55 protein-coding genes and 1 tRNA gene (2 of these 56 cut by a window edge) are annotated in these 57,671 nt (G+C 54.8%); 34 read left to right on the top strand and 22 right to left on the bottom strand.

Annotation, left to right across the window (positions count from 1 at the left end; all coding sequences use genetic code 11):
* Together tssC and tssB are read right to left on the bottom strand one after the other, a co-directional pair.
* Positions 1-286, bottom strand: the start of a protein-coding gene (tssC, locus tag KGP16_RS10315) for a type VI secretion system contractile sheath large subunit (protein ID WP_021804827.1). Its footprint begins 1,196 nt before the window's first position; 286 of the gene's 1,482 nt are visible here — the first part of the coding sequence; its start codon is at positions 284-286; its stop codon lies off the left edge, out of view.
* Positions 287-313: 27 nt separating this feature from the next.
* A complete protein-coding gene (tssB, locus tag KGP16_RS10310) occupies positions 314-811 on the bottom strand; it encodes a type VI secretion system contractile sheath small subunit (protein WP_021178405.1) in 498 nt (165 codons plus the stop codon).
* Between the two features lie 760 nt (positions 812-1,571).
* Between tssB and KGP16_RS10305 the strand changes: the two genes are divergently transcribed.
* On the top strand, positions 1,572-2,090 hold the full coding sequence (locus KGP16_RS10305; protein ID WP_021178406.1) for an Hcp family type VI secretion system effector: 519 nt from the start codon (positions 1,572-1,574) through the stop codon (positions 2,088-2,090).
* A gap of 84 nt (positions 2,091-2,174) precedes the next feature.
* Here KGP16_RS10305 and KGP16_RS10300 read toward each other — a convergent pair whose 3' ends face one another.
* Entirely contained in the window at positions 2,175-3,179 is a 1,005-nt protein-coding gene (locus KGP16_RS10300; protein WP_223499242.1) for a LacI family DNA-binding transcriptional regulator, read from the bottom strand.
* A 92-nt stretch (positions 3,180-3,271) separates the two neighbouring features.
* Entirely contained in the window at positions 3,272-3,814 is a 543-nt protein-coding gene (locus tag KGP16_RS10295; RefSeq protein WP_021178408.1) for a D-lyxose/D-mannose family sugar isomerase, read from the bottom strand.
* 221 nt (positions 3,815-4,035) lie between these two features.
* On the opposite strand from KGP16_RS10295, the gene KGP16_RS10290 reads away from it, so the two are divergent.
* The 5 genes from KGP16_RS10290 to KGP16_RS10270 are packed head-to-tail and all read left to right on the top strand — an operon-like array spanning position 4,036 to position 10,211.
* Positions 4,036-5,070, top strand: a complete 1,035-nt coding sequence (locus KGP16_RS10290) for an NAD(P)-dependent alcohol dehydrogenase (RefSeq protein ID WP_094982347.1) — start codon at positions 4,036-4,038, stop codon at positions 5,068-5,070.
* Positions 5,071-5,073: 3 nt separating this feature from the next.
* The gene (gene xylB, locus KGP16_RS10285; protein WP_223501280.1) at positions 5,074-6,591 is read left to right on the top strand and encodes a xylulokinase; all 1,518 of its coding nucleotides are present in this window, start codon (positions 5,074-5,076) and stop codon (positions 6,589-6,591) included.
* Positions 6,588-8,093, top strand: a complete 1,506-nt coding sequence (locus tag KGP16_RS10280) for a sugar ABC transporter ATP-binding protein (RefSeq protein WP_021804838.1) — start codon at positions 6,588-6,590, stop codon at positions 8,091-8,093. The genes xylB and KGP16_RS10280 overlap by 4 nt, the downstream gene beginning before the upstream one ends.
* A 37-nt stretch (positions 8,094-8,130) precedes the next feature.
* Positions 8,131-9,168: an ABC transporter permease gene (locus KGP16_RS10275; RefSeq protein ID WP_218519507.1), complete on the top strand. Its 1,038-nt coding sequence runs from the start codon at positions 8,131-8,133 to the stop codon at positions 9,166-9,168.
* 50 nt (positions 9,169-9,218) lie between these two features.
* Complete coding sequence (locus tag KGP16_RS10270) at positions 9,219-10,211, top strand: substrate-binding domain-containing protein (protein WP_371822191.1); 993 nt, start codon at positions 9,219-9,221, stop codon at positions 10,209-10,211.
* An 82-nt stretch (positions 10,212-10,293) separates the two neighbouring features.
* Here the strand turns inward: KGP16_RS10270 and flhA are convergent, their stop codons facing one another.
* From flhA to hypA, 3 genes are all read right to left on the bottom strand, one after another.
* Positions 10,294-12,360: a formate hydrogenlyase transcriptional activator FlhA gene (gene flhA / locus KGP16_RS10265; protein ID WP_115158295.1), complete on the bottom strand. Its 2,067-nt coding sequence runs from the start codon at positions 12,358-12,360 to the stop codon at positions 10,294-10,296.
* A gap of 139 nt (positions 12,361-12,499) precedes the next feature.
* Positions 12,500-12,793: a HypC/HybG/HupF family hydrogenase formation chaperone gene (locus tag KGP16_RS10260; protein WP_059200441.1), complete on the bottom strand. Its 294-nt coding sequence runs from the start codon at positions 12,791-12,793 to the stop codon at positions 12,500-12,502.
* 15 nt (positions 12,794-12,808) lie between these two features.
* Positions 12,809-13,153, bottom strand: a complete 345-nt coding sequence (gene hypA / locus KGP16_RS10255) for a hydrogenase maturation nickel metallochaperone HypA (protein ID WP_021804842.1) — start codon at positions 13,151-13,153, stop codon at positions 12,809-12,811.
* Between the two features lie 739 nt (positions 13,154-13,892).
* Between hypA and hydN the strand changes: the two genes are divergently transcribed.
* The 15 genes from hydN to KGP16_RS10180 all read left to right on the top strand — a co-directional run bounded on the left by hydN (position 13,893) and on the right by KGP16_RS10180 (position 30,740).
* Positions 13,893-14,435: an electron transport protein HydN gene (gene hydN, locus KGP16_RS10250; protein ID WP_021804843.1), complete on the top strand. Its 543-nt coding sequence runs from the start codon at positions 13,893-13,895 to the stop codon at positions 14,433-14,435.
* Between the two features lie 31 nt (positions 14,436-14,466).
* The gene (locus tag KGP16_RS10245) at positions 14,467-15,087 is read left to right on the top strand and encodes a 4Fe-4S dicluster domain-containing protein (RefSeq protein ID WP_021804844.1); all 621 of its coding nucleotides are present in this window, start codon (positions 14,467-14,469) and stop codon (positions 15,085-15,087) included.
* A 2-nt stretch (positions 15,088-15,089) separates the two neighbouring features.
* Positions 15,090-17,105 (top strand): hydrogenase 4 subunit B, encoded by a 2,016-nt coding sequence (gene hyfB / locus KGP16_RS10240; protein ID WP_223501278.1) that lies wholly within the window; start codon positions 15,090-15,092, stop codon positions 17,103-17,105.
* 12 nt (positions 17,106-17,117) lie between these two features.
* Positions 17,118-18,068, top strand: a complete 951-nt coding sequence (locus tag KGP16_RS10235; RefSeq protein ID WP_305802310.1) for a respiratory chain complex I subunit 1 family protein — start codon at positions 17,118-17,120, stop codon at positions 18,066-18,068.
* 17 nt (positions 18,069-18,085) lie between these two features.
* The gene (locus KGP16_RS10230; protein WP_305802309.1) at positions 18,086-19,543 is read left to right on the top strand and encodes a hydrogenase 4 subunit D; all 1,458 of its coding nucleotides are present in this window, start codon (positions 18,086-18,088) and stop codon (positions 19,541-19,543) included.
* A gap of 11 nt (positions 19,544-19,554) precedes the next feature.
* Entirely contained in the window at positions 19,555-20,205 is a 651-nt protein-coding gene (hyfE, locus tag KGP16_RS10225; protein ID WP_223501277.1) for a hydrogenase 4 membrane subunit, read from the top strand.
* 4 nt (positions 20,206-20,209) lie between these two features.
* A complete protein-coding gene (locus tag KGP16_RS10220; protein ID WP_021178423.1) occupies positions 20,210-21,793 on the top strand; it encodes a hydrogenase 4 subunit F in 1,584 nt (527 codons plus the stop codon).
* Entirely contained in the window at positions 21,736-23,526 is a 1,791-nt protein-coding gene (locus KGP16_RS10215) for an NADH-quinone oxidoreductase subunit C (protein ID WP_179247932.1), read from the top strand. The genes KGP16_RS10220 and KGP16_RS10215 overlap by 58 nt, the downstream gene beginning before the upstream one ends.
* 10 nt (positions 23,527-23,536) lie before the next feature.
* Complete coding sequence (gene hyfH / locus KGP16_RS10210; RefSeq protein WP_223501275.1) at positions 23,537-24,082, top strand: hydrogenase 4 subunit H; 546 nt, start codon at positions 23,537-23,539, stop codon at positions 24,080-24,082.
* A 1-nt stretch (position 24,083) separates the two neighbouring features.
* The gene (locus tag KGP16_RS10205; protein WP_223501273.1) at positions 24,084-24,869 is read left to right on the top strand and encodes an NADH-quinone oxidoreductase subunit B family protein; all 786 of its coding nucleotides are present in this window, start codon (positions 24,084-24,086) and stop codon (positions 24,867-24,869) included.
* Entirely contained in the window at positions 24,859-25,275 is a 417-nt protein-coding gene (locus tag KGP16_RS10200; RefSeq protein WP_021804853.1) for a formate hydrogenlyase maturation HycH family protein, read from the top strand. Before KGP16_RS10205 ends, KGP16_RS10200 begins: the two co-directional genes overlap by 11 nt.
* Positions 25,272-25,724: a hydrogenase maturation peptidase HycI gene (gene hycI, locus KGP16_RS10195; RefSeq protein WP_059200433.1), complete on the top strand. Its 453-nt coding sequence runs from the start codon at positions 25,272-25,274 to the stop codon at positions 25,722-25,724. Before KGP16_RS10200 ends, hycI begins: the two co-directional genes overlap by 4 nt.
* Before the next feature lie 172 nt (positions 25,725-25,896).
* Positions 25,897-28,041 carry a formate dehydrogenase subunit alpha gene (gene fdhF, locus KGP16_RS10190; protein ID WP_223501271.1) on the top strand — a complete coding sequence of 715 codons (2,145 nt, stop codon included), beginning with the start codon at positions 25,897-25,899 and terminating at the stop codon, positions 28,039-28,041.
* Positions 28,042-28,321: 280 nt separating this feature from the next.
* Positions 28,322-29,491, top strand: a complete 1,170-nt coding sequence (rfaQ, locus tag KGP16_RS10185; protein WP_021804855.1) for a putative lipopolysaccharide heptosyltransferase III — start codon at positions 28,322-28,324, stop codon at positions 29,489-29,491.
* Between the two features lie 19 nt (positions 29,492-29,510).
* A complete protein-coding gene (locus tag KGP16_RS10180; RefSeq protein WP_223501270.1) occupies positions 29,511-30,740 on the top strand; it encodes an O-antigen ligase in 1,230 nt (409 codons plus the stop codon).
* A 61-nt stretch (positions 30,741-30,801) separates the two neighbouring features.
* Here the strand turns inward: KGP16_RS10180 and KGP16_RS10175 are convergent, their stop codons facing one another.
* The 10 genes from KGP16_RS10175 to KGP16_RS10130 form a co-directional block, all read right to left on the bottom strand.
* The gene (locus tag KGP16_RS10175; RefSeq protein ID WP_059200429.1) at positions 30,802-31,380 is read right to left on the bottom strand and encodes an ATP-dependent Clp protease proteolytic subunit; all 579 of its coding nucleotides are present in this window, start codon (positions 31,378-31,380) and stop codon (positions 30,802-30,804) included.
* A gap of 68 nt (positions 31,381-31,448) precedes the next feature.
* Positions 31,449-32,615 (bottom strand): MFS transporter, encoded by a 1,167-nt coding sequence (locus KGP16_RS10170; protein ID WP_223501269.1) that lies wholly within the window; start codon positions 32,613-32,615, stop codon positions 31,449-31,451.
* 523 nt (positions 32,616-33,138) lie between these two features.
* Positions 33,139-34,737 carry an ABC transporter substrate-binding protein gene (locus KGP16_RS10165; protein ID WP_059200427.1) on the bottom strand — a complete coding sequence of 533 codons (1,599 nt, stop codon included), beginning with the start codon at positions 34,735-34,737 and terminating at the stop codon, positions 33,139-33,141.
* Between the two features lie 162 nt (positions 34,738-34,899).
* Positions 34,900-35,694 carry an ABC transporter ATP-binding protein gene (locus tag KGP16_RS10160; protein WP_021178434.1) on the bottom strand — a complete coding sequence of 265 codons (795 nt, stop codon included), beginning with the start codon at positions 35,692-35,694 and terminating at the stop codon, positions 34,900-34,902.
* Positions 35,691-36,593, bottom strand: coding sequence for an ABC transporter permease (locus tag KGP16_RS10155; RefSeq protein WP_021804858.1), 903 nt, complete (start codon positions 36,591-36,593; stop codon positions 35,691-35,693). Before KGP16_RS10155 ends, KGP16_RS10160 begins: the two co-directional genes overlap by 4 nt.
* A gap of 80 nt (positions 36,594-36,673) precedes the next feature.
* On the bottom strand, positions 36,674-37,636 hold the full coding sequence (locus KGP16_RS10150; protein WP_094982359.1) for an ABC transporter substrate-binding protein: 963 nt from the start codon (positions 37,634-37,636) through the stop codon (positions 36,674-36,676).
* 162 nt (positions 37,637-37,798) lie between these two features.
* A complete protein-coding gene (locus tag KGP16_RS10145) occupies positions 37,799-38,077 on the bottom strand; it encodes an ATP-dependent Clp protease proteolytic subunit (RefSeq protein ID WP_223501268.1) in 279 nt (92 codons plus the stop codon).
* Positions 38,074-39,318, bottom strand: a complete 1,245-nt coding sequence (locus KGP16_RS10140; protein ID WP_223501265.1) for an amino acid permease — start codon at positions 39,316-39,318, stop codon at positions 38,074-38,076. The genes KGP16_RS10145 and KGP16_RS10140 overlap by 4 nt, the downstream gene beginning before the upstream one ends.
* Positions 39,319-39,867: 549 nt before the next feature.
* On the bottom strand, positions 39,868-40,743 hold the full coding sequence (ppk2, locus tag KGP16_RS10135; protein ID WP_081050702.1) for a polyphosphate kinase 2: 876 nt from the start codon (positions 40,741-40,743) through the stop codon (positions 39,868-39,870).
* A gap of 375 nt (positions 40,744-41,118) precedes the next feature.
* A tRNA-Ser gene (locus tag KGP16_RS10130) sits at positions 41,119-41,206 on the bottom strand.
* A gap of 228 nt (positions 41,207-41,434) precedes the next feature.
* Here KGP16_RS10130 and yccA point away from each other — a divergent pair.
* A complete protein-coding gene (yccA, locus tag KGP16_RS10125) occupies positions 41,435-42,094 on the top strand; it encodes an FtsH protease modulator YccA (RefSeq protein WP_021181987.1) in 660 nt (219 codons plus the stop codon).
* A gap of 108 nt (positions 42,095-42,202) precedes the next feature.
* Entirely contained in the window at positions 42,203-42,532 is a 330-nt protein-coding gene (gene tusE / locus KGP16_RS10120) for a sulfurtransferase TusE (protein ID WP_024485653.1), read from the top strand.
* Positions 42,533-42,539: 7 nt separating this feature from the next.
* On the opposite strand, the gene yccX is transcribed toward tusE, so the two are convergent.
* A complete protein-coding gene (yccX, locus tag KGP16_RS10115) occupies positions 42,540-42,818 on the bottom strand; it encodes an acylphosphatase (protein WP_021181988.1) in 279 nt (92 codons plus the stop codon).
* Between the two features lie 93 nt (positions 42,819-42,911).
* On the opposite strand from yccX, the gene rlmI reads away from it, so the two are divergent.
* Both rlmI and hspQ read left to right on the top strand, forming a co-directional pair.
* Positions 42,912-44,102, top strand: coding sequence for a 23S rRNA (cytosine(1962)-C(5))-methyltransferase RlmI (gene rlmI, locus KGP16_RS10110; RefSeq protein WP_021804868.1), 1,191 nt, complete (start codon positions 42,912-42,914; stop codon positions 44,100-44,102).
* 61 nt (positions 44,103-44,163) lie between these two features.
* The gene (gene hspQ / locus KGP16_RS10105) at positions 44,164-44,481 is read left to right on the top strand and encodes a heat shock protein HspQ (protein WP_021182046.1); all 318 of its coding nucleotides are present in this window, start codon (positions 44,164-44,166) and stop codon (positions 44,479-44,481) included.
* Positions 44,482-44,579: 98 nt separating this feature from the next.
* On the opposite strand, the gene KGP16_RS10100 is transcribed toward hspQ, so the two are convergent.
* A complete protein-coding gene (locus tag KGP16_RS10100) occupies positions 44,580-44,993 on the bottom strand; it encodes a CoA-binding protein (protein WP_021182047.1) in 414 nt (137 codons plus the stop codon).
* Between the two features lie 238 nt (positions 44,994-45,231).
* Between KGP16_RS10100 and KGP16_RS10095 the strand changes: the two genes are divergently transcribed.
* Both KGP16_RS10095 and KGP16_RS10090 read left to right on the top strand, forming a co-directional pair.
* Positions 45,232-45,891 carry a DUF2057 family protein gene (locus tag KGP16_RS10095; protein WP_021804870.1) on the top strand — a complete coding sequence of 220 codons (660 nt, stop codon included), beginning with the start codon at positions 45,232-45,234 and terminating at the stop codon, positions 45,889-45,891.
* A gap of 127 nt (positions 45,892-46,018) precedes the next feature.
* Entirely contained in the window at positions 46,019-46,477 is a 459-nt protein-coding gene (locus KGP16_RS10090; RefSeq protein ID WP_021804871.1) for a methylglyoxal synthase, read from the top strand.
* A 33-nt stretch (positions 46,478-46,510) separates the two neighbouring features.
* On the opposite strand, the gene helD is transcribed toward KGP16_RS10090, so the two are convergent.
* On the bottom strand, positions 46,511-48,565 hold the full coding sequence (gene helD, locus KGP16_RS10085; RefSeq protein WP_223501263.1) for a DNA helicase IV: 2,055 nt from the start codon (positions 48,563-48,565) through the stop codon (positions 46,511-46,513).
* A 155-nt stretch (positions 48,566-48,720) separates the two neighbouring features.
* Between helD and KGP16_RS10080 the strand changes: the two genes are divergently transcribed.
* Together KGP16_RS10080 and yccS are read left to right on the top strand one after the other, a co-directional pair.
* Positions 48,721-49,164, top strand: a complete 444-nt coding sequence (locus KGP16_RS10080; RefSeq protein WP_223501262.1) for a YccF domain-containing protein — start codon at positions 48,721-48,723, stop codon at positions 49,162-49,164.
* A gap of 34 nt (positions 49,165-49,198) precedes the next feature.
* The gene (gene yccS, locus KGP16_RS10075) at positions 49,199-51,334 is read left to right on the top strand and encodes a YccS family putative transporter (RefSeq protein WP_021804874.1); all 2,136 of its coding nucleotides are present in this window, start codon (positions 49,199-49,201) and stop codon (positions 51,332-51,334) included.
* A 4-nt stretch (positions 51,335-51,338) separates the two neighbouring features.
* On the opposite strand, the gene KGP16_RS10070 is transcribed toward yccS, so the two are convergent.
* Positions 51,339-51,995: a TfoX/Sxy family DNA transformation protein gene (locus KGP16_RS10070; RefSeq protein WP_115159660.1), complete on the bottom strand. Its 657-nt coding sequence runs from the start codon at positions 51,993-51,995 to the stop codon at positions 51,339-51,341.
* Positions 51,996-52,272: 277 nt separating this feature from the next.
* Between KGP16_RS10070 and sulA the strand changes: the two genes are divergently transcribed.
* Together sulA and ompA are read left to right on the top strand one after the other, a co-directional pair.
* Complete coding sequence (sulA, locus tag KGP16_RS10065) at positions 52,273-52,734, top strand: SOS-induced cell division inhibitor SulA (protein ID WP_235050763.1); 462 nt, start codon at positions 52,273-52,275, stop codon at positions 52,732-52,734.
* 359 nt (positions 52,735-53,093) lie between these two features.
* Positions 53,094-54,176, top strand: a complete 1,083-nt coding sequence (ompA, locus tag KGP16_RS10060) for a porin OmpA (RefSeq protein ID WP_021182055.1) — start codon at positions 53,094-53,096, stop codon at positions 54,174-54,176.
* 65 nt (positions 54,177-54,241) lie between these two features.
* On the opposite strand, the gene matP is transcribed toward ompA, so the two are convergent.
* The gene (gene matP / locus KGP16_RS10055) at positions 54,242-54,700 is read right to left on the bottom strand and encodes a macrodomain Ter protein MatP (RefSeq protein ID WP_037375184.1); all 459 of its coding nucleotides are present in this window, start codon (positions 54,698-54,700) and stop codon (positions 54,242-54,244) included.
* A 208-nt stretch (positions 54,701-54,908) separates the two neighbouring features.
* Here matP and KGP16_RS10050 point away from each other — a divergent pair, with 208 nt between their 5' ends.
* The 3 genes from KGP16_RS10050 to KGP16_RS10040 all read left to right on the top strand — a co-directional run.
* Positions 54,909-56,657, top strand: coding sequence for a Lon protease family protein (locus tag KGP16_RS10050; protein WP_223501260.1), 1,749 nt, complete (start codon positions 54,909-54,911; stop codon positions 56,655-56,657).
* 68 nt (positions 56,658-56,725) lie between these two features.
* Complete coding sequence (fabA, locus tag KGP16_RS10045) at positions 56,726-57,244, top strand: bifunctional 3-hydroxydecanoyl-ACP dehydratase/trans-2-decenoyl-ACP isomerase (protein WP_037374999.1); 519 nt, start codon at positions 56,726-56,728, stop codon at positions 57,242-57,244.
* 117 nt (positions 57,245-57,361) lie between these two features.
* A protein-coding gene (locus KGP16_RS10040) for a helix-turn-helix domain-containing protein (RefSeq protein WP_021804879.1) crosses the window boundary here: on the top strand, positions 57,362-57,671 show its 5' portion. It continues 215 nt past the right edge of the window; only the first 310 of its 525 coding nucleotides appear in the window; it begins with the start codon at positions 57,362-57,364; its stop codon lies beyond the right edge, outside the window.

Genomic DNA, 57,671 nt, shown 5'->3' with positions numbered 1-57,671 from the left:
AGGATTCGATTTCGCGGAATTCTTTGGCATGCAGAATTTCGTCCATCTGAGCACTGAGCTTTTTATCCAGCTCGATGATCATTCTGTCGACCAACAGCTTGTTGATCGGCTCTTCGTTGGTGCCGGTGTCCAAAATGCTGCTGATAAATGCAGCAACGCCCTGTTTGGCGACGTCATAGCCATCATTACCCGGCATCATGCGGGTCTGAGACATGATCTCGTCTAGCAGGAAAGTGGTACTGGTAGGCTCGGCAGCTAAAACCGCATTTTCTTCATGTAAAGACATACGTTAAATTCCCTCTTTCCGTCTCAATTATTTCTGATTAAGAATGTCCAATTCCTTTAGCAACTGCTCACGCATTTCTTCATTGCCTAGGAGATCTTGCAGACGAGAACGGAAGGCAGGAATGTTACCCAGAGGCCCTTTCAGGGCGACCAGCGCTTCCCGCAGTTCCAGAATTTTTTTCAGTTCGGGGACGTTTTTCGCCACGTTGTCCGGTGAGAAATCGTCGAGGGAATTGATCGCCAATGTGACCGGCATCTCTTCTTTCCCCTCACCTTCCAGATGATTGGGTACTGTGAACGAAAGGTTGATATTGGCTTCGTTCATCACCGCGTTGAAGTTGTTTTTGCTGACGGAAACAACCTGACGTTCTTCAATCGGGGTGTCTTCACGAACCCCCTTGAGGTCGCCAACCACCATCAGGTTCAGTGGCAGTTCAATTTCAGAGGTTTGATCGCCCGTATTAGGAACGTACTTAATGTTGATCCTTTCCTTGGGGGCAACACTGCTTTGATTATTCTTACTCATCACTCGTCCTTTTAGTCACAATAAGGGAATACCAGCTAATGTTTGTTGAATGAGCACCGGAAAATGACATTCAGATATCATCCATGCTAATAGAGTTAGCACCATCCATTCAGATAGCAAATCTATCACCGTAAAACTAAATACCTTCGTTTATGTCGCACTGAGGTCCAGGAGTAATCCTATTTCGCACGTAAATATGGGAATTTTCCCATATTCCGCAAAAGCCTGCGAATTATCCTAAATAATATCAAAAAGCCCGAAAAATCAGTTTACGGCTTCCGACGAAGCTGGACATTTCCTGCATTAGCATAGCTTCACTGAATGTATCGTCCTCGATCTGACAGGTAAAAGTCCATAAATTTTTCTTTACTAAGCTTCCTAATAATTTATCACCTGGCAAGAGCAACTTTCGGCTTATGATCATAAAAAATAATTTCACAAAAATTTATAAACTCATTTAAAACAACAAGTTAAAAAACAATGTAATTATTTTAATTATGGTAACGACACAAACCATAACTATCACCAATATTTAAACCAGCATAAAACACCAATAATGCAAATATTATAATTTTTTATCCCATTAACGATACCAATAAACATTGCAAATTTGTGAGTGGCTTGGCACTAGGGAAAGTCCCGATTATAGTGATGGCCGAAGTGAGAAGTGGGGCAAGTGACATTCGAGGTCGATTAATATCGGCTAGTCGGTGTGACTAGCATTGAGTTAATACCAAGCTAACTGACAAGGATCTTTAAGATGCCAACTCCAGCTTATATCTCTATCACAGGGAAAACCCAAGGTAATATTACCGCCAGCGCATTTACCGCTGAATCTGTCGGTAACATCTTTGTTCAAGGCCACGAAGACCAGATGCTGGTTCAGGAATTTGAACATATCGTTACCGTACCAACCGATCCGCAGTCTGGCCAGCCATCAGGGCAGCGTGCACATAAGCCATTCCGCTTCACTGTGGCTTATAACAAAGCTGTTCCATTGCTGTATAACGCATTGGCCTCTGGCGAAATGCTGCCAACGGTTGAATTGAAATGGTACCGCACCTCGATCGAAGGTAAACAAGAGCACTTCTTTACCACCAAACTGGAAGATGCCACCATCATCGATATCGACTGCAAAATGCCACACTGCCAGGATCCAACCAAGGCTGAGTTCACTCAACTGGTTCGCGTTTCACTGGCATACCGTAAAATCACTTGGGAACACACCACCGCCGGGACTTCGGGTTCTGACGACTGGCGTGCCCCAATCGAAGCCTAAGGCCAGCCTTAGCTTCACCCAAGCAGCCAATCGAAAGATTGGCTGTTTTTATTTCCGCCTACCACCAAGCTCGATGGCCAGCGGCTAGCCGCCAATCAGCTTGCCTCTGACAATGACTTTACCCGGTTTAATATGGTGATCGACGGCCCGGCGGATAGCCAACCCCAACGCCTGCCAGGCGATTTCATGCAGATCGTGGGAAATACAGGGGAAATTAAAACCGTAAATTGCCGCATTAGAGACTTCATCAATACCGAACAGCGAGACGTCTTTCATCAGCGCCAAACGGTGATCGACACAGGATTTGATGATACCTAGCGAGATCTGGTTATTGCAGCCGACAAAATAGTCCGGCGGCGGCTGGCGATCGAGATACTCGTTGGTCACGCGCAGGGCGGCATCCATATAGAAATCCGCATGGATAATCTCCAGGCTCGCCACCTTGCCTTGCAGCGCAGCAATCAGCCCGGTAACCCGCTCTTTGGCCACGTTGGAATCCTCTGGCCCGGAAACCACCACCACCTTTTGGCTGTTCTGCTCCAGCAGATAACGCCCCGCCTGTAAACCGCAGTCCAGATTGTCGATATACACGCCGCTGCAAAACGCCCCATCCAGTTCCCGATCGACCAGCACCACCGGGATGCCGAGCCTTTCCAGGTTTTTCAGGTAGCCGGGCGTATAGTTTCGGTCCGATGAGATCACCGATAAAATGATGGCATCCACGTTGTAGCCAATCAGCTTGTCGATAATGCGGTTTTCATTTTCCTGCGACTCATAAGAGTCAAACACCAGCGTATCGTAGCCCGCTTTCTGCGCCTCCAGCGTCATCAGCCGGGTGAGCGCGCCAAAAAACGGGTTGGCCATATCAGGGTTGACGATGCCGATCGTTTTGCTTGCTTTAGCCCGCAGATTGCGTGCGGCGGTGTTCATCACATACCCCAGACTCTCCGCCGTCTTGAGGATGCGATCGAGCGTATCGGGGTGGACTTTGTCCGGCTGAGAGAACGCGCGGGATACGGTAATTTTGCTGACATTTGCAAGCGCTGCGACGCTCTCTAGCGTCGCTTTCAGTGGTCGATCGGCCGCCAAGTGTGACTCCTGGTTGGAACATCTCATTTTGTACCATGGCAAGGTGATCAAGGATTATCACCTCTTATGTAAATACTCTCATCACTGCAGCATCAACCGACGCGCCGGACGTTGGGATCGGTAAAAACATCTAGATCATCACGGCTTTGCGATGAGAACTCAGAAACCACCGCACCAAGCTTACCTGCCTGGAACCAGTGTCTGGTATTAGGCTTGATTGTATATTGTTCTCCCGCGCGCAACAAAATATAACGCTGGCAGGTATACCACTGTTCGAACCCGGCTGGAGGTTGACAGACTGGGCTCCCCCGCTCGGTGTTCAAGGTCAGGGCATCATCATCCACAAACAGATAAACCTCACCCCAGCGGCAGCGGAACGTTTCCTGTTTGCCCGGCGTATCATCAAACGGCGGATGGAGATGCTCCGGGCAGGTTTGGTGTGGGAATAGCACCAACTCCTTGGCGCAGTAGCGCGGGGTGTTAATGTAAGTCAGTAGCTGTAACCCCGAGCGCGGGTAATCGGCCAGGCCGAAATCCGTCAGCTCGATCTCCCGTTTTTCCACGTCGGTCAACCGTATGCCACAGCCTGCAAGCAAGGTTTGGGTTCTTTCTAGCGCATCGATAGGTCGCTGCATGATGTCCTCGTTAACGTTAATGATATCGATACCATCATAGTTAACATCGCACGCCAATAAATGTGATCTTCACGACTATTTGACATCATTAAACCAACAACTTTTAACACAAAAGCAAAAAACACAACCAACATCACACATTTTTAGCCCGTCCGCGCTTACTATCCTGCTCATTGAAAATGATATCGATACCATAAAAATGATACGAAAGGATGATAACCATGCAAGCATTAGTGCTAGAAAAACCCGGTAAAATCAGCATCCAGGATTGTCAGTTTGATGAAGTCCTTGGCGAAAACGATGTACAGGTCAAGATCCATTCCGTCGGTATTTGCGGCAGCGATGTGCATTACTATCAGCATGGCCGTATCGGACCGTTCGTGGTTAACGCCCCGATGGTGCTCGGCCATGAGGCTGCCGGCGTCGTCATGGCGATTGGCAAAAACGTTCGCCATCTACAGGTTGGCGATCGGGTTTGCATGGAGCCTGGCATTCCCGATCTGCAATCACAGCAATCCCGTGCAGGGATATACAATCTGGATCCAGCCGTTCGCTTCTGGGCCACGCCGCCGATCCACGGCTGCCTGAGAGAGAGCGTCATCCACCCTGCCGCCTTCACCTTCAAACTGCCGGACAACGTCAGCTTTGCCGAAGGTGCCATGGTGGAACCCCTGGCCATCGGGATGCACGCCGCCACCAAGGCTGCGATCAAGCCGGGTGATATCGCGCTGGTGATTGGTGCTGGCCCCATCGGCGTGGTGACCGCTCTGGCGGCGTTGGCCGGTGGCTGCTCAGATGTGATCATCTGCGATCTGTTTGCAGAGAAGTTGCAGGTGGCCGCCAATTATGAGGGGCTGCACGCGGTCAATATCAAAACCGGCAACCTGGCGCAAAAGGTCGCCGAGTTGACCAGCGGCAACGGCGTCGACATCGTGTTCGAATGCAGCGGAGCCAAACCGGCCATCGGCGGCGTCAGCGAGCATATTGCTCCCGGCGGCACTGCGGTACTGGTCGGCATGCCAATTGACGCCGCACCAATGGACATCGTGGCCGCCCAGGCCAAAGAGGTCACCTTCAAGACCATTTTCCGCTATGCCAACATGTATCCGCGCACCCTGCGTTTGCTCAGCTCCGGCAAGTTGCGGGTACAGCCGCTGATCTCGCAAAGCTTCAAGTTCAAGGACAGCGTGGCCGCCTTTGAACGCGCGGCGGCGGGTCATCCAACCGACATCAAAATCATGTTGGAAATGGAGTAACTCATGGCGCTCTATGCAGGCATCGACTGTGGCACACAAGGCACCAAGGTGGTGATTGTCGATGGCACATCCGGCACCATCGTGGGCGAAGGCAGTGCGCCGCATGAGATGATCAGCGACTCTTCCGGGCGCCGCGAGCAGTTGGCCGAGTGGTGGATTGAGGCATTGCTGCTGGCGTTTCGTCAGGCAATCGACAGCGCCAGCATTGATCCAGCGGCGATTGTCGCCCTGTCGGTTTCCGGCCAGCAGCACGGCTTCGTTGCTCTGGATGAGCAAGGCGAAGTGCTGCACGCGGTAAAACTATGGTGTGACACCGCTACCAAGCGGGAAAACGACGTTCTGCTGGCAGGCCTGGGTGGCATCAAAGGTTCCCTGCAGAAGCTGGGGCTGATGGTAGCGGCGGGCTATACCGCGTCCAAGATCCTGTGGTTCAAGCAGCAACATCCACAGCTGTGGGCACGGTTGAAAACGGTGCTGTTACCGCATGACTATCTCAACTTCTGGCTGACCGGGGAACGGGTGGCGGAATTTGGCGATGCCTCCGGCAGCGGGCTGTTTGACATTCGTCAGCGCTGCTGGGATCGCGATGCCGTAGCGCTGATCGACGATAGCGGCCTGCTGTGGAATGCCCTGCCTCGCCTGATCAACGCCGAGCAAAGCGTTGGCTATCTGCGCCCGGAAGTGGCGGCGCTGCTGGGTCTGCAACCTAATGTCCGGGTGGCCAGCGGCGGCGGCGACAACATGATGGCGGCAATCGGCACCGGTAATATTCGCCCCGGCATCGTGACGATGAGCCTCGGCACCTCCGGAACGCTGTTTGCCTATGCCGATCGGCCGGTGGTCAGCCATTCTGAAGCGATTGCCGGTTTCTGCTCCAGCAGCAACGGCTGGCTGCCGCTGATTTGCACTATGAACGTCACCTCTGCCAGCACCTCGGTACAGCGTCTGTTGCACCAGGACATAGCCGGATTTAATCAGGCTCTTGCCGCCACCGAACCCGGAGCGGCGGGCGTGATGATGCTGCCGTTTTTCAACGGCGAACGCGTTCCGCAACTGCCCGCAGCCAAGGCCAGCCTGCATAACCTGGACAGTGACAACTTTACCGGAGCCAACCTGTGCCGGGCCGTGGTAGAAAGCGCTACCTATGGCCTACGCTACGGCCTCGACCTGTTCCAGCAGCAGGGTATTTCCACCAGCGAAATTCGCCTCACCGGCGGTGGCGCTCGCAGCGCTTGCTGGCGGCAGATCGTCGCCGACGTGATGAACTGCCCGGTGGTGTGTCTGGCAGAAAAGGAAACCGCTGCGCTGGGTGCCGCCATTCAGGCCATGTGGTGTGACAGTCTGGCGACCCAACCCGAGCTGTTGGCCTCAGAAGAGTTAACCAGGCTATGCCAGCGCTTTGTCCGGCTGGATGAAGAGACCCGCGTGATGCCGGATCCGCAGCACCAGCGGCAATATGCCGATCTGTATGCCGGTTACCTGAACCTACTGCAAAAAGAGTATCCCGAGGTGAAGCTATGACACGCGATCCCCAGACCAAAGCCCCGGCCTACTTGCTGGAGGTCACCGGCGTGAGGAAGTCGTTTGGCTCCGTCGTCGCGCTGAAAAATGCCGAATTCTGCCTGCGCAAAGGGTCGATTCACGCGCTGTGCGGCGGCAACGGTGCCGGGAAGTCTACCTTTCTCAGCATCCTGATGGGCTTTATCCAGCCCGACAGCGGCGATATTTTCGTCAATGGCCAACGCTGTGAATTTGCTCATCCGAAAGAGGCGCTGGCGGCTGGCATCGCTATCGTGCAACAAGAGCTGAGCGCCATCCCCGATCTGACGGTTGCCGAAAACATCTGGCTGGGGCGCGAACCCCGCCGCCTGGGCTTTGTCGATTTCAAAACCATGAACCAGCAGACCGCTGCGCTGTTGCAGGACCTGCATTTTGCCCTGTCGCCGACGGAAAAAATGCGCAACCTCAGCGTGGCGGAACAGCAGTTGGTGGAGATCGCCAAGGCCCTCTCCCACTCTGATGCCGACATCATCATCATGGATGAGCCTACGTCGGCCATCGGCGAGGAGGACGTGCAGAAAATCTTCCAGGCGATCACCCGGCTGGCCGCCAAGGGCAAAGGCATCATTTACGTCTCGCACCGTCTGTCCGAGATTTTCCAGATTGCCGACAGCTACACCATTTTCCGTGACGGCAGCTATATCCATGAAGGTTTGTTGCAAGATATCACCCGCGAGCAGCTGATTGAGCACATCATTGGCGGCGAGTTCGAAAGCGAGTTTGCCAAATTCAATCAGCCCGGTGATGAAGTGATGATGGAGGTGCAGAACCTGTGCTGGGGCAACAAGATCCGCGACATCAGCCTGACGTTAAAACGCGGCGAGATCCTGGGGATTTACGGGCTGGTGGGGTCCGGGCGCAGTGAGTTCCTCGATCTGATCTTTGGCATTCAGCACGCGGACAGCGGCACCATCCAGATCGGCGATCGTCAGCTCGCCAAGCATTCACCACAAGAATCAATCAACAGCGGTCTGGCCTATGTGACGGAAGACCGCAAGGATACCGGCCTGGTGCTGTGCCGCTCGGTTAAAGAAAATATCAACGTGGCTTCGCTGGGTGCCATCAGCCAACTGGGTATGATTAACCCGAGCCAGGAACAGCAGCGCGCCAACGACATGATCCAGCGCTTCAACATCAAAACCCCCGATGCCGACCATATCGTCGGCAACCTGAGCGGCGGCAACCAGCAGAAGGTGGTATTGGGGCGTTGGGCCTTGCTCGATCCGCAAATCATGCTGCTCGATGAGCCGACACGCGGCATTGACGTGGGGGCCAAAAAAGAGATCTACCGCTTTATGTCCGAATTCGCGCTGAAGGATAAAGCGATCATCATGGTGTCTTCCGAGCTGTCAGAAATTATCGGTATGAGTGACCGCATTCTGGTGTTTCGTAACGGCATGCTCGCCGGTGAATTATCGACTAAAAACGCCACGCAGGCGGAACTAATGAAACTGGCCGTATAGCCAGGCAATCAACTCATTATTTTAAAGAGAACTTACTATGAATGGCACCCACTCATTAACGCCCGGGTTGGCTTTTTTTACGCAAAATAAACGGCATCTGCACAAATACGGCATTATTATCGCCTTCTTCGTGTTGTGTCTGATCGTCACGGTGATTGGCGAAGTTCAGGTGGCGCAAGGTGCCTGGAGCAGCAATTACTTCTTGAGCGATGAGAACATGCTGATCGTTCTGCGCCAGGTCTCGATTAACGGCATTCTGGCCATCGGCATGACCTTTGTGATTATTACCGCCGGGGTCGATCTTTCCGTAGGCTCGGTCTTGGCGCTGAGCGGCATCGTCGCCGCCCGCTTTGCCACCACCAACAGCGGGCTGTCGATCGGCGATACCGCGCATGCAGTGATGGTGCCGCTGATTGTCGCCCTGGGCATCGGCATCGTCTGCGGGCTGATCAACGGCACCATTCTGGCCCGCTACCGCTTGCAGCCTTTCATCGTCACCATGGGGATGCTTTCCGCCGCCCGTGGCCTGGCGCTGCTGACCACCGACGGTAACCCGGTTTCGCAACTCAACAGCGATTTCCGCTGGTTAGGTAATGGCTATGTGCTGGGCATCCCGGTGCCGGTGATTATTTTTACCGCCCTGTTTGTGCTCGCCTGGATCCTGCTCAATAAAACCATCTTCGGCCGCCATGTGTATGCCGTGGGGGGCAACCAGAAGAGCGCCCGCACCTCGGGCATCAGCGTGATACAAATCAAGGTGTTGGTCTACACCCTGTGTGCTGCCCTGGCGGGGATCGCCGGTTTGATCCTGACGGCACGTACCGGTTCGGCACAAACCAACGCTGGTAGCGCCTACGAGTTGGACGCCATTGCCGCCGTGGTCATTGGCGGCACCAGTATGGCTGGCGGCGTCGGCACCTTGGTTGGCACCCTGTTCGGCGTATTGATTATCGGCGTGATGAATAACGGCCTCGATTTGCTCGGTGTGCAGTCCTATTACCAGCAGATCATCAAGGGCGCATTGATTGTTGTCGCCGTGTTGCTCGACCCGTCACGCAAACAACAACGTGACTAACTTACCTCATAACAACAAAACCCCTATAACCAGGAGTCACCATGAACAAGATGACCAAAATTGCGTTGCTCACCTCCGGCCTGCTGCTGGGGACCTCAACGCTGGCCCAGGCCGCCCCGGTGAAAATCGCCGTGTTGATGTACGGCATGAAGGCCGAATTTGTCCAACTGATGGAGAAGGCGGCGAAAGAGCATCCTGAGGTTAAAAATGGCAACGTACAGCTCACCGTTTACGACGGCCGCTACGACCCGATGGTGCAGAACAATCAGGCTGAAACCGCCCTTCAGACCAAAACCGATGCCATCATCATTAACCCGATGGACTACGAGGCCAACATCGACGTGGTGACCATGGCCAACAAGGCCAAGATCCCGGTGGTGGTCACCAACGCCCGTTTGAATACCGATCAGATGACCTCTGAAGTGGTCTCTGACGACGTGCTGGGCGGGTATCTGGAAGCCAAAGCGGTACTGCAGAAAATGAACTGCCAGGGCAACGTGGTGATTATCGAAGGGCCAAAAGGCGGCAGCGGTGAGATCCAGCGCGGGCAAGGCAACGACAAGGCCATTGCCGAATGTGGCCCAGGCAAAATCAAGGTGCTGGAGCGCAAGACGGCCAACTGGTCACGCGCCGAGGCGCTGCCGCTGATGGAAAACTGGTTGCAGAAACACCGTGGCCAGATTAACGGCGTCATCGCACAAAATGACGAAATGGCCTTGGGGGCAATTGAAGCTATCAAGGGTGCCAATCTGAACGTGAAAGACTTTGCGATTGCCGGGGTCGACGGCGTCTCTGATGCCATTCGTGCCGTACAGGCTGGTGAGATGGTGTCGATTCTGCAAGATGCTCATGCCCAGATGCAGGGTTCTATCGATGTAGCGCTGCGCGCGGTAAAAGGCGACAGCTATCAACCACAGTCGGATATCTGGAAGCAGTATGCAGGCCAGATGCAGTGGGATAACGGCACGGCTAAACGCTATTCGGTGCCATGGACCGTGGTGACCACCGAGAACGCCGCTCAACTGCTGGATGCGCGTAAGTAATCATTCGTCAACCCACCCCAGGGTTTTGAGCCTGGGGTTAATAGGATTAAAACGGGCGCAGCATGCGGCGCCCCCTTCACCATCAATTCACCGAAATGCCCCACTTCTTCATCCGCGATAGCAGCGTAGTGCGTTTCAGCCCAAGACGCTGTGCAGCCCCGCGTGGCCCAGCAACCACGCCGTTGGTTTCTTTCAGCACGCGGAGCACCCGTTGGCGCTCATCCTCCTCCGGCGATACCTTTTCCATGGCAGCGACAGGCGGCCCCCCTGAGGATTGCGAATACTGCAATTCGGGTAGCGGCAGCTCAAGCACCGAGCCGCGCGTCAACAATACCGCCCGCTCAATCACGTTCTCCAGTTCACGCACGTTGCCCGGCCACGGCATCTGGCTTAATAACCGCAGCGTTTGCGCCGGGATACTGTCGATGGTGCGCTTCATGCGACGAGCAATTTTATGGGTCAGGAACTTCACCAATTGGGGGATATCTTCAGGCCGTTCGCGCAGCGGTGGAATAACGATCGGAAACACGTTCAGACGATAGAACAGATCGCTGCGAAATTCACGATCGGCCACCATCTGCTGCAAATCCCGGTTGGTGGCGGCAATCAGACGGATATCGACGGAGATCGGTTTATTGCCGCCGACCCGTTCAAACTCCCGTTCCTGTAACACCCGCAGTAGCTTGGGTTGCAACTCAATGGGGATCTCCCCCACTTCATCGAGGAATAGCGTCCCCTTCTCCGCCAGTTCAAAGCGGCCCATACGTTGGGTCGAGGCCCCGGTAAACGAACCTTTTTCATGGCCAAACAGGTCGCTCTCCAACAGGCCCGCAGGCATCACCGCACAGTTCATTTTCACCATGCGCTGGTCACGTCGTTCGCTCAGGTTATGGATCGCTCGCGCAATCAGCTCCTTGCCGGTGCCCGTTTCCCCGAGGATCAGCACCGAACAGTCGCTTTTAGCCACGATTTCGACCTGTTTGAGCACCGCAGACATCCCCGCGCTGCGCCCGACAATCTCGCTCAGATCGGGATGATTGACGTTGATCTGCTCGGTCAGATACAGGTTTTCATGCACCAGGCTCTCTTTGAGCCGGTTGATCTCCTGGCAGGCCAGCGCATTATCCACCGCGATGGCAATACGCTCGGCAATCTGTTGTAGCACCCGTAAGTTGGCCGCGTTAAAACCATCTGCCTGGCATTGCGCCAGCTTCAGCACCCCCAGCTTCTTTTGGCCGAATATCAGTGGCAATACGCACAATGCCTCGATCCTACCCTGTGATATATCAAACAGCCGACGCTCATAGCCGGAAAGCTGCTCGGCATTTTTCAGGTTCAACAGCAGCAATTCGCCGCTGCGCATCACCCGTTCGGTTAAGGTGCCAGCCAACGCCACGTTGTATTGTTGACGTTCGGGGGCGTTGTTATGCAAATAGTGGGTGGAGTAGATAGTGAGCTGCTCTGCGTGGTTACTACGTAATACGATGCTGATGGCGTCGCTGTTGAAAAAGTGGTGAATTTTCTCCGAGATCTCCCCCATGACATCATCCAGATCCAGCTTTGACAGCACCGCATTGGTGACATCCACCAAGATACGATAGTCATCCAGCTCATGACGCAGCTGGTGCTGTTGCCGTTGCGCGTTTTCCAACAAAACGATCTGCTGCGTGGCCAGCGCCACCACTTCCATCAGCGTTTGCAACTGCACCAGGCTGGCATCGCTGAACGGCTCGCTTCCGCTACGCAGTAATTCACAGCCCCCGAGCGGCCGCCCGCCCGCATGTAGCGGCATCAAACAGTATTGGTTGAAGGGAGGATGCAACTTCAGGGCGCGGATTTGCGGATAGCGATCGTGCAGCTCATCAGCCTGCCAGCGTTGGGGTAACGAGCTGTGTTGAAAGCGGCTCACCGGGCCATTCGCCAGCAACGTTTCGTCCTGATAGTTTACCGACTGCAGCGCTTGATCCAGCCCGTGAAAACTCACCCGTTCACTGTGCGGATCAAATAGCACCAACGCGACGCTGTCGGCCAATTGCATGCGCTGCAATACCTGACGCAATTGCAGTAACAGATCGATGAAATTATGCTGCCCGAGCAGCATGCGCGTAATTTCGAGCAGGTCTTGTTGTTCTAAGCGTACAGTCGACATGGTTTATCACTTGTCTGAGTCACGAAGATTATTGCCAGCGAACATCCCCACAAAGAGTAAGGTTTGTTAATGGTAATTTCTCCCGACCGGATCAACAAAACACCGCAACAGGAATATCATTTGCCGGGGATAGCACAATTTATCTCCGTTCCTGCTCGGTCTCACCTGCCAGGAACAACGCAACATCCTGCTCCACTTCCCCCATAGCTTGCAGCGCTGACAAGGTTTCCTGTGCTTCGTGCTCATCCAGGCGGCTCATGGCAAAGCCAACATGGATCAACACCCAGCTACCGATTAGCGCTTCTGGCGGTTCATCGTCCTGACACACCAGGGCAATATTCACTTCTCGTTGCACACCGCAGACGTCAACCCAGGCGTGCTGGGGTTGGTTTGCGTCCAGCGCCACAACCTTACCGGGAATGCCTATACACATGCCTTTTCCTCTTGGTTATTCAATTTCCAGGCGCTTGAGTTGCAAGCCGTCATCCGCCTGCACCCGCAGGTTGCGCCCGCCGCATTGCGGGCAGACCAGGACCTGGGGAACCAGCAACTGGACATCCGCCCGGCAGTCGTGACACCAGCACTGTGCCTGTTGTTCGAGCAGATATAACTCGCAGCCTTCGGCCAAGGTGCCGCGACAAACCATGTCGAAGCAGAACCTCAGCGACTCCGCCTCCACGCAGGAGAATGCGCCGATCTCAAACCAGACGGCGGTAATGCGCCGGGCCTGATGTTGCCGGGCATGTTGCTGCATCATTTCCATCGCATGATGGCAAAGGGTTATTTCATGCATCTGGGCTCCGTTGTTCGGCGATTAATCACCGATGCTTCAGCTAGTGCAATTACGGTGCCAAGGTGATCCCATGGCCCCTCACCCTAACCCTCTCCCACAGGGAGAGGGGACCGATCGAGTTGGGCTGAAAGTATAGTGATCCTTCATAAGCACCAGCTGAATCACCTTGGTTAAAGGGGCGATCGAGTTGGGCTGAAAGTATAGTGATCCTTCATAAGCACCGGCTGACTCACCTTCGCTAAAGGGGGCGACCGAGGTTGCTGATATGACAGCCCTTCTCCCAACAGAGTAGGGGTTATCAGCTCTCTCTCCCCTAAGAGAGGGGACAGTCCGAGACGCAAATTAAGTCCCGTGATCGACCACAGCGCCAATTTAACTCCCCCTCCACAGGAAAATTGACTTAACAAGCCGCAACTTTATTCCCGCACTTATCGACAACGCCGATCGGCTCCCTCTCCCTGTGGGAGAGGGTTGGGGTGAGGGGCAAACCGTCATTTTTGCTACCGATTTCGACAAAAATGACGAAGTGACGACGCCAACCCTGGCGGAACGTGACGAATATCCCCTCCCGCTTCGTCGTTTATGCCCATCCGCCGTTCATGCGCGACACATAAAATCACAACCAACTGTTTTATATCAATTTATTAGGCTTGGCACGTTTTGTGTATAGCTAACGGCAGCACAGACCTACAGGCTCGCCGCCTGGGGTTTAACGATGGAAGGTAATCAGGAGTGACTGATGAACAGGTTTATCATGGCCGATCCGCAAAAATGCATCGGCTGCCGTACTTGTGAGATCGCCTGCGTAGTGGCCCATAGCCAAAACCAGGATGTCTCGGCGCTGGATGCCGCCAACTTCACGCCTCGCCTGCATCTGCTGAAAGGCGGCAATGTCAGCACCGTGGTGCTGTGTCGTCAGTGTGATGATGCCCCCTGCGCCAGCGTTTGTCCCAACGGGGCCATCAGCCAGAGCGACGGCATGGTCAAGGTCACGCAGGAGCGTTGCATCGGCTGTAAAGCCTGCGTCATGGCTTGCCCATACGGAGTGATGGAAGTGGTCACCCGCCCGATGGCCCATCAGGGTAATGCCTTGATGTTCCCCACCGCCGAGAAGGCGGAAGCGCACAAGTGCGATCTCTGCACCGGACGTGCCAATGGCCCGGCCTGTATGGAGTTTTGCCCCACCGATGCGTTGCTCTGTGTGGACCAACAGCTACTGCAAAAAATGAACGCAGAGAAACGCCGCCGCGCCGCCCTCAATCCACTGTCGTTGGCGATATAAGCATGAACCGCTTTCTGTCGGAGGAACGGCCATGAACCGCTTTGTTATTGCGGAGCCTCAACACTGTATCGGATGCAATACCTGCATGGCTGCCTGTACCGAGGTGCATAAAGCCGAAGGACTACAGTCGCATCCCAGGCTGACGGTGACCCGGGTCGGAGAACAAACGGCGCCGATACTTTGCCGCCAATGTGAAGACGCCCCTTGTGCGCGCGTTTGCCCGGTCAATGCCATCACGCACGGCGAGCATGCCATTGAGCTGAATGAGACCCTGTGCATTGGCTGCAAGCTATGTGGCCTGGCCTGCCCGTTCGGTGCAATTACGCCTGCGGGAAGCGGGCCAGTCAATATCCCATCAATGTTTGAGCAGTACGTCCCGGCAGAACTGCTGCCCGATGTGCCAACCAGCCCCGCAAACCAATCGCCCTATCTGTCCTGGAATGCCGGGATCAAAACGGTAGCGGTGAAGTGCGATCTCTGCGCCTTCCTCGCCGATGGGCCAGAATGCGTGCGCATCTGCCCAACCAATGCCCTGCATATCATCGATGAGCAGCAGCTTGAGCAGGAAGCGCAGGCCCGGCGTTTGGCGCGAGCCGGCCAGGTCGCGATCGGCTGGCCATCCTCTCCTTCTCTCGTCAGGGGGCAGAAATAAACATGGACTCTCTCACTCTACTGTTTTGGGCCTTGGTGATGTATGTCGCCGGTGGCGTGTTATCACTGCTGCTGTTTCGCCGGGAGCGCCTCGCCATTTTGCTGGCGGGCATCAGCGCGATAATGGGTGGCCTGTTAGGGTTGTGCAGCGCCGTCCCGGTCCTGTTAAGCGGGCAAACCCTCACCTTCTCTACCCCTGGCCTGTTCTCGTTTGCCGCCTTTGTGGTGCGCATGGACTCGCTGGCGGCCTTTATGCTGGTAGTGATATCGCTGCTGGTCACCGTTTGCGCGTTGTATTCCATCGCCTATGTGCAGGAGTATCGCGGCAAAGGCGCCGCGAGCATGGGGTTCTTTATGAACCTGTTTATCGCCTCGATGGTCGGGTTGGTGGTGATGGATAACGCCTTCTACTTCATTATCCTGTTCGAAATGATGTCGCTGGCCTCCTGGTTCCTGGTGATCGCCGATCAGGATGACGAATCCATCAGCGCCGGTTTGCTGTACTTCTTTATCGCCCACGCCGGTTCGGTGCTGATCATGATCGCCTTCTTCCTGATGTGGCGGCAGAGCGGCAGCCTGGACTTTGATTCCTTCCGTTCGCTGTCGCTTTCCCCTTGGATGGCGTCGGTGGTGTTCCTGCTGGCCTTCTTTGGCTTTGGGGCCAAAGCGGGGATGCTGCCGCTACACAGTTGGTTACCACGCGCCCACCCGGCTGCCCCTTCCCATGCTTCAGCGCTGATGTCCGGCGTGATGGTGAAGATCGGCATCTTCGGCATCATCAAGGTCGGGATCGATCTGCTGGGGGCCACCGAAATGTGGTGGGGCATCGTGGTACTAGCCTTCGGCGCGGTGTCTGCGGTGTTGGGAGTGCTGTATGCGTTGGCCGAGCACGATATCAAGCGCCTGCTGGCCTGGCACACGGTGGAGAACATCGGCATCATTTTAATGGGCGTGGGCGTGGCGATGGTCGGTATGGCTAGCGGACACCCGGTGATGGCGGCGTTGGGCCTACTCGGCGCGCTGTATCACCTGCTCAACCATGCGGTGTTTAAAGGTTTGCTGTTCCTGGGTGCTGGTGCCGTGATTTGGCGTGTACATACCCGCGATATGGAACAAATGGGCGGCCTGGCGAAGCTGATGCCGCTCACTGGGCTGGCATTCCTGATCGGCTGTATGTCGATCTCCGCCCTGCCGCCAATGAACGGTTTTATCAGCGAGTGGTACACCTACCAATCGCTGTTTTCCATGAGCCACGACGGCAACTTTGTGATGCGTCTCAGCGGCCCGATTGCCATGGTGATGCTGGCGATCACCGGGGCGCTGGCGGCGATGTGTTTCGTCAAGGTCTACGGCGTCAGCTTCTGCGGCGGCCCGCGCAGTGAAAAAGCGGTGCAGGCTCGCGAAGTGCCATGGCAGATGACGGTCTCCATGCTGTTGCTGGCCCTGCTGTGCGTACTGCTCGGCGTGGGAGCCAGCGTGGTCGCACCTGTGTTGGCGCAGGTTGCCATGACGCAGGTTGGCACTCATGACGTCACCGTCGTGCAAGGTTCCATGCTGGTGCCGCAACTGGCCAGCCAAGCCATGCTGTCACCAGCATTGACCTTTATCCTGCTGCTCGCTCTGCCGCTGATCCCATTGGCGGTGTATCTCCTGCTGAAAAGCAATCAGTCTAACTTCCGCCGCCGTGGCGACCCTTGGGCCTGCGGCTACAACTGGGAGCAGGCGATGGCGGTATCCGCCGGGGGCTTTACCCAGCCACTGCGCGCCATGTTTGCCTCGCTATACCGTCTGCGCAAGCAGCTCGATCCAACTCCGGCATTAGCGCGAGCACTGGAACAGACAACTGCAGGGGCAACCCGCGCCGAGCCGTTCTGGGATGACTGGATCATCCATCCGCTGGTCAAGGCCTCTCAACGCCTGGGGGTGCGGTTGCAGGGCATGCAGAGCGGTGACTTCCGCTTCTATTGCCTGTATGTGGTGATCGCCTTGGTGATCCTGCTGTTGCTTGTCGCGGTTTAAGGGAGAAATAGCATGTCGATGCAGGAAACACCGTCGTTAATGATGGGACTCTTCGCGCTGATGCAGGCGCTGATAATGCTGGCGCTCGCGCCGCTGTTCACCGGGATCTCCCGCCAAATCCGCGCCCGGATGCACTCGCGCCGTGGCCCCGGCATTTGGCAGGACTACCGCGATATGGGCAAGCTGTTCAAGCGCCAGGAGGTGGCTCCGGCGCAGTCGGGCGCCATCTTCCGCGTGATGCCTTATGTACTGCTGAGCAGCATGTTGCTGGTGGCGATGACGCTGCCCATCGTCACGCGGACGTCGCCGTTTGCCGGTGCGGGAGACTTGATCACCCTGCTCTATCTGTTCGCACTGTTTCGCTTCTTCTTCTCGCTGTCTGGTCTGGATACCGGTAGCCCGTTTGCCGGGATCGGGGCCAGCCGCGAACTGACGCTGGGCGTATTGGTAGAACCTACGCTGATCCTGGCGTTATTGGTGGTGGCGTTGATTGCCGGTTCCACCAATATCGGCACCATCAGCGTCACCCTGACCGAAGGATGGAGTTCTCCAACGGCCACCCTGCTGGCCATGCTGGCCTGCGGTTTCGCCGCGTTTATCGAAATGGGCAAAATCCCCTTCGACGTGGCAGAGGCGGAACAGGAACTTCAGGAAGGGCCGCTGACCGAATACTCCGGCTCCGGCCTGGCGCTGGTGAAATGGGGGATAGGTCTCAAGCAGGTGGTAGTGGCCGAGCTGTTCCTGGCGGTGTTTATTCCCTTTGGCAAGGCGGTGGAACTGACGGTGCCCGCGCTGGCGCTGGCGGCAGTCATCATGCTGGCCAAACTGCTGGCGGTGTTTGTCATCGCCTCCATTGTTGAAAATTCCTTGGCGCGTGGGCGGTTCCTGTTGACGCACCACGTTACCTGGCTCGGTTTTGGCGTAGCGGCGCTGGCCTTTGTCTTTTACCTAACCGGTCTGTAGCCGCCAGGAAACCCATTATGGAAAATACGCTCTGTTTGCAATATACCGCCCTCGCCACGCTGTTGCTGCCGTTTATCGGCGCGCTGCTGACGGCATGTGTGCCGCAACGGATGGCCAAGTGGATCTGTACCCTGTTTGCGCTGCTGGCCACGCTGGGGACGGTAATTATCGGTTGGTTATTCCTGGCCCATGGCAAGGCGGATACGACCATCACGCTGCTGCAATACGGCAACGTGGCGCTGTTCGGTTTTATCATCGACCGCATCAGCACGCTGATTGTCTTCGCGGTGGTGTTTCTTGGCCTGCTGGTCAGCCTGTATTCCACCGGTTACCTCACCACGGCCAACCGCGAACATCCCCACGAGGGCAGCAACCGCTATTACGCTTTCCTGCTGATCTTTATCGGGGCGATGGCCGGGCTGGTGATGTCCTCCACCATTCTGGGGCAGTTGCTGTTCTTCGAGATCACCGGCGGCTGTTCCTGGGGGCTGATTAGCTACTACCAGACGCCGAAGGCACAGCGCTCGGCCATGAAGGCCCTGCTGATCACCCATATTGCCTCAATCGGTTTATACCTGGCGGCGGCAACGCTGTTCCTCAATACCGGCACCTTCGCCCTGAGCGCCATTGCACAGCTCAACGGTACGGCCAGCCTGGTCGTATTTGGTGGCATCCTGTTCGCGGCCTGGGGGAAATCGGCCCAGCTTCCGTTGCAGGCCTGGCTGCCCGATGCCATGGAAGCCCCTACCCCGGTGAGCGCCTATCTGCACGCCGCCTCTATGGTGAAAGTGGGCGTCTACATCTATGCCCGCGCCATCCTTTCGGCGGACTCTGTGCCGCATATCATCGGCTGGGTCGGCATCGTTATGGCGACCATTACCCTGATTTACGGTTTCCTGATGTACCTACCGCAAAAGGATATGAAGCGCCTGCTGGCCTGGTCCACCATCACCCAGCTCTCCTATATCTTCCTGGCGTTATCCATTTCCATCTTTGGCTCTAAAACCGCCTTTCTTGGCGGCGTGGCCTACATCTTTAACCACGCGTTTGCCAAGAGCCTGTTCTTCCTGGTGGCCGGAGCGCTGAGCTACAGCTGCGGCACCCGGATGCTGCCCCGCTTGCAGGGCGTGATGAGCAAGATGCCGCTGCTGGGCGTGGGATTCTGCGTGGCCGCGCTGGCGATCACCGGGGTGCCGCCGTTTAACGGCTTCTTCAGCAAGTTCCCGATTTTTGCCGCCGGTTTTGCACTGTCGCGCGAGTTCTGGCTGATGACGCCGCTGATGGTACTGGTGCTGATCGAGTCGGTCGCCAGCTTTGCCTGGTTCATCTATTGGTTTGGGCGCGTTATTCCCGGCAAACCCAGTGATGAGGTGGCACAGGCCGCTCCGCTGCCGCTGGTGATGAGCGTGGTGCTAGTGATTCTGATCGCGATGTCGGTAGGTTCCAGCGTGATTGCCGTCGCCTGGCTTGGATAAGGGAGTTGATTATGACTGGTTCACTGATCGTCAATAACCTCGCGGGGCTGATGATGGTCACCTCGCTGCTGGTGATTGGCGCCAAACGGCCCGTGGCCTCGTGCGGGCTCTATGCCTTGCAGTCGCTGCTACTGGTGCTGATCTTCTTTACGCTAGGGCAAACCCTGGGCGCCCACCAGCTCACGCTGTGGGCGATCAGCGCCTTTATCACCAAGGTGGTACTGGTGCCGGTGATCATGGCCTATGCCTTTCGCAAAATGGACGATCCCTCGGCGAACGGCAGCCTGATCGGCCCGGTGATGCTGATGCTGGCTGCGGCGGTGATCGTGCTGCTGTGCTGGTTTGTAGTGGAGCCGGTGCAGGTGCCATTGTTGGCCTCGCTGAAACCGGCGCTGGCGGTATCGCTGGGGCATTTTATGCTCGGCCTGCTGTGTATCGTCACCCAACGCAACATCCTCAAACAGGTGTTTGGCTACTGCCTGATGGAAAACGGATCGCACCTGACGCTGGCGCTGCTAGCGAATCGCGCGCCGGAACTGGTGGAGATTGGCATCGCCACCGATGCCATTTTTGCGGTGATCGTGATGGCCGTGCTTGCGCGCAAAATCTACCGCACGCTCAACACGCTGAATGTTGAACAACTGACGGCGTTGAAGGGATGAGATGATGAGTAATTCCACCATGCTGTTTCTATTACTGCTGACGCCGCTGGCCTTCTCGCTGTTGACCTTTGCCTGTCGGTTGCTGGGCAATGCGGCACGGGCCTGTGTAACGCTGCTGCACTTTGTCGGTATCATGCTGCTGCTGGCAGTTTCCCTGTGGGTGGTGATGCAGGTATACCAGCAAGGCGATATTCTGGCTGCCGGGCGCTGGCTGCACCTGGATAGCCTCAGCGCCCTGTTCCTGGCAATCCTCGGCATCATCGGCTGCCTTACCGGGCTTTACTCTATTGGCTATATGCGCCATGAGGTCGATGAAGGCGAGATATCGGTAGCGACGCTGTGCCACTACTACGGCTTCTTCCACCTGTTCCTGTTCACCATGCTGCTGGTGATCACCAGCAATAACCTGATCCTGATGTGGGCGGCCATCGAAGCCACCACGCTCAGCTCGGCGTTTCTGGTGGGGTTGTACGGGCAGAGCTCCTCGCTGGAGGCGGCCTGGAAATACATCATTATCTGTACCGTCGGGGTGGCCTTCGGGCTGTTCGGCACCATTCTGGTATACGCCAACGCGGCCAGCTTTATGCCCGATCCCAACGACGCCATCTTCTGGACGGAAGTGCTCAAGCACGCCACGCAGTTGGATCCGATGCTGATGCATCTGGCGTTTGTGTTCATCCTGATTGGCTTTGGCACCAAAACCGGGCTGTTCCCGATGCATGCCTGGCTACCGGACGCCCACAGTGAGGCACCAAGCCCCACCAGCGCCCTGCTCTCTGCCGTGCTGCTCAACTGCGCGCTGCTGATCATTATCCGTTACTACATCATTATCAGCACCACGCTGGGCCATGACTTTACCGGCACGCTGTTGATGGTGTTTGGCTTCCTCTCCGTCGCGGTGGCGGCCTTCTTTATTCTGGTGCAGCGCGATATCAAACGGCTGCTGGCCTACTCCAGCGTAGAGAACATGGGGCTGATCGCCGTGGCGATCGGCATCGGTGGTCCGCTGGGTATTCTGGCGGCGCTGCTGCATACCCTGAACCACAGCCTGGCAAAAACCCTGCTGTTCTGCGGCTCCGGCAACGTACTGCTGAAGTACGGCACCCGCGATATTACCGTGGTGAAAGGGATGCTGAAATGCATGCCGTTCAGTGCCGTGCTGCTGGCCGGGGGGGCCTTGGCGCTGGGCGGTATGCCGCCGTTCAACATTTTCCTCAGTGAGTTTATGACGGTCACCGCCGGGTTGGCGGCTGGCCATATTACGTTGACCATCGTCTTGTTGCTGCTGCTGACGGTGGTGTTGGCCGGGTTGGTCCGCATGGTGGCCAGCGTGCTGTTCGGCGCCAAACCAGAAGAGGTCAACAAAGGCGAACTGGGGATACTGACGACCTTACCGATGCTGATCCTGCTGGTATTGATGCTGGTAATGGGCACCCATATCCCGCAACCGGTCAGCCGACTGCTGGAAAACGCGGTCCACATCGTGATGAACAACAAGCCTGGCACTCATGCCCAGCCACTGAGCTGGCCATGGGCCGTTCAGAATCATTCCTCTGCGGCCGAACCTCAGGCAGGAGAAGTAAAGTGAGCTACGAAACCCACGTATTGACCCTCAACAACGACGAGAAACTCGGCAAAGGCTACCTGGCCAAAGTGCGCGAGAAGTTCCCCTCCGCCCTGCTGGATGCCGAGTGGCAAACCGCCAACCAGGTCACCATCACGGTCAAGCTGAACTCATTACCCGAGATTGTGGAATACCTCTATTACCCGCTAGGCGGTTGGTTGCCGGTGCTGTTTGGCAATGACGAACGTACCTTGACCGGGGACTTCGCCGTCTACTACGTGCTGTCGATGGAGGAAGGAGAAAAGTGTTTTATCACCGTCAAGGCTCAGGTTAGCGCCATCACGCTGGAGTTTCCGTCGGTTACCCCACGCGTTCCCGCCGCCGTATGGGGCGAGCGTGAAATCCGCGATATGTACGGTTTGATCCCAGTAGGGTTGCCGGACGAGCGCCGTCTGGTGCTGCCGGACGACTGGCCGGACGATCTTTACCCGCTGCGTAAAGACACCATGGATTATCGCCAGCGCCCCGAACCAACCACCGATGTGGAAACCTACCCGTTTGAAAATGCGGCCACCGGCGAGTCGCGCGTGGTCCCGATCGGGCCAATGCACATTACCTCCGACGAGCCAGGGCATTTTCGCCTGTTTGTTGACGGCGAGCGCATTGTCGATGCCGACTATCGGCTGTTCTACGTGCACCGAGGCATGGAGAAGCTGGCCGAAACCCGTATGGGCTATCAGGAGGTCACCTTCCTGTCCGACCGGGTCTGCGGGATCTGCGGCTTTACCCACAGCGTGGCCTATACCACCTCAGTGGAAAATGCGTTGGGGATCTATGTACCACCCCGCGCCCATGCCATTCGCAGCATTCTGCTGGAGGTCGAACGGCTGCACAGCCACCTGCTGAACATCGGGCTATCCAGCCACTTTGTCGGCTTCGATACCGGCTTTATGCAGTTCTTCCGCGTGCGTGAAAAGTCGATGACCATGGCGGAGCTATTGACCGGATCGCGTAAAACCTATGGGCTCAACCTGATCGGCGGCGTGCGCCGCGATATCCTCAAAGAACAGCGAGTTAAAACCATCAAGCTGATCCATGAGATGCGTGCCGACGTGACGCAACTGGTTGAGATGCTGCTCGCCACGCCGAATATCGAGCAGCGCACCAAAGGCATTGGCCTGTTGGATCGGCAGATCGCTCGCGACTACAGCCCGGTGGGGCCGATGATCCGCGCCAGCGGTTTCAAGCGCGATATGCGCTTTGACCATCCTTATGCCAACTACGGTTCGTTGCCGAAAACGCTTTTCACCTTCGACGGCTGCGACGTCTATTCGCGCGTGATGGTACGCGTGCAGGAAGTGCTGGATTCGCTGGCGATGATCGAATACGGCCTGGATAACCTGCCGGGCGGCCCGCTGCTCACCGAAGGTTTCCGCTACCAGCCGCACAAGTTTGCCTTGGGCTATGCCGAAGCCCCGCGCGGTGAAGATATCCACTGGAGCATGCTGGGGGATAACCAGAAACTGTTCCGCTGGCGCTGCCGGGCGGCCACCTACGCCAACTGGCCGGTGCTGCGTTATATGCTGCGCGGTAATACGGTTTCCGATGCCCCGCTGATTATCGGCAGCCTCGATCCCTGCTACTCCTGTACCGACCGCGTCACGCTGATCGATATCAACAAGCGCAAAGCGAAGACCGTACCGTACAAGGAGATTGAACGCTACGGGATCGAACGCACCCATTCACCGTGCAAGTGAGGGAGACAGCATGCTGAAACTGTTTAAAACCATCCTGAAGGCCGGTGAAGTCACGGTGAAATACCCGTTTAAGCCGCTGGAAGTGTGCCCGGGGTTTCGTGGCAAGCCAGAGTACGATCCTGAGCAGTGTATCGCCTGTGGTGCCTGCACCGTGGCCTGCCCGGCCAATGCATTAACCATGGAAACCCATGAGGCCAGCGGCGAGCGCGTCTGGCAGTTGTTCATTGGCCGTTGCATCTTCTGCGCACGCTGTGAAGAAGTTTGCCCGACGCGGGCGATCCGGCTGTCGGAAGAGTTTGAAATGGCGGTGATGCACAAACCCGATCTGTATATCCGCGCCACCTTTACCCTGCTCAACTGCCGCAGTTGCCAGCAGCCCTTTACGCCAACCAAATCGGTGGATTACGCCCTGGCGTTACTGGCCCACGCGGGTATGGGCACCGACGGCATTGAGGCCTTACGGCCCCAGTTCGAGACCTGCCCCGCCTGCAAGCGTAAACAGGCCCTGAGCCAGCATCGGCCGATGAAACTGAGCCAGCCGGCGGGAGCGAAATAATATGACGATGCCCGATATCAAGGTTAATCATCACCGCAGCACGCCGATCACCGTTGATGAACAGACCGCCAAACTCAAAAGCAAGCTGCTGAAGGATATCAAACGCTCGGCCTACGTTTATCGCGTGGACTGCGGCGGCTGCAACGGCTGTGAGATCGAGATCTTCTCCGCCATCACGCCGGTATTTGATGCCGAGCGTTTTGGCATCAAGGTGGTCCCCTCACCGCGCCATGCCGATATTCTGCTGTTTACCGGCGCGGTCACCCGGGCCATGCGCGTGCCCGCGCTCAGAGCTTACGAATCGGCACCCGATCCAAAAATCTGTATCTCTTACGGGGCCTGCGGCTGTGGCGGCGGGATTTTCCACGATCTGTACTGCGTCTGGGGCGGCAGTGAGTCTATCGTACCGATTGACGTGTGGATCCCTGGTTGCCCACCGACGCCCGCCGCTACTCTCTACGGCTTTGCCGTGGCCCTGGGCCTGCTGGAGCAAAAGCTGAAGGGCGAAAACCACCTTGAGCAGGTAGGCGAAAAGGCAGCATTGCTGCTGCCTGGCATCCCACTGCATACCCGCGTACTGATTGAACGCGAGGCACGCCGTCTGGCGGGCTACTACCAAGGCCGCATCATCAGTGACCGTTTCCTCTCCCTGTTGGCCGGAGCCAGCATGGATGCGGCCACGTTGCGCCTGGAAGAATGGTTGAAACAGGAAAACGACCCTCGTCTGCGCGAGATTGTCGCTTGCCTGATTGATTGCCTGCAACAGGAGCTGACCCATGCAAAATGAAGGTAAGGCGGTGTTCTGGTCGTTACGCCAGAAGTTTCTTGATAGCGATGACGACATGCCTGCCCAGGCGCAGCAGGTGATGTATTACTCGCTGGCGATTGGCCATCACGTGGGGGTGATTGACTGCCTGAACACCGAGTTGAGCTGCCCATTGCCGCAATATCAAGCCTGGGTTGAGCTGTTCCCGGAAGGTGAGGCCCAACGCAAGATGCGTGGCCTGCTGACCTTTGGCGAAATCACCATCGACTCCACCCACACCAGCCTGCTGGCCAATGCTCTGGCCCCGTTGATTGATAGCCAACCAGCGCCCTTTAGCGAATGGAGTACCAAGCTGCTCGGCCTGCTCGCCGAGATTGAGCGCGAGCCTGCTATCTATCTGATTGTGAAAAAGGTGACGACCCCATGAATGTCGTCCTTACCGTAGGCAATAGCATGATGGGTGACGACGGTGCCGGGCCATTGCTGGCCGAAATGATGGCTGACGCGCCAATCGAGGGTTGGATCGCCGTCAACGGCGGTTCCACCCCCGAAAACGTCACGCATCAGATCCGCGATCTTAAGCCCAGCCGGTTGGTGATTGTCGATGCCACCGATATGGAGCTGGCTCCTGGCGAAATCCGTATCGTCAATCCTGACGATATTGCCGAGATGTTCTTTATGAGCACCCACAATATGCCGCTCAATTTCCTGATCGACCAGCTACGTGAGGATATTGAGGAAGTGATATTTCTCGGCGTTCAGCCGGACGTGGTGATGTTTTATTTCCCGATGACGGAGAAAGTGATGCAGGCGGTACGGGTGATTTATCAGCGGTTATCAATATGGGATACGGGAGAAGGTTTTGAGCAGTTGTAAACCTCTGCCAATGATTATCGAGTAATACAGGCGTGCCATTAATCCACATCAAGTCAGCGTGGCACAATTTATGCTTCAAATAAGTGAGACACATTTTTCGTCACCGGGGAGATTTTCAGGCCCAGTGGCGTGTTGAGCAATGTCGAACAGGTTTAAACAAGGAGTGCTGGAGATGAAAACAGTCATCACGGTCTGCCCCTATTGCGCTTCAGGTTGCAAAATCAACCTGATAGTCGACAACGGCAGGATCGTTAAGGCCGAAGGCGCTAACGGCGTGACCAATCAGGGCGAGCTATGCCTGAAAGGGTATTACGGCTGGGATTTCGTTCACGATACCAAGATCCTGACGCCACGGCTGAAAACGCCGATGATCAGGCGGGAACGAGGTGGCAAACTGGAGTCGGTGTCCTGGGAAGAGGCCATTGAGTTCGCCAGTTCACGCCTGCTGGCCGTTAAAGAGAAATACGGCCCGAATGCGATTATGACGACCGGCTCCTCACGTGGGCCCGGTAACGAAGCCAACTATGTGATGCAGAAATTTGCTCGCGCCACCGTCGGTACCAACAATATCGACTGTTGCGCACGCGTCTGACACGGCCCCTCGGTTGCAGGTCTGCAGCGATCGGTCGGTAACGGCGCCATGAGTAACTCAATCTGCGAGATTGAGGATACCCAGTGTATTTTTGTCTTCGGCTATAACGCCGCGGACTCACATCCTATTGTCGCCCGCCGCATTCTCAAGGCGAAGGAGAAAGGAGCCAAAGTCATTGTTTGCGATCCGCGCTATATCGAAACGGCGCGTATTGCGGATATCCATTTGCCATTGAAAAACGGTTCCAACATCGCCCTGATCAACGCGCTCGCTCATGTGATGATTGAGGAGAACCTGTACGATCAGGCGTTTGTTGAGCAGCATACCGAGCAGTTCGATGAGTATCGCGCCATCGTGGCGGACTACCCACCGGAGTCGGTTGAAAAAACCACGGGCCTCACCACCCAGCAAATCCGTGAAACGGCACGCATGTATGCCAGCGCGCCAACGGCCACCATCCTGTGGGGCATGGGCGTCACCCAGTTCTATCAGGGCGTGGAAACCGTGCGAGCGCTGACCAGCCTGGCGATGCTGACCGGTAACCTGGGCAAGCCGAACGTCGGGGTTAACCCGGTGCGCGGGCAGAATAACGTTCAGGGTGCCTGTGATATGGGCGCGTTGCCAAACACCCTGCCCGGCTATTTCCAGGTCACGGATGCCGAGGCACGGGAAAGGTTTGCCAACGCATGGGGAATCGACGCGATGCCAGCCGAGATCGGCTATGCATTGAGCGAAGTGCCGCACAATATCGACCATGGCAAACTCAAAGCGCACTACATCATGGGGGAAGATCCGCTGCAAACGGAGCCGGATCTAGCCACCATCCGTAGAACCTTTGAGAAGCTGGATTTGCTGATCGTGCAAGATATCTTCATGACCAAAACCGCCGCAATTGCCGACGTTGTTTTCCCGGCAACCTCCTGGGGCGAGCATGAAGGGGTGTATACCGCGGCAGACCGCGGCTTCCAACGCTTCTATAAGGCGGTGGAGCCGGTGGGCGATGTGAAGACGGACTGGCAGATCATCAGCCTGATGTCGACGGCCATGGGTTACCCGATGCACTACAACAACACGCAGGAAATCTGGGACGAACTGCGCGAGCTGTGCCCACTCTACTATGGCGCTACCTACGAGAAGATGGCGGATCTGGCCTACATTCAGTGGCCATGCCCAACGTTGGATCACCCAGGTACCCCTTATCTGTACGAAGGCGGGGAATTCTCTCGGCCCGGTGGCAAAGCAGAGTTCTTTACCTGTGAATGGGCTCCGCCGATCGATCAGCTCAGCGATGAGTTCCCGTTCGTGCTGTCGACGGTACGCGAAGTGGGCCATTACTCCTGCCGTTCGATGACCGGCAACTGTAAGGCACTGGTCGCGTTGGCCGATGAACCAGGCTATGTACAGGTCAACTCGGAAGACGCCGCACGGCTAGGGATTGAGGATCAGGCCTTGGTGTGGGTACGTTCACGTCAGGGCAAAGTTATTACCCGTGCCAACGTCAGCGAACGTCCTAACCGGGGTGCGATCTACATGACCTACCAATGGTGGATCGGTGCCTGTAACGAGCTGGTGGCGGAAAACCTCAGCCCGATAACCAAAACGCCGGAATACAAATACTGTGCCGTGCAGATTGAGCCCATTAAGGATCAAGGGCAGGCAGAACACTATGTTCAGCAGGAGTACAGCAAGATCAAACAGCGCCTCCGCGAGGCCGCTGCGGGCTAATCTGTAAAAGCCGAACCTCAAGGACGAGGTTCGGCTTTCCACGCATCTCTCACCACCCGCTATTCATCCTCACACTTCTGCCAGTGGCTGCCATACTAAAATTCCCAATAGACGATTTATCCCGTGGCTCACAATCCCGCACAATACCCCCTTACTTTATAAAGGATTGATCGTTTTCAACGATCGGTCTGATCTTATTGATCTGTACAACCAATTATCTTTGTCTTTCCGCCACCTATAAGATCGCCTTTTATCGTTCTCTGGGATATATCAGCAAAATATGACGTTCGCGATGAGTGCTGGCAAGGCCGTGTTACCTGACCGTCGCTTGCCCAACGGACTACTGCACCGCGATCGGGTACAGCGCATCCTGGTGATCAAGCTGCGTCACTTTGGTGATGTCCTGCTAACTACCCCGTTGCTCAGTACGCTGCGCGCCAATTACCCCAACGCCCTGATTGACGTGCTGGTGTATGACGGTACCGAGGCGATGCTGGCGGGCAATCGGGATGTCTATCTGACCTATACCGTCGATCGCAGCCTAAAACGGCAGAGCTGCAAGGCACAGTATCGCGGTGAGCAAGCCCTGTGGAACAGTCTCAACACTGGCCACTACGACCTGGTGATTAATCTGTCCGACCAGTGGCGGGCGGCGTTGTATTGTCGCTTTCTCAAACCGACGTTCAGCCTGGGGTTTGCTTACCCCAAGCGTAATAACCGGCTGTGGCGGGCTTGTCATTCGTTGTTGGTGCCGGTGGACGGACATAACCAACGGCACACCGTGCTCAATAACCTCTCGATTCTGTCCCCATTGGCCTTACCCACCTTGGAAACCAAGGTGACCCAGGCTTACCGGCAGCGCGATGTCGATGAGATTGACCGCCTCAGCCAACATCATCACCTGACGGATTTCGTGCTGATCCAGCCTACTGCGCGCTGGGCGTTCAAAACCTGGTCGGTGGCAGGATTCACACGGGTTATCGACCATCTCACCGCCAGCGGAGAAACCGTGGTGCTGACCTGCGGGCGTTCTGCCGATGAGATCGCCCTGATAGCCACCCTTCTGGCCCACTGCGCCATGCCACAACGGGTGGTCAATCTGGCCGGTCGCCTGGACCTGCCGGAGCTTGCCGTCTTGATCGATCGGGCGAAGCTGTTTATCGGGGTGGATTCGGTAGCGATGCATATGGCCGCCGCCCTGCAGACGCCTTCCGTCGTGCTGTTCGGCCCCAGCAATCTGCAACAGTGGTCGCCCTGGCAGGCTCCGCACATCCTGTTATGGGCAGGCAACTACCGCTCATTACCCCACCCCGACGAGGTGAACACCGCTACCCCGGAACGTTATCTGGACGCCATTCCCGCCAGTGAGGTTATCCGGGCCATAAACCGCCAGCTCACCTGCCTGGAAATCCCAACTTCCCGCACAGTGAATGACACCGTGTTTAATTAACCCTGATTTGAGCCACTCCATGCCATCCACCGAACCCTATTCCGTATCGTTACTCTCCCCTGCCCGCCTTCGGCTATTTGGCTTCACGGCATTTTTGCTCGGCGTATCCCTGCCGACCTCCAATGCGCTGATGAATGCTTCGCTGGTGTTAGCGGCGCTATGTCTGCTGTGGCAGCGTGACTATCGCCACCTGATGCCTTTGCTCAAACAACCGCTGGTATGGCTGCCCGCATTGATGTTTGCACTGCTGGCCGCCTCGTTATTGACCCAGCACCACGAATACGGCCCGAAGATGGTCGGCAAGTATCAAAAGCTACTGTTTGTGTTGCCCTTGGCACTGTTCTTTATCACCGACTCCAGGCTTATCACCCGCTTTATCAGCGGTTTTCTGATCGCCAATGCCGTGATACTGGCGATCAGCCTGATTTCGGGGGTCGGGCATGTAACGCTGGGTGGCCTCGATCCGCAGAATCCAACGGTGTTTAAACTGCAGATAACCCAGAACGTGTTTATGGCGTTTGCTGCATTGATATGGCTAACCCGCGCTTTTGCGCAATCAGGTGTGCTGCGTTGGTGCTATGGGGCATTGGTTCTACTGGCAACGGCGAACGTACTGCTGATGGTACAGGGGCGTACCGGCTATGTGGCGCTATTGGTCGGCGTGGGGCTTTGGTTGCTGCTGACGCTGCCCCGCTGGCAGCGGCTGGGGGTACTAGCCTGTGGTTTGCTGCTGGCCATTATGCTGATTTTTATCCCCAATAGAGCGACGGAGCGCCTGACGCTCGGCCTTGCTGAGGTACGCAATTGCGTGTTGGCCCCGGCAGAGCAGGCCTATCAGGCTTGCGACAACTCGATGGGACAGCGCACCGCCTTTGCCCGCGAATCGCTGCGCCTGATAAAACAGGCCCCACTGCTGGGTAACGGGGCCGGGAGTTTCTGGTATGGTAATGCGCAGACCGGTTACGGCGTGCATAACCCGCACAATGAATACCTGCTGGAAACGGTACAAAATGGCTTGCTGGGGCTGGCGCTGTTTCTGGGCTGGATGTGGTGCTGCTTCCGAGTCGCCTGGCGGCAACCAACAGCCTGCCGCAACCTGCTGGTTGCCGTGCTCGGCAGTTATCTGGCCTGCCACCTGTTCAACTCGTTCCTGCTCGATTCCGCCGAGGGGCATCTGTTTATGGTATTGGCTGCCGTGCTGGCAGGCTACCGAGTTACTTCGTCCCAGCCAGATCCTGCTCGACGTTAAGGTCTGTGGAAATGCCGTCACTGGCTGACCGGTACTGCAATGCAGGACCGGTCAGCGATGCTTAGGTTATTTCCTTTTCGCTGACAATGACTTTTGACACCAGGCCATAGTCGATCGCTTCTGCCGCTGGCATCCAAAAATCGCGCTCAATATCGTGCAAAACCTTTTCCAGCTTCTGCCCGGTTTGGCTGGCGATCAAGGCCGCGATCCTTTCCCTGATGCGGATAATTTCTCTGGCCTGAAGTGCCACATCGGTAGCCTGACCGCCAATACCGCCGCTAGGCTGGTGGATCAGAAAACGGGTATTGGTCAAACAGAAGCGGCGTTCCTTGGGGACCGCCAAGAACACATTAACCGCGGCGCTCCCTACCCAACCGCTGCCGATCATATTGACAGGGGCACTAATAAAGCGGACGACATCGTGGATCACATCACCCGACTCTACATGGCCGCCTGGTGAACAAATCAGGAAATTAATCGGCTCGCAAGCCTCGTCGGACAGCGCCACCAGTTGCTTGACGACATTGTAGGCCACCGTGTCGTTGATTTCCCCAAACAACAAGATAGTTCGCGACTTGAAGGTTCTCTCGTCCAAAAAGCCATCGCGCTGAGGGGGACTTATTGCCGTTTTTTCTGCCATCTTATACCTCGTCTGTTTTATGGATCGTCCCCGCCATCAAGCTCGGGGTCCGTGGTTAGTGCAGCACTTTACTCAACCGGATGACTAATGACTGGTGAGCGAGTAGCCCTGAATTCTGGCGCCAGAGTCGCCAGGGCCAATATCGCCAAGCCGGCACCAATCCATAATGCTCCCGGTAAGCCCAGTCCTGCGCTGATACCTACTCCGCCAATCCAGGAACCAACCATAACACCCAGCATAATGCAGGCCGTATGTACCGAATTAACCAACATGTTGTTCCGGCCAACCCGCGCGCCACGCGTCACCAAAGCTGGATTCATCGACACCCCCGTCAGGCCAATCACCACCAGCGCCGCCACGGCAACCGCTTTGATTTGGCCGAACATGGCAAAGATAACCATAGCAGCAATCGTTGCCACCAGGCCGACAACAATCACCGCGATGGTATGCGCATCAGCCAGCCGGCTCACGATAGTGTTCCCTACCAGCGTTGCAAGGCCGTAGATGACGAGCAGGAGTAGCACCGTTGCCGGTGAGAAGCCGCTGATATCGGTCAGGATCGGTACGAAGTAGGTGAAGCCAGCGAAAGTCGCGCCAATAAGCAGCAGGCTGGTTGCGTAGATCCCCCACAGTTTACCGCTTTTGAACGCGGCCAATTCCGATCTCAGCGATGACGTACCTGATGGCGCTGGCATCGCTGGCATCACCTTAATGACCAGCAGCCCAACCAGTAAGGCAATGACGGCCACGGCCATGAAGCTCACGCGCCAGCCGAACCATTCCCCCAGCAAAGTCGCGCCTGGCAGACCGAACACGGTCCCCACCATTAAACCGCCGAGGACTACTGACGCCGCCCGGGCAAACAGCTTCTGGTCAACAAGTTCAGCGCAGGTTGTCAGTGCCACACCGAAGAACGCCGCAGCGGCAATACCGGTGATGACCCGTGCAACAACCATGATGTTATAACCTTGTGCCATAGAACCAATGACTTGGCCAACGATGAACAAGGCAATTAACCCGAGCAACGCATTTTTCCGGGAGACTTTGAGTAGACCCACCGTCAGCAGTGGTCCACCAATAGCCATCGTGCCAGCATAGATCGTCACCAGATAGCCAATGGCCGGAAATGACACGTTAAACTCCGCCGATAATTCAGGCATTAATCCTGAAACCATATATTCGCTGGTCGTGAGCGCGAAAATGCCAGCACCGAGCAGATAAACTATAAAAGACATGGTAATTAACCCTCCCGTAATTCAGTGATGGAAAAAATGAGAGATATCGCCATGCATAAGAGGATGCCAATACTGGTTACATAGGTCATAAGGACTTCCTTGTCATTGTTATCTTACCAATTAATAACGAAATTAATTCACAACAAAACATTAACAACCTATACGCTTGAATATTCCCCCTGTCAAATTAAGTGATAATCCGCTGTACGCTTGATCGGCTGGTTCAAAAGTCACTTAATTAATTGAACGAGAAAATATAATTCAGAATAATATTCATTATTTTTATATTTCTTTTCCAGGCTTGATCCGCCCTATATAGCCAGGAATTTCTTTTGCAGGTTTGCGAGAGCTGGCGAATGGAGCCCTCAATAAGCAAATGTGTAAGGTTGATAGCCGCTGTACGAGGCCTAATCCAATGCCGGAAAAACGCCGATGATGTGGTGCCCCCTTTTTCTCCAAAGATTTAAGAGGAAGATGTAAAATGCCCTCTTAAATCCCGGAAGAAGATACGGCTTGTCTTGAGTTAATTCAGTTTGGCTTTGGAAAAATCACTGCCCATCAAGCTGACGCTATAGCCACTAACGTTGCTGCGCGTGGCATAGAAGGTTTTGCCATTCGCCAGCGCTATCCACGGAGCCTGCTGGTAGAAGATTTCCTGCGCCTGACCGTAGAGTTTTGCACGTTCGGCCGGGACGCTAGTCAACCTGGCCTGCTGTACCAGACCATCATAGGTTTTATCGCACCAGCGCGCGGCATTCGAGCCGGTTTTGATGCTGTTGCAACCCAGCAGCACCTCGGCAAAGTTATCCGGATCGCCATTATCAGACATCCAGCCAAACAGCGCGGTGTCATGCTCGCCCTTACGCATACCGGCGAGATACTCTCCCCACTCGTAAGAGACGATTTTCGCCTTCACGCCAACCTTTTCCCAGTCGCTTTGCAGCATTTCCGCAATACGCTTGGAGTTCGGGTTATACGGGCGCTGAACCGGCATTGACCACAGCGTGATCTCAAAGCCCTTTTCCAGCCCGGCCTGTTTCAGCAACGCCTTGGCTTTTTGCGGATCGTAGCCGTAATCCTGCAGGTCTTTATCAAAGCCCAGCATATTTGGCGGCAACGGCGATTTCGCCACCGTGGCAGAACCTAAAAATACCGCGTTAACTATCGCCTTTTTGTCAGTCGCGTAGTTTAGGGCTTGGCGTACCAGCACGTTATCCAGCGGTTTTTTCTCGGTGTTAAATGCCAAGTAACCGACGTTCAGTGCATCCACCTTATGCAGGGTCAGGTCTTTGTTTTTATTGATTTCATCAAACTGTACCGGAGCCGGCGCGGGGATAATCTGGCACTCGTTGGTCTGGAGTTTCGCCAGGCGCGTCTGTACGTTCGGCGTTATGGAGAAGATCAGATGCTTGGTCGGCACCTCTCCATCCCAGTAATTAGGGTTGGCAGCATAGCGGATCAGTGAATCGACTTTATACTGCTGCAAGACGTAAGGGCCGGTGCCGATTGGCCAGGTATCCACGTATTCTGGCGTGCCTTTTTTCAGCATCGCATCGGCGTATTCGGCAGAAAGGATCGACGCAAAGTCCATCCCCCAGTCGGCCAGAAACGCGGCGTTCGGCTCGCTGAGAACAAACTGAACGTGGTAATCGTCCAGCTTTTTCACTTCCTTAATCAGCGTATCCAGACCTACGTCGTGAAAATATTCGTAATTGCCCTGCGATACCTTGTGGTATGGGTGATTGGCGTCTTTCTGGCGTAACACCGAGAACACCACGTCATCGGCGTTAAAATCGCGGGTCGGCTTGAAGTTTTTGTTGCTGTTAAATTTCACCCCTTGGCGCAGGGTAAAGGTGTAGGTTTTGCCGTCTGGGGAAATTTTCCATTCGGTTGCCAATGACGGCGTTGGCGTGTTGTTAACCGGATCGAAATTGATTAAACGGTTATACAGCACCTGCGAGCTGGCAACGAACGTTGGGCCAGAGCTGGCAATCTGCGGGTTGAACGACTCCGGTGACGCCTCGGAGCAATAAATCAGCGTATCGTTGGCTGCCGCCATGGCAGCACTTGCCGGTAAGAGTGTGCTCAGCGCCAGCGCGAGCAGCGTTTTCCCTGTAGACATGGTCATCGCCTTGTTTGACTTTTTTCAGGCGACAATCTCAGCACGGACGGGGAACCCAGGCAAATAACCAATTGCTCTCAGGTTATGCCAAAACCGTTGTTTTTGCTGTTTTATTCAGCTAAGCGGGCGCAGCAATGCCACGCCCCAACAAAGTGAACACCCTTAGCTCAGCAGTAGCCCATCATCATCCAGCTTTTCGCCACGAGTTTTCTCAAACATCGCCAACAGATCGGTAACCTGCATGTTCGCCCGTTGCTCACCGACAACATCCAGCACCACCCGCCCCTGGTGCAACATCACGGTTCGATGGCCATGATCCAAAGCCTGGCGCATGGAGTGTGTCACCATCAGTACAGTCAATTGCTGCTCGGCGACAATACGGTCGGTCAGCGCCAGCACAAAAGCCGCCGTTTTAGGATCGAGCGCGGCGGTATGCTCATCCAGCAAGAGCAAACGAGAAGGCTGTAGCGACGCCATCAACAGACTGACCGCCTGACGCTGCCCGCCAGACAGCAGGCCCATGTGATCCCCTAAACGATTCTCCAGCCCCAGTTCTAACGTGGCCAACTTGTCACGGAACAGCTGCCGCTGTTTGCTCTTGACCGCTCGCTGAAATCCTCGCGTTTGACCCCGCTGCAGAGCCAGTGCCAGATTCTCCTCAATGCTCAGCCCCTCACAGGTTCCCGCCAGTGGATCCTGGAATACACGGGCAACCATACCGGCACGACGCCAGGCGGGCATCAGGGTAACGTCCTGTTCATCAATAAACACTTGGCCACGATCGGGGGTAATATCACCGCTGACCGCATTGAGCAGCGTAGACTTCCCTGCCCCGTTACTGCCAATGACCGTCACAAACTGCCCTGCCTCAATATTCAAAGACAGGCCACGTAATACCGGGTTCTCCAGCGGGGTTCCAGGGTTAAAGGTTTTAAACAACTGCTCGGCACGCATCATGATGGCTGCCTCCCCCGCTTGCTTTTCAATTTTTGTTTCAACTTCGGCAGGACCAGCGCCAACGTAACCAGTAGCGCGGTGATCAGATTCAGATCCTGCGCCTGCAAGCCGATAAAGTCTGCATTCAGGGCCAGAGCGATCATCAGGCGGTACAGCAACGCCCCTAACAGGGTTGCCATAGTGATCAGGAACAAGCTACGGGCAGGCAACAGTGTCTCACCAATGATCACCGCCGCCAGCCCGACGACGATGGTGCCGATCCCCATGGAGATATCCGCGCCCCCCTGAGTCTGTACGTACAGCGCCCCCGCCAGCGCTATCAGCGCATTGGACACCGCCATGCCGATCACCGTCAGCCGACTGGTCGCAATCCCCTGAGCGCGCGCCATGCGCGGATTCGCTCCGGTAGCCCGCAGCGCAAGGCCGACTTCTGAGGTCAGGAACGCATCGAGCGCCAGTTTGACGACCACCACCACCAACAACAGCAATAACGGCTGGATCAGCCAGGCGTTGTCCTCAACCTGACTAATGAAAGGAGTGAAAACGCTGGGTAAGCCGATCAGGGCCAGGTTTGGCGCGCCCATAATGCGCAGGTTGATGGAATACAGGGCAATCATCACCAAAATGCTGGCCAGCAGTTGCAAAATACCGAGCCGCACGTGCAGCCAGGCCGTCAAACAGCCGGCACCGGCACCCGCGATAGCCGCCAGCAAACACGCCAGCCAGGGATTATAACCGCTGACAATCATCACCGCGGCAACCGCGCCCCCTAAAGGGAAGCTGCCATCGGCCGTCAAATCGGGAAAATTGAGCAAGCGAAAGGAGATCAATACGCCCAACGCGACCAGCGCAAAGATCAGGCCGATCTCCAAAGCGCCCATCAGGGAAATTAACGACATGCGTACCTCATAAACAGCTTGGCCCGCCACCTGCGGCAGGCCATTTACACCCGATGTAAACCATCATTCAACGCAGATCGTTATTTGATGACTTCTTGTGCTGATTGCACCAGTTCCGCTGGCAGAGTGACCCCCTGCTTCTGGGCGGCGGCAGGGTTCACGCTCAGGCTGAGCTTATTACCTAACTCAGGAGCTATGGCACCTGGCTTCTCGCCCTCTAACAGACGGACGACGATTTTACCGGTCTGGCGGCCCAGATCGTAATAGCTCATCCCCAACGCCGCAGCCGCGCCACGTTTGGCAACGCTATTGTCACCGGCGATCAACGGGATTTTAGCCTGATTGGCAATGCCGACCAGCGACTCGTAGGTGGAGATAACGTTGTTATCAGTATTGGTGTAGATCACGTCGACTTTGCCTACCAGGCTTTTGGCCGCTGGGGCTACGTCGATGGTACGTGCGGCAGGGACCTCAACCAGCGTCATCCCGCGTTTGGTTAATTCATCTTTCAGCTCTTTGACCACCACCGTCGAGTTGACTTCCCCTGGGCTGTAGACCATACCGACCCGCTTGGCATCGGGTTTAACCTGCAAGATCAGATCGACCTGTGGGCCAATGGCGACGCTGTCTGAAACGCCGGTAACGTTGGTGCCACTCGGCTGCCAGCTACTGACCAGCTTGGCCGCCACCGGGTCGGTTACCGTAGTAAACACCACCGGAATGGTCTTGGTAGCCGCCACCACGGACTGCGCCGCAGGCGTTGAAATCGCCACTATCGCATCGGGCTTGTCACCGATAAATTTACGCGCAATCTGCCCGGCGGTGGCCGTATTTCCCTGCGCGCTTTGGAACTGGACCTTGACCTTATCCTTGTCATACCCCGCAGCCTTTAGCTCATCAATCACCCCATCACGGGTGGCATCCAATGCCGGATGGTCAACGATAGAGAGGATCGCCACGGATTTCGGCGCAGCCGCGTAACTGCTGACAGCAAATAAAGCGGCGGCGATAGCTACAAAAATATTTTTATTATTCAAAGGCATGGTCATATCCTTTTCAAGTTGGCGTGGGTGCCAGAGGGGGTGATTAATCATCCTAGCACAGTGTTTTACCGCCATCTATCGGATAACGTTTTGTTATCATGTGGTTAACATACAGAATGAGAAGAAAACACTCGGGCCGGTTACATGGGGCAGTGATTCGGGTCACAATCCGCCACTGTTGGCCTCTCGTTGTTCGATGCGTAGGCCATTAAACAGCGCCCACAACCCGCGTAGCGAGCGGGTAATGGGCACCGATAAGAACACATTAACCGCGGCGCTCCCTACCCAACCGCTGCCGATCATATTCACCGGAGCGCTAATAAATCGGATGACATCGTGGATCACATCACCCGATTCTACATGGCCGCCAGGTGAACAAATCAGGAAATTAATCGGCGCGGAGGACTCGTCAGACAACCCCAGCAGCCTTGCAAAAGTCACCAGCCAGCCGGCAAATAACCAAACAGTGACGCAATTGCATAGACCGCACTTCCCAGATACAGCAGAACAATACTCACCTGCAACAGCGGATGCGTGATCCAGTTACATTGCCAGAGCGGTATCTGGTCGCCATTTTTGCGGGCGCCCCGCAAAATCAGTATCGGCATGATCGACAAGATCACGCCACTGAAGACACCGGCGAAATACAACGCATTGACGAAAGAAACCAGACCACTGTAGGCCAGCGCGAACGGTGGCAAAACGACTACCATCAACACGCCGAAGCGGCGCAACGGCCGTTCGTCGTCCCCCAACCTGAACTTATCGAAAATATTACTCACGAAGCTGCCGCCCAACCCCCAGTAGGATGTCAGCATGGCACATAGCGCAAAGATATTGGCAGAGAAGAAAGCCCATTGGCCGAGCGCCTGCCCCCACGAGATCGTCGCCACGTCAGAAATATTACCCAACCCACTGAGCGCGATCACCGACATCGGCACCACTGCCAACAGCACAAAAGTCGTTACCATCCCGACAATAATGGCCTTGGGAAGTTGTTCTGGCTTATTCGCAAAACCGCGTGCCATCTCAGGCACAATATATTGGGCAGAAAAACAGAACACCACCACACTGAACACGGGCACCATAAAGAGCCAATCACCGTCAAGCAGGTTGCGCATCTGGGTGGTCTCTTTCAATAGCGTCGCGATAACCAGAGCGCTCAACATAACAACCATGCCGATACTGATAAACTTTTCGCCACGACCAATGGCCTTCAAGCCGAGATACAGAACCAACGCCGCTGGGATAAAAAACAGCAGGCTGCCGAGCGCAGGCGAAATGCCGAGCAGGGATTGCAATAGTTTGCCGCTACCAGACATGTAAGCGGTAAGCGCGCCGATACTATTGACACATACTGAAGCAAACATGACCCATGAAGCAAAACCGCCGACATAGCGCTGGGCCAAGCCGCTTAGCTGCAGATGTTCTCGGGTACGAAGGGTGGATTCAGCGACATACAGCATAGAGATGGTGGTTACACAGCCAACCAGTACCAACCAGAATAGCAAAGGTAAATAACCTGCTTTACTGGAAGCGTACGCGATAGAAAGCACGCCTGCACCGATATTAGTGCCGACGATCATTGCGACCCCTTCAAGAAAAGTCAGTGATTTGACGGGTGCAAGAGTCCGTTCCCCTGCGGCTAATGCCGGGGAAATGCCGATGTTTTCGCAAGACATATATCATCCTTTGATACCCGGTAGCGTTAATGACCAGGAAAAGTTAGCGTCTAGAGGGTTGGCCGTTACTTTTCATTCACAAAAATGAAACAACCTCACTTGGTTATACAGTGTACGGCCCTATAAACGAGTGCCAATCACGATTACTTGAGGGATCCAATTGTGTTCTTTAAGGGGGAATTATTATTGCAGCGATTCAGCGAACAGCCTGATGGCAAGCGGCATCGCGACTTTATGACGCGAGCCGCACCAGCGATCTTTGTGCTTCGGGCGATTATTGTCTGGCTGGTGTGTACGAGGATTTTTGCAGGACGTGATCAGAGGGCATAAAAAAGTGTGGGAAAGTCGTCAAATGGTTCGCCTGCTGAGGTTAGGATAACCAACATCATTTCATAACAATCCCATTATATCAGCCCTATTCCGTCACTACCCGTCAGCCCTCTGATTTTACAGGCTCATCGTTTTTGCCGTCAGCTTTTGTGCTCAATGGATAAAAACGCCATGAGTTTTTTAACAGCAAATCGCCATGAATTAGCATGGCTTCTTTGTTCAATAAATCTCAGGAATATGTTTCAAAGGATAGTCTGGTGACTGATATTTTCCGATTTTGCGTTTAGGCAGTTTAATCTTCATTTTTGGCAACCGCTTGTAGGGAATATGCTGCAAAAAATGGTGGATAACATTTAGTCGAACCCGTTTTTTGTCTTCTGAATTAGCAACAAACCAGGGAGCCCAAAGGCTGTCTGTGGCAGCAAACATGTCGTCCCTGGCTCGGGAATAGTCGTCCCAGAGTTCGAAAGAACGGATATCTATCTCTGAAAGCTTCCATGTCTTGCGGCCATCATCAATACGTGCACGCAGTCGACGCTCTTGTTCCTTTGGGCTTACATCCAGCCAGTATTTGATGAGAATTATGCCAGACTCCACCATTAATCGTTCCACCATCGGAACCGTCTCCAAAAATTGATGCGTCTGCTCTGGCGTACAAAAACCCATAACTCGCTCGACGCCAGCTCGGTTATACCAACTACGATCGAAGATAACGACCTCTCCAGCTGCTGGCATATAAGGCATGTAGCGTTGCAGGTACATTTGGGTTTTTTCACGTTCGGTTGGGGCAGGAAGGGCAACAACACGGAACACTCGTGGACTGACTCTTTCGGTCAGTGCTTTTATCGTACCGCCCTTGCCAGCCCCATCGCGTCCCTCAAACACGATGCAAACTTTCAGCCCCTTGGCAATCACCCAACTTTGTAAATGGACAAGTTCTTCGTGTAACAACCTGAGCTCTTGCTGATATTTTTTTTCCGGGATTTTTACCGTGCCTTTTCCTTGTGGCACACGTTTGCCTGATATGCGCTTGGGGTTCTTTTCTTTTGCAAGACTGGCATCGGGTACGATTTTGTTTTTCTTTCCGTTAGTCATGAAGTTACCCCACAATATCATCAATATGACGCTAGCCAGACGTTGAACGTCCCCTCACAGCGCTTGGAGGGCTGCGTATGCAGGACGGATAAGGAGTCAGGAGCCGATGAGCAACCACGAGGTCTCATCTCATACCATATCGTAGTTGTTATTTCTTCATGCTGCGAACGGAAGGCCGCTTCATTATGTCTACTGTTGTTGGAAAAGTTACATTGGTCACGGAGAGAAACAAGCTGTTGATGGAGGAACAAATAGCTAAATAAATTGCATACCGTCCTATCCCTACCTTTGGGCGATCTGGAGCGGATGGTATATTTACTGGATAGCATAAAACGAAAAACCCCAAGCCTTTTGAGCTTGGGGTCATTCATAATATGGCGGAGGAGCAGAGATTCGAACTCTGGAACGGTTTCCCGTCGACGGTTTTCAAGACCGTTGCCTTCAGCCACTCGGCCACCCCTCCGTAATGCAGCGAACTATAAACACAGCCGATCCCGTTGTAAAGCCTGAAACCGTTCAACCGAACGAAAAAACGGCATCTGCAAGCTGACCGATGAAGAAATCAACAATCTGGGGGCAGCAATACCCTAGTAGTCACGTAGGGTAAAGAATGGTAAACAAACTTTAATCAATGGCTTGCACTGCACTATCATCATGATCAATTTTGTGATGACCTGATAAGAGAGATCATATGGACCGCATTGTCGTCTCATCCTCCTCGCGCGACTCTTTGCTAAGCACGCATAAAGTCCTGCGTAACACCTATTTTCTGCTGTCGTTAACGCTGGCCTTTTCCGCACTGACCGCAACCGCCAGCACCATGCTGGGCTTACCGGCTCCTGGGCTGCTGTTAATGCTGGTCGGCTTTTATGGTTTGATGTTCCTGACCCATAAGCTGGCCAATAGCCCTGCCGGTATTCTGGCAGCCTTCGCCTTCACTGGCTTTATGGGCTACGCCCTTGGCCCGATCCTGAGCTCGTTCCTGAACGCTGGCGCGGGTGACCTGATCATGTTGGCGCTGGGCGGTACCGCAGTGGTGTTCTTCTGCTGCTCGGCCTATGTGCTGACCACCCGTAAAGACATGTCGTTCCTGTCTGGCATGATGATGGCGGGCTTCGTAGTGCTGCTGGTGGCGGTTATCGCCAACCTGTTCTTGCAGATCCCTGCCCTGCACCTGGCCATTAGCGCACTGTTTATTCTGTTCTCTGCCGGTGCCATGTTGTGGGAAACCAGCAACATCATTCATGGCGGTGAAACCAACTATATCCGTGCCACCGTCAGCCTGTATGTTTCGCTGTACAACATGTTTATCAGCCTGCTGAGCATCCTGGGCTTCGCCCGCAGCAACTGATACAGCACTTTGTTTTGACCTGAGCCCCGCAATGCGGGGCTTTATTTTTGCCGGGGCAAAAGTTTGCTAGACTGTGGCCCGCAATGAATTACCGATCACCGAGGCTGTATGTTGGAGTTTGAAGGTCAGACGATTGAAACTGACGCCCAGGGCTACCTGAAAAACAGCGCCGACTGGCACGAAGGGCTGGCCCCACTGTTAGCGGCACAGGAAGAGATTGAACTGAGCGAAGCGCATTGGGAAGTCGTACGCTTTGTGCGTAGCTTCTATCAGGAATTTAATACCTCTCCGGCCATTCGCATGCTGGTCAAGGCGATGGCGCAAAAATACGGCGAAGAGAAAGGCAGCAGCCGCTACCTGTATCGCCTGTTCCCGAAAGGCCCGGCCAAACAGGCGACCAAGATCGCCGGGTTGCCAAAACCGGTGAAGTGTATCTAGCTACGGGTTAATAGCGAATACTGAAGCCCTTATATTCGGCAACCCCACGCGGTTCCACCAGCACGCGGTCAACGCGGGCGCTACGTGGGCCGCCGCTTTTCAGCCACGCCATCAGTTGGTCAACGGCCTGTTGTTCGCCACAGGCCAGCACTTCCACGCTACCATCATCCAGATTACGCGCATAGCCAGTTAACCCCAAAGCCGTAGCCTGGTGTTGAGTGTTATAGCGAAATCCTACCCCCTGCACCACACCATAGACATACGCGGCAATACAAACTTGTGTCATAATCGGCTCCTGATCGATTTCATTACAGGCATTCTCTGCGCTGATGCCCAGAGTGTGTCACTCTTTTTTCTCTATCTGGCAGCATACTTAATTATGACCGCACGCTTGATCCTTGCCAAAGGACGTGAAAAGTCCTTACTCCGTCGCCATCCGTGGATTTTCTCTGGCGCTGTTCTCCGTGTCGAAGGTAAAGCCCAGTCCGGCGAAACCATCGATATCCATGACAGCCAGGGCAAATGGCTGGCACGCGGTGCCTATTCACCAGAATCGCAGATTCGCGCACGCGTCTGGACCTTCAAGCAGGACGAAGAAATTGATATCGCTTTCTTTATCAGCCGCTTGCAGCAGGCACAGAGCTGGCGTGATTGGGTCGCAAAGCGTGACGGGCTGAACGGTTATCGCCTGATCGCCGGTGAATCTGACGGTATGCCGGGGATCACCATCGATCGCTTCCAGAACTTCCTGGTTTTACAGTTACTGTCCGCCGGTGCCGAATATCAGCGCGCCCCGCTGCTTTCTGCTCTCCAGCACTGCTACCCAGAATGCGCGATCTACGATCGTTCAGACGTTGCCGTACGTAAGAAAGAGGGCTTGCCGCTTACCCAAGGCCCGGTGCTGGGCGATCTTCCCCCGGCCCTGCTACCGATCACCGAGCACGGTATGAAACTGCTGGTGGACATTCAACAAGGGCACAAAACCGGTTTTTATCTCGATCAGCGTGATAGCCGCCTGGCTGCGCGTAACTATTCCGCAGGCCGTCGCGTGCTCAACTGCTTCTCGTACACCGGCGCTTTCGCGGTGTCTGCCTTGATGGGCGGGTGTGAGCAGGTCATTAGCGTAGATACATCGCAGGCCGCGCTGGATATCGCCAAGCAGAACGTTGAACTGAACCAGTTGGATTTGAGCAAGGCCGAGTTTGTACGTGATGACGTATTCCAACTGCTGCGCAACTACCGCACGCAGGGTGAGAAATTCGACCTGATCATCATGGATCCACCGAAGTTTGTCGAAAACAAAAATCAGTTGGCCAGCGCCTGTCGCGGTTATAAAGACATCAATATGTTAGCCTTCCAGTTGCTGAACCCGGGTGGCATTCTGCTCAGCTTCTCCTGCTCTGGCCTGATGCCGACCGATCTGTTCCAGAAAATTTTGGCCGATGCTGCCGTAGATGCCGGGCGTGATGTACAATTTGTAGAGCAGTTCCGACAGGCTGCCGACCACCCGGTGATTGCGACTTATCCTGAAGGCTTGTATCTGAAAGGGTTTGCCTGCCGGGTGATGTAACTTGAAATGCGCTGTTTTTGTCCTCATATAGAGTTCAATGCACTGTTTCTCAGGAGGTCATATGATAGCCAGCAAATTCGGTATCGGTCAGCAGGTTCGTCACCGGCTGCTGGGGTATTTGGGGGTAGTGATTGATGTCGATCCAGAATACTCTCTGGAGCACCCAAAAGCAGACGAGATTGCAGCCAACGACGAGTTGCGCCTAGCGCCGTGGTATCACGTGGTGATGGAAGACGACGAAGGCCAACCGGTTCACACTTATCTGGCAGAAGCGCAGTTGGCGGGGGAAGCACAGGATGCACACCCTGAACAGCCTTCTCTGGATGAACTGGCGGAATCCATTCGCAGCCAGTTGCAGGCCCCCCGGCTGCGTAACTAAGCGTCAAGCCTGAGAAACCAGCGCCTCTACGTAGCGTAACGGGTTGAAGTCTATCAGCAGTCTCAAACGCCAGGGCCAATCCTGGCGTTTTCATTCAATCAGCGTGCCAGCCCCAGTCGCGGGATCTCAATCTTCGGGCAACGATCCATAATCACCGTTAACCCGGCCTGTTTGGCCAATGCTTCCGCCTGTTCGTTGATCACCCCGATTTGTAACCACAACACCTTGGCGCCTATCGCAATGGCCTCTTGTGCCACCCCATACGCCGCCTCCGAGTTACGAAATACGTCCACCATATCGACAGGATGAGGAATATCCTCCAATGAGGCATAAACCACCTGCCCAAGCAGCGTCTGCCCGGCCAGCTTCGGGCTCACCGGAATGACCTGATAGCCTTGCGCCAGCAAATAAGCCATTACGCCATAGCTGGGCCGCGCCGATTTATCACTGGCCCCCACTAGCGCAATGGTTTTGACCTGCTTGAGTACCTCTGCAATTGCTAGGTCTTGCATGTTTCGCTCCTGATGTTTTCCGAAAAGCATTTTCATCAGTGTAACCGAAACGCCAACATCGGTTAAAATTTGTTATCAGTCTGCATCTATACTGCCCGCAGGCTGGTTTGAGCCAAATCATATTTCAAATATCATCAAAATGTGTGTAAATGTAAATTAAACGGCATTCTGAAAAGATTTGACATAACTAGTGGCGTATCCAACACTAGTCATACTGTTTCACGAAAAGGAAGTAACAATGAAATTTGGTCTGGTGGTTGCGGGGCTGCTTGGAATATCGCTAAGCGTTTCGGCCGCAGCTACGACCCTGAAGCTTTCCCCGGACATCGAGCTGATGGTGGTCGACGGCAAGCAAATGACGGGCTCGTTGTTAAAAGGAGCCGATAGTCTGGAATTAAATGACGGGCAGCATCAGCTGTTGTTCAAAGTCACCAAATCCGTACGTAAAGAACCACGGTCTCAGATGTTTTACACTTCATCCGCGCAGATTGTGGTGTTCAATAGTCAAAACGTCAGCGCCGTCACCATTGAGCTACCGCGTATCGAGAATGAGCAGGATGCCCAGCGGTTTGATAAAGCGCCGAATTATAAAATTCTAGGTAACCACGGCAAGCCGTTGGCAATCAAACACGATGTATTACCACTAACAACCCCACCCAATGGGAATGACCTGGAGAAGATCGTTGCCGATTATAACGCTCAAAATCGCCCGGCCTCCGTTCCGGCGTTAGCCCATCTGCGTGCCAGCGTGATCTCGGCGACACAGGGTAGCCCAGCGGTTATCCCCCTGAACGGCGACAACGTTGCCGAGGAAATGCTGCAATACTGGTTCCTGCGCGCCGATCCCGAGACGCAAAAACGGTTTATCGCCTGGGCCGGCCAATCTCGCAACCGTTAAATGCTGCCAACCACGCCTTTATGCCGTAAAGGCGTGGTTTGTTCGCAATTTCCCGCGTTAGCACTAGGCAGTGAAATACAGTTTCAGTAATCTGTGGCGAATCATTCGATTTTCCAAGGACAGCGACATGGAACAAACCACCCGCACCATCGCAGCACGCAAGCATATTGCGCTCGTTGCTCACGACCATCGCAAGCAGGCCCTGCTGAAATGGGTTGAAGACAATAAGGAAGTACTTGCCCAGCATCAGCTGTATGCCACGGGCACCACCGGCAATTTGATCCAGCGAGCCAGCGGTATCCCGGTGCAGAGCATGCTGAGTGGCCCGATGGGCGGCGATCAGCAAGTCGGTGCACTGATATCCGAAGGCAAGATCGATATGCTGATCTTCTTCTGGGATCCGCTAAACGCCGTCCCTCACGACCCCGATGTCAAAGCCTTGCTGCGCCTGGCCACGGTCTGGAACATCCCGGTGGCGACCAACCGCTCCACCGCCGATTTCCTGATCGACTCCTCGCTGTTCAAGAGCGAAGTAGTGATCGCCATTCCTGATTACGAAAAGTACCTCGCCGAACGCCTGAAATAATACCAAGGCCTGGTGTAGTGCCAGGCCTGTGGTTTACGGCTTTCTTTGCGACGGCACGCCAATCTCTTGCAACTGCTCGATAAATACCGACGGGCGTTCGCGATCTTGTAATAACCAAACCTGATGCCTGGCCCGCGTGAGGGCGACATAGAGCAAACGCCGCTCCTCCGCATCCGGGAAATCCTCAGGCTGAGGCAATAAAACCTCTTCAAGCACGGATTCACGGACCTCCGCCGGGAATCCATCCTTGCCTTCATACAGCCCGGCAATGATCACGTAGTCAGCCTGCTGGCCTTTGCTGGCATGAATGGTCATAAACTCGATATTCAACTTCGGCCAACGCGTTGCCGCCTTTTGCAACACCTCAGGCTTGAGATGGTGGTAGCGCGCCAGCACCAAGATCCGTTCTTGCGGCTTCGCATAGCCACTTAGCTTGTCCAGCAACGCTTCCAACTGCTCCTGCGGCAGGATAACCACCGACTTCTTGTTGCCCTTGGTCAGGCTATTAAGCGGTTTTTTCAACTGGTGCGGGTTCTGCTGTATAAAGCCGTTGGCCACCTCACCGATCCGATCGTTAAAGCGGTAGGTGGTATCCAGCGCACACTGCTCGCCTACGCCAAAGTTCTCGGCAAAGGCGGTGGTCAGCGACAGCTCTGCCCCGCTGAAACGGTAAATTGCCTGCCAATCATCGCCGACGGCAAACAGGCTGGTCTGCTTGTTTTGCTTACGCAATGCCGCCAGCAGTTGCGCACGCTGTGGTGAGATATCCTGGAACTCGTCCACCAGAATATGCTTCCACGGGCTGATAAAGCGCCCCTTTTCCAGCAGATTAACGGCTTGATGGATCAGCCCGGCAAAATCGACCGCTCCCTCATCCTTCAGCGCGGTTTTCCACGCTTTCAGCAACGGTGCCATCAGGCGAATGCGTTTGCTGAACAGGTCGCGGATCTCTTCATCGGCCTGCTCTATCATTTCGGCCTGGCTACCTCCGTGGGTGCGCATCAAGCCAAGCCAGCGCTCCAGGCGCCCACTCAAACGCTCTGCCAAACGCCGGTCATGCCAGAAATCGCCCTCAGGCAATTCCCACTCCAGCTCTTCCGTTAACCATTGCCGCCAGCCTTTGGCCTGTGCTTTCTTCTCGCTACACTGCTGTTGCCAGTGGGTAATTAGCAACGTCCTGCGCGCTTTACTGTCGCTTTCCAGCTTGCTGATCACCGGCGCTTTCCGGCTACCCTGCTGGATAATCTGTAGCGCCAGCGCATGGAACGTTTTCGCCTGGATCGCCACGCTGCCCAAACGTTCCTGGATGCGTTCGTTCATCTCTTCGGCGGCTTTGCGCCCAAATGCCAACAACAGGATCTGCTCAGGCTCGGCCTCTTGACGCAGTAGCAGCCACCCCGCCCGCGCCACCAGCACCGAGGTCTTGCCACTACCGGCTCCTGCGAGAACCAGCACGGCATCCTCGCCGTTCACCACGGCCCGGCTTTGCGATTCATTCAACGGTGACGTTTCAACGGTCTGGAAGAAATCCTGGTGGGTTTCCAGCATCCGGTCGCACCACCGCTGATTGCGTTGCATCACGCTGCGCATACCAGATTTGAGCCACTGCAGGCACAAGTGATAACTTTCACGGCAGTTTTCAAACTCTTCCAGCCGCGCCACTGGCATGGGCAATGCGCCAAACGACTGGCGGATCTGCTGCTGCAAGCTGCTCAATTCGGCACGCTTGAACCACTTGTCCTGTTGCTCAATTTGGCGGATATGATCGACCTGCTGTTGCAATACCTCGGCGCTCACTTCACTCATCTCGCTGCTCCACTGCTGCCAGGACTGCTGCAAGTAGTGGTAAAAGCGCTGGGTTTCCTGCCACTCGGTACCGTGCAGGCGCACAACCTTTTCATCCGGCAGTTCGAACTCAAGCTCCCCCCAGACGATCCCGCGTTTACAACGCACCTGAATCAACTGGTTGAAAGGGATCAGGTATTCATGCTTCTCACCGCTCACCTCAACCCCGGCATGCAACAACCGTACGCGGTTGTAGGGATGCTGTGCCAGGTGCTTGCCCAGCGATGTCGCTTTAAGTTCCATATGCCCACGCCATAATCATGTTCAGAGTTGCCGCCAGTTTACCCGCGTTAAGCAATGGCACTCTAGCGTTAAAAAAAGGGTAGAATAGTTTTTGCGTTATGCTGATGAATACTTCCCCCGTGCCGTTTGGCCATCATTAGAGCAGAATGACGACTATGCGTACTGTATTGAACGTTCTTAATTTCGTATTGGGTGGTTTTTTCACCACGCTTGGCTGGCTGATTGCCACCTTCTTCAGCGTCGTGCTGATTTTCACCCTGCCATTGACCCGTTCCTGCTGGGAAATCACCAAAATCTCCTTGTTGCCATTTGGCAACGAAGCGATCCATGTCAATGAATTATACCCAGAGAAAAGCAATGCCCTGCTGGCTGCCGGCGGTTCTTTACTGAATATCGTCTGGCTGGTCCTGTTCGGCTGGTGTCTGTGCCTGTCACACATTATTGCCGGCATCGCCCAGTGCATCACCATTATCGGTATTCCGGTAGGCATCGCCAATTTCAAGATAGCCGCTATCGCCCTGTGGCCAGTCGGCCGCCGCGTCGTGCCGGTTGAGGTGGCCCAACAGGCGCGGATCGAGAACGCCCGCCGCCGCTTTTAATCGCGTTAACCTTTCTCCCATTTAGGAGCTTGTCGTGCTCTCTTTAGCACCCAAAATTCGGCGTTATACCTATAACAGCAACCTGCTTTATAACCTGCGTATTTTTATCGCGCTGGCTGGAGCCTCTGCGGTACCCTGGTGGTTGGGCGTCCCTAAACTGACCATTCCGTTAACGCTGGGTGTCGTTGCCGCCGCGCTAGCGGATCTGGACGACCGGCTGGCAGGAAGATTGCGAAATCTGCTCATTACACTAGTTTGCTTTTTTGTGGCCTCGACATCGATTGAACTGCTGTTTCCTTACCCCTGGCTGTTTGCCCTCGGGCTGACGACCTCAACCTGCGGCTTTATCCTGCTGGGGGCATTAGGGCAGCGTTACGCCACTATCGCCTTCGGTGCCTTGCTGATCGCCGTCTACACCATGCTTGGCACCTCCATGTACGACGCCTGGTACCAGCAACCGGTTCTGTTGATTATCGGTGCCATTTGGTACAACTTGCTGACGCTGATCGGCCATCTGCTATTTCCTATCAAGCCCCTGCAGGAAAACCTGGCCCGCTGCTATGAACAGTTGGCCAACTACCTGGATGCCAAGGCCAATCTGTTCGATCCAGATGCCGAATCGGACGCCGACCTGCCGTGGGTTGACGTGGCGATGGCCAACAGCACCTTGGTCAGCACGCTGAACCTGACCAAGGCTTCACTGCTGACCCGCTTGAAAGGCGACCGTGGCCAGCGCGGCACCCGCAGAACGCTGCACTACTATTTTGTCGCTCAGGATATCCATGAACGCGCCAGTTCTTCTCACGTACAGTATCAGGCGCTAAGCCAACAGTTCCGCCACAGCGATATTCTGTTCCGGTTTCAGCGTCTGTTGGCCAAGCAGGCCCGTGCCTGCCAGCAACTGGCGCAGTCGATACTGCTACGGCAGAAATATCTGCATAGCCCGCGTTTTGAGCCCGCTTTTTCACGCCTGGAAGAGGCGCTAACCCGGATTACCATTACCCCAGAAAATCGCGAACTGACCAGAGCGCTATCCCATCTGCTGAAGAATTTACGGGCAATTGACGCTCAGTTGGCCAATATCGAGTCTGAGCAGTCCTTGGCGAGTGGCCAGACCGAGGAAAACAACCTGTCAGACGACCGGCTCACCGGTTGGAGCGATATTCGCCTGCGTATCAGCCGCCACCTGACACCACAATCCGCCCTATTCCGCCACGCCATCCGTATGTCGGTGGTGTTGTGCGTGGGCTATGCGTTTATTCAACTGACCGGGATGCAGCACGGTTATTGGATCCTGCTGACCAGCCTGTTTGTCTGCCAGCCTAACTACAACGCCACACGCAGGCGCTTGGCGTTAAGGATCATCGGCACTCTGGCTGGCATTTTGATCGGGCTGCCGATCCTGTATTTTGTGCCCTCGCTGGAAGGGCAGTTGATCCTGATCGTGATCTCGGGGGTGTTGTTCTTCGCCTTCCGAACCGTGCAATATGCCCACGCCACGATGTTTATCACCCTGTTGGTCTTGCTATGCTTTAACCTGCTGGGCGAAGGGTTCGAAGTGGCTGCCCCGCGCGTCTACGATACCCTGCTGGGTTGTGCCATCGCCTGGGCAGCGGTGAGTTTTATCTGGCCAGACTGGAAGTTCCGTCAGTTACCGGCCATGGTGCGCAAGACACTGAATGCCGACTGCCGCTATCTGGATGCCATTCTGGTGCAGTACCATCAGGGCAAGGATAACGGCCTGCCTTATCGTATTGCCCGCCGCGATGCCCATAATAGCGATGCAGAATTGGCGTCGGTGATCTCTAACATGTCTGCTGACCCTAAAGCCGATAAAACCATTCAGGAAGCGGCATTCCGCCTGCTGTGCCTGAACCATACCTTGCTGAGCTATATTTCCGCCCTGGGCGCCCACCGTGAGCGCCTGGAAAGTGCCGCCGTGCTGGACTTGCTCAACGATGCGGTTTGCTATGTTGATGGTGCATTACACCACGACGCTCATGATCGTCAGCGTATCACGCAGGCACTGGAAGCCCTCTCCGAGCGTATTACTGCGCTGGTTCCGGAGCCGGAAAGCAAAGAACAGCTGGTGTTGCAGCAAATTGGCCTGGTGCTCGAATTGCTACCCGAGCTGACGGCACTCAATACACAAATTACTCAAGCCGGTTGATAGTTCAAGGATGTGGGCCGCAGGCGCGGTCTTCTGACCGCGCCTCAAAGGTGGGAAAGAGCGCGTTGTTTTCGAACCATTCGGTCAACGCCTCCCTTTGTAGATTAGGCAAGGCGGCATGGTGGTAGCCCGCCATGGCCCCCGCCAGTGACATCAGCACTTTCATGCCCAGATTTTTTTGCTGTTGCAGCAGCTTCAGATAGCTATCTCTGGCCCCCAACAGGCGAAAATCATAAATATTGCATATGCCTGCTCGCCACAGCTGGCGCTCTAATGAGGCATCAATATTCGGTAAATCTTTCAATCTGCCATTGCAGCGTTTTTTTACCTTTATCTCTTTACGCGTCTCACAGATAGCCTGCCAAGCAAGCGCACACAGTTCGCGACGCTGCCGCCACAACTCTTCATTCACCCAGTAATAGCGCATGACCATGGGGACCCCTCGCTTTAAATAGGTCATATTCACCATGCCACGCTCACGAAAAGCGGTTTCCAGACTTTCCGTTGCACGCAAATACAGCTCACCTTCGGTAATGACCGCAAACATTGTGCCGTCCGCCAGCAGGCCATAGCCGCCAAACTGCGAGCGTAGGGCAATATTTCCCAGGGCGGCAAAGCAGGACTTTGCCTGTTCGATCCTCCTTAACGATCCTCCATTCATTTAACTCTCCTTATATGAAGCCACAGCCATTAGGCATGTTTTGGTTGGAATAAACGTAACGGGAACAACTAATTAAAAAAAATACGCATTATCCCTAGTCGTGCCAATCATAAATTCAAGACGTACAATAAATAATCTCAATTATGCGAAGCGTTACGAAAATTTGGGTTGATCTTCTGTTTCGATGGCTATACTGTATATACATACAGTAACACTACGGGCGGGAGACGACATGCGTACTCAATCACTTTATCAACCTCATTTTAGCCAATCCCCAATGCCGGCAAAGCAAGCGGTGATCCCTGCGCAAGAGGGCAACGAAAATGGCCTAATCAGTGAGCTTGTTTACAATGAGCGGCAACCCGCCGTAGCTCAGTTATTGGTGCCTTTGTTGCAGCAGTTGGGCAAGCAATCACGCTGGTTACTGTGGTTGACCCCGCAGCAGAAACTGAGCAAAACCTGGCTGCAGCAGGCCAGCCTGCCGGTTGATAAGGTCGTACAGCTTAATCAGATCAATCCACTGGCTACCGTAGATGCCATGGAGAAGGCTTTACTGACAGGAAATTACAGTGTGGTGCTAGGCTGGTTACCAGAATTGACACAAGAGGATCGTCTAAGGCTGAGTCGAGCGGCAGAATTGGGCAATGCCTATGGGTTCATTATGCGACCCCAACGTGACATCGTTGCTGCCGACAGACACTGTTCAACCTTAAAAATTCACTCTTCTTTGTATCATTAAGTAAATTTAGGACTTTTCCCATCACTTTTATCGCTTGGTCTGGCAATCGCAGGCAGATCGGGCGAAAAGCGAGGTTGGCTGCGGTTCGGCGCCACCTTCCATGTTAAAAAAAGACTCGTTTAGCCCCCCGATATGTTAGAGGATATGTCTAATTCCATGTTTTTTTTTAGAGCTTTATCACATCACACTTGTAACTTTCGCGCCACGTTGTAGACTTTACATCGCCAAGGTTGCTCTATAACGCCAGAAAAACTGGCAGAGTAACAAACGAGGGCTCAAACCTTGGCGAAGGAATTTAAACCAAGGGCTTAAAGCAGCTTTAAAGCTCATTGCCTATTTGGATGATAACGAGGCGCAAAATGAAAAAGACAGCTATCGCATTAGCAGTGGCACTGGCAGGTTTCGCTACAGTAGCGCAAGCCGCACCAAAAGACGACACTTGGTACACTGGTGCCAAACTGGGTTGGTCCCAGTATCATGACACCGGTTTCTACGGTAACGGCTATGAGAATGGTATCGGCAACGGTCCTACTCATAAAAGCCAACTGGGTGCAGGCGCGTTCTTGGGTTACCAAGCGAACCAATACCTGGGCTTCGAAATGGGCTACGACTGGCTTGGCCGTATGCCTTACAAAGGCAGCGTGAACAACGGTGCTTTTAAAGCTCAAGGCGTTCAATTGGCAGCTAAACTGAGCTACCCAATCATGGACGATCTGGACATCTACACCCGTCTGGGTGGTATGGTTTGGCGTGCAGACTCGAACGCTCACTACGGTGCAACCGATCAGCGCCTGAGCAACCATGACACTGGCGTTTCTCCACTGGCAGCAGTGGGTGTTGAATACGCACTGACTCGTGACTGGGCTACCCGTCTGGACTACCAGTGGGTTAACAACATCGGTGACGCAGGTACCGTTGGTGCACGTCCAGACAACGGCATGCTGAGCGTAGGTGTTTCCTACCGCTTTGGCCAGGAAGTTGCTGCTCCAGTAGTAGCTCCAGCTCCAGCCCCAGCTCCAGTTGTTGAGACCAAGAAGTTCACTCTGACTTCTGACGTTCTGTTCGCGTTCAACAAAGCGACCCTGAAGCCAGAAGGCCAACAAGCTCTGGATCAGCTGTACACCCAACTGAGCTCACTGGATCCGAAAGACGGTTCTGTTGTCGTTCTGGGCTTCACTGATGCAGTAGGTTCAGCAGAATACAACCTGCGCCTGTCTGAGCAACGTGCACAAAGCGTTGTGGATTACCTCGTGTCTAAAGGTATCCCTTCAGACAAGATCTCTGCACGTGGCATGGGTAAAGCTAACCCAGTTACCGGTGACTCTTGTGGCTACCGTTCAGGCCGCGCAACTGCAGCTCAGATCGCATGTCTGGCTCCAGATCGTCGCGTAGAGATCGAAGTTAAAGGCATCAAAGAAGTTGTTTCTCAGCCTCAGGGCTAAGTAAGCGCTTCTTAGTAAAAAACCCCGCATTGCGGGGTTTTTTTTGGCCTTAACACTGGGTAATGCTATTTATCATCCTTACCCAGGATCGCCTGTAGATCCTGTTTCAGCGATGACATCTGGGTGGCATACTTCTCTTTGCGCTCGGCATCTTCGATCAGCTGTACGATGGTTTCCGATAGCGTCACGCCACGGCGATGCGCCAGCGCAGCCAAACGTTGCCAGACCAGAAACTCCAGATCGATCGATTTCTTGCGCGTATGCTGATGTTCTGAGTTAAAATGACGCTTACGCCGGGCGCGGATGGTTTGCTTCATCCGGTTATCCAGCGTCGGATTCATGTGCTCATCGATCCACGCCAGCACTTTGACCGGTTCATTTTCCAGCTTCAGCAGTTGGTCAATGACCTCCTGAGCAAGGCTGTTTTCAATGTAGCGGGTGATCGCTTCACCTTCCCGGTGCTTTTTCACCAGGTACTTCCATTTCCAACCGCTCTCCAGATTTTCCAGTTGCTGATATTTCATCATGAACTCTGCTGTGACCGTGTAACTTTAATAAGCATAACAGCTTTAGCCAATTTTTCCTCGGCAATTACCCGCCGTTTTTGACTGTTTTTTGCACTGTCATCGAGCAATGTCAAACTCCGATGCTCAACAATGACTCTGGAGGTATCAAGCTGGCGTTATTCTTGTATAATCGCGCTTTCCCTTTTTGACGATTGCATCTAACACTTTGACCAATAACCGACTTGAATGGCAATCTCTGTTGCCTGCTGCTACGCCTTATCAGGCGATTTTCGATTCCGCTGCTCAATTGGCACCCGTGGCCTTTTCTGCAATCCAGCCCCGTTTGGAGAATGCGCTGACGCTGTTTTTGCATCCGCTGTCTCTGCCACGTTTTATGCTGTTAAAAGCGCAGGAAACACGTGAGTATCTGGCGTTGATCGCCCGAGCGGCAGAAGAGTTGCAACCGCAGAATACCGTTAAAGGCAGTCACTACGTGATTGAAGGCGACACCGTCAGCATTAAGAGTGCCATGCGCGGCGATGAGCCTTTTGCCGCAGGCGGTGCTTGCGTATACCAGGAATGGGTTGAGCCAGAACAGTTATTTGGCTGCGTCAGAATGCATAATGGTGCGATCACCTTGCAGCCGGGCCTGGTCCATCAGGCTAACGGCGGCGTGCTGATCCTGTCGGCGCGTGCCCTATTGGCACAGCCGCTATTGTGGCTGCGTCTCAAGCAGATGATTACCCAGCGCCAGTTCCAGTGGCTGACGCCAGATGAAACCCGGCCACTGCCGATTTCCATCCCGCCGATGCCGTTGGAGTTACGCCTGATTGTGGTGGGCGATCGCCATGGCCTGGCTGATTTCCATGATATGGAGCCTGAAGTCTGCGGGCAGGCCGTCTACGGTGAATATGAAGACGATCTGCAGCTCACCGAGCCAGACGATATGGTGCAATGGTGTGGCTATATCAATAGCGTGGTCGCCGAGCAGCAATTACCACCGCTGGCAGCGGACGCCTGGCAGCCTCTGATGGTCCAGGCGGTGCGCCATACCGGTGACCAGGGTAATCTACCGCTATCACCACTGTGGGTCAGTCAGCAGCTTTCTGAGGCCGCTCTGTATGCCGAAGATGATCAGATCACCGCCAAAGCGTTAGAAGCGGCGCTGAATGCCCGCGAATGGCGTGAAAGCTATCTGTCAGAACGCATGCAGGACGAGATTGAGCTGGGCCAGATCATGATCGAAACCGAAGGTGAAGTGATTGGTCAGATTAACGGCCTGTCGGTGCTGGATTATCCAGGGCATCCACGCAGCTTTGGCGAACCTTCACGCATCAGCTGTGTGGTCCACCTGGGCGATGGCGAGTTCACCGATGTGGAGCGCAAGGCTGAGCTGGGCGGCAATCTGCACGCCAAAGGTATGATGATCATGCAGGCGTTCCTGATCTCCGAATTGGATCTCGATCAGCAGCTCCCCTTCTCCGCCTCGATCGTCTTTGAGCAATCCTACGGCGAAGTTGACGGGGACAGCGCCTCACTGGCCGAACTCTGCGCCCTGATCAGCGCATTGTCACAGCAGCCGATCACCCAGCAAATCGCCGTGACCGGTTCCGTTGACCAGTTTGGTAATGTGCAACCGATCGGTGGCGCAAACGAAAAAATCGAAGGTTTCTTCGAGGTTTGTCAACGCCGTGGCCTGACGGGCAAACAGGGGGTGATCCTGCCAGCCAGCAACGTACGGCACCTTTGCCTGCGCCCAGACGTCGTCGACGCGGTGCGTGAAGGGCAATTCCATCTGTGGGCGGTAGATAGCGTTGCAGAAGCCTTGCCGTTATTGACCGGCTATCCGTTCGCCGAGGAGCAGCAGCCTAGCTTGCTGGCCGCTATCCAGGAGCGAATTGCACAGGCCATGTTGCCAGAACGGCGTCCGTTGCCGTGGCCATTGCGCTGGCTTAACTGGTTCAGCCGTGGCTGATCGGACTTGTTCAGCGTACACGTGTAAGTTAAGCTGCGTCCTTCATCAAAAAAAGGTTTACTGAGAACATGGTAGATAAACGCGAATCCTATACGAAACAAGATCTCGAAGCATCGGGCCGTGGCGAACTGTTTGGCGCCGGTGGCCCACCGTTGCCATCAGGCAACATGTTAATGATGGACCGCGTGGTCAAGATGACCGAAGACGGTGGTAGCTACAATAAAGGCTACGTAGAAGCTGAGCTAGATATCAATCCGGATCTGTGGTTCTTCGATTGTCATTTTATTGGCGATCCGGTTATGCCAGGCTGTCTGGGTCTGGATGCCATGTGGCAGTTGGTAGGGTTCTACCTAGGCTGGATGGGCGGTGAAGGCAAAGGCCGTGCTCTGGGCGTCGGCGAAGTGAAATTCACCGGACAGGTGCTGCCAACCGCCAAAAAAGTCACCTACCGCATCAACTTCAAACGCGTGATCATCCGCAAGCTGATTATGGGCGTGGCTGATGGCGAAGTGCTGTGCGATGGCAAAGTGATCTATACCGCCAGCGATCTGAAAGTGGGCCTGTTCAAGGACGCTGCAGCGTTCTAACGCCTTACGGCGGCCTCTCTCGGTCGCCGTTTATTTCTCCCCTCCTTTGTTATTACTGTTCTGGCCGTTTTATCGCCACACAGTGACTACAATAAATGTATCCACCAAGAGGGCAGCATGAAAAAAACCAGTTTTGCAACGACCCCCTGCCCAATCGCCCGTTCGTTGGGGCGCGTGGGGGAATGGTGGAGCATCCTGATCCTGCGCGATGCCTTTCATGGCCTGAGCAAATTTGACGAGTTTCAGCAAAGCCTGGGGCTCTCCCCCACGCTGCTGACCCGCAGGCTTAAATTTCTGGTGGAAAGCGGCATTCTGTATAAGCAACGCTACCAGACTCGCCCGGTACGCTACCAATATCTGCTCACCGAGCGCGGCAAGGATTTCTTCCCGGTTTTGGTGACGTTGTTCCAGTGGGGCAATACTCATC

Source organism: Serratia sp. JSRIV006 (genome assembly GCF_019968685.1).
Classification (GTDB): Bacteria; Pseudomonadota; Gammaproteobacteria; order Enterobacterales; family Enterobacteriaceae; genus Chania; species Chania fonticola_B.
The sequence above is the reverse complement of the archived record's forward strand: the minus strand, read 5'-3'. Positions and strand labels throughout refer to the sequence as shown.

Coding starts and splice junctions, on each gene's coding strand:
- tssB (WP_021178405.1), bottom strand. CDS start 811: ATGAGTAAGAATAATCAAAGCAGTGTTGCCCCCAAGGAAAGGATCAAC.
- KGP16_RS10305 (WP_021178406.1), top strand. CDS start 1,572: ATGCCAACTCCAGCTTATATCTCTATCACAGGGAAAACCCAAGGTAAT.
- KGP16_RS10295 (WP_021178408.1), bottom strand. CDS start 3,814: ATGCAGCGACCTATCGATGCGCTAGAAAGAACCCAAACCTTGCTTGCA.
- KGP16_RS10290 (WP_094982347.1), top strand. CDS start 4,036: ATGCAAGCATTAGTGCTAGAAAAACCCGGTAAAATCAGCATCCAGGAT.
- xylB (WP_223501280.1), top strand. CDS start 5,074: ATGGCGCTCTATGCAGGCATCGACTGTGGCACACAAGGCACCAAGGTG.
- KGP16_RS10280 (WP_021804838.1), top strand. CDS start 6,588: ATGACACGCGATCCCCAGACCAAAGCCCCGGCCTACTTGCTGGAGGTC.
- KGP16_RS10275 (WP_218519507.1), top strand. CDS start 8,131: ATGAATGGCACCCACTCATTAACGCCCGGGTTGGCTTTTTTTACGCAA.
- KGP16_RS10270 (WP_371822191.1), top strand. CDS start 9,219: ATGACCAAAATTGCGTTGCTCACCTCCGGCCTGCTGCTGGGGACCTCA.
- flhA (WP_115158295.1), bottom strand. CDS start 12,360: ATGTCGACTGTACGCTTAGAACAACAAGACCTGCTCGAAATTACGCGC.
- KGP16_RS10260 (WP_059200441.1), bottom strand. CDS start 12,793: ATGTGTATAGGCATTCCCGGTAAGGTTGTGGCGCTGGACGCAAACCAA.
- hypA (WP_021804842.1), bottom strand. CDS start 13,153: ATGCATGAAATAACCCTTTGCCATCATGCGATGGAAATGATGCAGCAA.
- hydN (WP_021804843.1), top strand. CDS start 13,893: ATGAACAGGTTTATCATGGCCGATCCGCAAAAATGCATCGGCTGCCGT.
- KGP16_RS10245 (WP_021804844.1), top strand. CDS start 14,467: ATGAACCGCTTTGTTATTGCGGAGCCTCAACACTGTATCGGATGCAAT.
- hyfB (WP_223501278.1), top strand. CDS start 15,090: ATGGACTCTCTCACTCTACTGTTTTGGGCCTTGGTGATGTATGTCGCC.
- KGP16_RS10235 (WP_305802310.1), top strand. CDS start 17,118: ATGTCGATGCAGGAAACACCGTCGTTAATGATGGGACTCTTCGCGCTG.
- KGP16_RS10230 (WP_305802309.1), top strand. CDS start 18,086: ATGGAAAATACGCTCTGTTTGCAATATACCGCCCTCGCCACGCTGTTG.
- hyfE (WP_223501277.1), top strand. CDS start 19,555: ATGACTGGTTCACTGATCGTCAATAACCTCGCGGGGCTGATGATGGTC.
- KGP16_RS10220 (WP_021178423.1), top strand. CDS start 20,210: ATGAGTAATTCCACCATGCTGTTTCTATTACTGCTGACGCCGCTGGCC.
- KGP16_RS10215 (WP_179247932.1), top strand. CDS start 21,736: ATGGGCCGTTCAGAATCATTCCTCTGCGGCCGAACCTCAGGCAGGAGA.
- hyfH (WP_223501275.1), top strand. CDS start 23,537: ATGCTGAAACTGTTTAAAACCATCCTGAAGGCCGGTGAAGTCACGGTG.
- KGP16_RS10205 (WP_223501273.1), top strand. CDS start 24,084: ATGACGATGCCCGATATCAAGGTTAATCATCACCGCAGCACGCCGATC.
- KGP16_RS10200 (WP_021804853.1), top strand. CDS start 24,859: ATGCAAAATGAAGGTAAGGCGGTGTTCTGGTCGTTACGCCAGAAGTTT.
- hycI (WP_059200433.1), top strand. CDS start 25,272: ATGAATGTCGTCCTTACCGTAGGCAATAGCATGATGGGTGACGACGGT.
- rfaQ (WP_021804855.1), top strand. CDS start 28,322: ATGACGTTCGCGATGAGTGCTGGCAAGGCCGTGTTACCTGACCGTCGC.
- KGP16_RS10180 (WP_223501270.1), top strand. CDS start 29,511: ATGCCATCCACCGAACCCTATTCCGTATCGTTACTCTCCCCTGCCCGC.
- KGP16_RS10175 (WP_059200429.1), bottom strand. CDS start 31,380: ATGGCAGAAAAAACGGCAATAAGTCCCCCTCAGCGCGATGGCTTTTTG.
- KGP16_RS10170 (WP_223501269.1), bottom strand. CDS start 32,615: ATGTCTTTTATAGTTTATCTGCTCGGTGCTGGCATTTTCGCGCTCACG.
- KGP16_RS10165 (WP_059200427.1), bottom strand. CDS start 34,737: ATGTCTACAGGGAAAACGCTGCTCGCGCTGGCGCTGAGCACACTCTTA.
- KGP16_RS10160 (WP_021178434.1), bottom strand. CDS start 35,694: ATGATGCGTGCCGAGCAGTTGTTTAAAACCTTTAACCCTGGAACCCCG.
- KGP16_RS10155 (WP_021804858.1), bottom strand. CDS start 36,593: ATGTCGTTAATTTCCCTGATGGGCGCTTTGGAGATCGGCCTGATCTTT.
- KGP16_RS10150 (WP_094982359.1), bottom strand. CDS start 37,636: ATGCCTTTGAATAATAAAAATATTTTTGTAGCTATCGCCGCCGCTTTA.
- KGP16_RS10140 (WP_223501265.1), bottom strand. CDS start 39,318: ATGTCTTGCGAAAACATCGGCATTTCCCCGGCATTAGCCGCAGGGGAA.
- ppk2 (WP_081050702.1), bottom strand. CDS start 40,743: ATGACTAACGGAAAGAAAAACAAAATCGTACCCGATGCCAGTCTTGCA.
- yccA (WP_021181987.1), top strand. CDS start 41,435: ATGGACCGCATTGTCGTCTCATCCTCCTCGCGCGACTCTTTGCTAAGC.
- tusE (WP_024485653.1), top strand. CDS start 42,203: ATGTTGGAGTTTGAAGGTCAGACGATTGAAACTGACGCCCAGGGCTAC.
- yccX (WP_021181988.1), bottom strand. CDS start 42,818: ATGACACAAGTTTGTATTGCCGCGTATGTCTATGGTGTGGTGCAGGGG.
- rlmI (WP_021804868.1), top strand. CDS start 42,912: ATGACCGCACGCTTGATCCTTGCCAAAGGACGTGAAAAGTCCTTACTC.
- hspQ (WP_021182046.1), top strand. CDS start 44,164: ATGATAGCCAGCAAATTCGGTATCGGTCAGCAGGTTCGTCACCGGCTG.
- KGP16_RS10100 (WP_021182047.1), bottom strand. CDS start 44,993: ATGCAAGACCTAGCAATTGCAGAGGTACTCAAGCAGGTCAAAACCATT.
- KGP16_RS10095 (WP_021804870.1), top strand. CDS start 45,232: ATGAAATTTGGTCTGGTGGTTGCGGGGCTGCTTGGAATATCGCTAAGC.
- KGP16_RS10090 (WP_021804871.1), top strand. CDS start 46,019: ATGGAACAAACCACCCGCACCATCGCAGCACGCAAGCATATTGCGCTC.
- helD (WP_223501263.1), bottom strand. CDS start 48,565: ATGGAACTTAAAGCGACATCGCTGGGCAAGCACCTGGCACAGCATCCC.
- KGP16_RS10080 (WP_223501262.1), top strand. CDS start 48,721: ATGCGTACTGTATTGAACGTTCTTAATTTCGTATTGGGTGGTTTTTTC.
- KGP16_RS10070 (WP_115159660.1), bottom strand. CDS start 51,995: ATGAATGGAGGATCGTTAAGGAGGATCGAACAGGCAAAGTCCTGCTTT.
- sulA (WP_235050763.1), top strand. CDS start 52,273: ATGCCGGCAAAGCAAGCGGTGATCCCTGCGCAAGAGGGCAACGAAAAT.
- ompA (WP_021182055.1), top strand. CDS start 53,094: ATGAAAAAGACAGCTATCGCATTAGCAGTGGCACTGGCAGGTTTCGCT.
- matP (WP_037375184.1), bottom strand. CDS start 54,700: ATGAAATATCAGCAACTGGAAAATCTGGAGAGCGGTTGGAAATGGAAG.
- fabA (WP_037374999.1), top strand. CDS start 56,726: ATGGTAGATAAACGCGAATCCTATACGAAACAAGATCTCGAAGCATCG.